Origin of the sequence: Corallococcus sp. CA053C (assembly GCF_003611675.1) — a bacterium.
In the GTDB taxonomy this organism is placed as follows: domain Bacteria; phylum Myxococcota; class Myxococcia; order Myxococcales; family Myxococcaceae; genus Corallococcus.
Map to the genome: position 1 here is coordinate 1 of NZ_RAWA01000029.1, position 47,354 is coordinate 47,354.

General features: G+C 71.8%; 25 protein-coding genes. 18 read left to right on the forward strand and 7 right to left on the reverse strand.

All coding sequences use genetic code 11. The features are described 5' to 3' along the window. The 11 genes from D7V97_RS44560 to D7V97_RS06375 form a co-directional block, all read left to right on the forward strand. The coding region (locus tag D7V97_RS44560) for a vanadium-dependent haloperoxidase (RefSeq protein WP_120609690.1) at positions 1 to 2,121 on the forward strand (2,121 nt) is incomplete at its 5' end. A gap of 45 nt (positions 2,122 to 2,166) precedes the next feature. Continuing rightward, entirely contained in the window at positions 2,167 to 2,940 is a 774-nt protein-coding gene (locus tag D7V97_RS06330; RefSeq protein ID WP_120609691.1) for a hypothetical protein, read from the forward strand. 84 nt (positions 2,941 to 3,024) lie between these two features. Continuing rightward, entirely contained in the window at positions 3,025 to 3,366 is a 342-nt protein-coding gene (locus tag D7V97_RS06335) for a hypothetical protein (protein ID WP_120609692.1), read from the forward strand. Between the two features lie 370 nt (positions 3,367 to 3,736). Continuing rightward, positions 3,737 to 4,780 (forward strand): porin, encoded by a 1,044-nt coding sequence (locus D7V97_RS06340; RefSeq protein ID WP_158623292.1) that lies wholly within the window; start codon positions 3,737 to 3,739, stop codon positions 4,778 to 4,780. A 23-nt stretch (positions 4,781 to 4,803) separates the two neighbouring features. Further along, positions 4,804 to 5,241: a hypothetical protein gene (locus D7V97_RS06345; RefSeq protein WP_120609694.1), complete on the forward strand. Its 438-nt coding sequence runs from the start codon at positions 4,804 to 4,806 to the stop codon at positions 5,239 to 5,241. An 18-nt stretch (positions 5,242 to 5,259) separates the two neighbouring features. After that, positions 5,260 to 6,849 carry a methyl-accepting chemotaxis protein gene (locus D7V97_RS06350; protein ID WP_120609695.1) on the forward strand — a complete coding sequence of 530 codons (1,590 nt, stop codon included), beginning with the start codon at positions 5,260 to 5,262 and terminating at the stop codon, positions 6,847 to 6,849. 42 nt (positions 6,850 to 6,891) lie between these two features. Further along, positions 6,892 to 8,349: an anthranilate synthase component I family protein gene (locus tag D7V97_RS06355; protein ID WP_120609696.1), complete on the forward strand. Its 1,458-nt coding sequence runs from the start codon at positions 6,892 to 6,894 to the stop codon at positions 8,347 to 8,349. Then, positions 8,346 to 8,909 (forward strand): aminodeoxychorismate/anthranilate synthase component II, encoded by a 564-nt coding sequence (locus D7V97_RS06360; protein WP_120609697.1) that lies wholly within the window; start codon positions 8,346 to 8,348, stop codon positions 8,907 to 8,909. Before D7V97_RS06355 ends, D7V97_RS06360 begins: the two co-directional genes overlap by 4 nt. 15 nt (positions 8,910 to 8,924) lie before the next feature. After that, positions 8,925 to 9,749: an aminotransferase class IV gene (locus D7V97_RS06365; protein WP_120609698.1), complete on the forward strand. Its 825-nt coding sequence runs from the start codon at positions 8,925 to 8,927 to the stop codon at positions 9,747 to 9,749. A gap of 33 nt (positions 9,750 to 9,782) precedes the next feature. Next, positions 9,783 to 10,349 carry an alpha/beta hydrolase gene (locus tag D7V97_RS06370; RefSeq protein WP_120609699.1) on the forward strand — a complete coding sequence of 189 codons (567 nt, stop codon included), beginning with the start codon at positions 9,783 to 9,785 and terminating at the stop codon, positions 10,347 to 10,349. A gap of 165 nt (positions 10,350 to 10,514) precedes the next feature. After that, the gene (locus D7V97_RS06375; protein WP_120609700.1) at positions 10,515 to 10,982 is read left to right on the forward strand and encodes a carbonic anhydrase; all 468 of its coding nucleotides are present in this window, start codon (positions 10,515 to 10,517) and stop codon (positions 10,980 to 10,982) included. On the opposite strand, the gene D7V97_RS06380 is transcribed toward D7V97_RS06375, so the two are convergent. Further along, entirely contained in the window at positions 10,979 to 11,695 is a 717-nt protein-coding gene (locus D7V97_RS06380; protein ID WP_120609701.1) for a tetratricopeptide repeat protein, read from the reverse strand. The two genes, D7V97_RS06375 and D7V97_RS06380, sit on opposite strands and share 4 nt — an antisense overlap. A 111-nt stretch (positions 11,696 to 11,806) precedes the next feature. Between D7V97_RS06380 and D7V97_RS06385 the strand changes: the two genes are divergently transcribed. The 3 genes from D7V97_RS06385 (at position 11,807) to D7V97_RS06395 (ending at position 14,149) form a co-directional block, all read left to right on the forward strand. Then, positions 11,807 to 12,475 (forward strand): hypothetical protein, encoded by a 669-nt coding sequence (locus D7V97_RS06385; RefSeq protein ID WP_120609702.1) that lies wholly within the window; start codon positions 11,807 to 11,809, stop codon positions 12,473 to 12,475. Positions 12,476 to 12,538: 63 nt separating this feature from the next. Then, complete coding sequence (locus D7V97_RS06390) at positions 12,539 to 13,399, forward strand: alpha/beta hydrolase (RefSeq protein ID WP_120609703.1); 861 nt, start codon at positions 12,539 to 12,541, stop codon at positions 13,397 to 13,399. A 48-nt stretch (positions 13,400 to 13,447) separates the two neighbouring features. Further along, positions 13,448 to 14,149, forward strand: coding sequence for a VOC family protein (locus D7V97_RS06395; protein ID WP_120609704.1), 702 nt, complete (start codon positions 13,448 to 13,450; stop codon positions 14,147 to 14,149). Between the two features lie 9 nt (positions 14,150 to 14,158). Here the strand turns inward: D7V97_RS06395 and D7V97_RS06400 are convergent, their stop codons facing one another. Further along, complete coding sequence (locus D7V97_RS06400; RefSeq protein WP_233582543.1) at positions 14,159 to 14,992, reverse strand: SDR family oxidoreductase; 834 nt, start codon at positions 14,990 to 14,992, stop codon at positions 14,159 to 14,161. Between the two features lie 128 nt (positions 14,993 to 15,120). On the opposite strand from D7V97_RS06400, the gene D7V97_RS06405 reads away from it, so the two are divergent. Beyond that, entirely contained in the window at positions 15,121 to 15,792 is a 672-nt protein-coding gene (locus tag D7V97_RS06405; RefSeq protein WP_120609706.1) for a TetR/AcrR family transcriptional regulator, read from the forward strand. A gap of 20 nt (positions 15,793 to 15,812) precedes the next feature. On the opposite strand, the gene D7V97_RS06410 is transcribed toward D7V97_RS06405, so the two are convergent. The 3 genes from D7V97_RS06410 to D7V97_RS06420 are packed head-to-tail and all read right to left on the reverse strand — an operon-like array spanning position 15,813 to position 19,367. Then, complete coding sequence (locus tag D7V97_RS06410) at positions 15,813 to 16,787, reverse strand: metallophosphoesterase (RefSeq protein ID WP_120609707.1); 975 nt, start codon at positions 16,785 to 16,787, stop codon at positions 15,813 to 15,815. An 8-nt stretch (positions 16,788 to 16,795) separates the two neighbouring features. Beyond that, on the reverse strand, positions 16,796 to 18,175 hold the full coding sequence (locus D7V97_RS06415; protein ID WP_120609708.1) for a hypothetical protein: 1,380 nt from the start codon (positions 18,173 to 18,175) through the stop codon (positions 16,796 to 16,798). Positions 18,176 to 18,233: 58 nt separating this feature from the next. Further along, complete coding sequence (locus tag D7V97_RS06420; protein WP_233582544.1) at positions 18,234 to 19,367, reverse strand: UTP--glucose-1-phosphate uridylyltransferase; 1,134 nt, start codon at positions 19,365 to 19,367, stop codon at positions 18,234 to 18,236. A gap of 163 nt (positions 19,368 to 19,530) precedes the next feature. Between D7V97_RS06420 and D7V97_RS06425 the strand changes: the two genes are divergently transcribed. Continuing rightward, positions 19,531 to 19,989 carry a YaiI/YqxD family protein gene (locus tag D7V97_RS06425; protein WP_120609714.1) on the forward strand — a complete coding sequence of 153 codons (459 nt, stop codon included), beginning with the start codon at positions 19,531 to 19,533 and terminating at the stop codon, positions 19,987 to 19,989. Positions 19,990 to 19,998: 9 nt separating this feature from the next. Here the strand turns inward: D7V97_RS06425 and D7V97_RS06430 are convergent, their stop codons facing one another. Together D7V97_RS06430 and D7V97_RS06435 are read right to left on the reverse strand one after the other, a co-directional pair. Continuing rightward, entirely contained in the window at positions 19,999 to 20,541 is a 543-nt protein-coding gene (locus tag D7V97_RS06430; protein ID WP_147444708.1) for a hypothetical protein, read from the reverse strand. 119 nt (positions 20,542 to 20,660) lie between these two features. Beyond that, positions 20,661 to 22,010 carry an amidohydrolase gene (locus tag D7V97_RS06435; RefSeq protein WP_120609711.1) on the reverse strand — a complete coding sequence of 450 codons (1,350 nt, stop codon included), beginning with the start codon at positions 22,008 to 22,010 and terminating at the stop codon, positions 20,661 to 20,663. Between the two features lie 257 nt (positions 22,011 to 22,267). Between D7V97_RS06435 and D7V97_RS06440 the strand changes: the two genes are divergently transcribed. Next, entirely contained in the window at positions 22,268 to 22,873 is a 606-nt protein-coding gene (locus tag D7V97_RS06440) for an outer membrane beta-barrel protein (RefSeq protein WP_158623293.1), read from the forward strand. Positions 22,874 to 22,974: 101 nt separating this feature from the next. Next, positions 22,975 to 47,354, forward strand: a 24,380-nt coding sequence (locus tag D7V97_RS06445; protein ID WP_120609713.1) for a non-ribosomal peptide synthase/polyketide synthase, incomplete at its 3' end; no start/stop codon positions are given.

Below are 47,354 nucleotides of genomic sequence, written 5' to 3' on the forward strand. Positions count from 1 at the left end.
GGTGAGGGCAGCGGGGAGATCCTCGAACTGGACGAGCGGGCGGGCCGCTTCGTGAGCCGCGCGCCGCAGGGCTGCCCCCTGCTGCAAGGGGTGTCCCTCTCCGCGGATGGCACCGGCTGGGCCACGGGCTTCCGGGGTGAGCTGTACCAGCGCCTGGCGGGCTCCTGGCGACGGGTGGACGCCGAGCCGCCCGCGACGGTGGAGTCGCTGCACGCGACGTGGACGGATCCGGAGGGCGGGGTGTGGGCCGTGGGCGGCAACGTGCTGTCGAGTTCGCTGGACGCCGGCGCGCTGCTGCACCGGGGCGCGGAGGTGGCCGCGGTGCCGCCAGTGCCCGACCCGGGCCCCGCGCCCGCGCCGACCTGCCCCGCCGCGGCGGTGGATCCGCGTCCGACAGGCACCATCGCCCGCCGCTGGAACGAGCAGATTCTTGGCGCCATCCGCCGCGACATCCCCCGGCCGACGGTGCACGCGCGCAACCTGTACCACCTGTCCGCGGCCATGTGGGACGCGTGGGCCGCGTATGACGCGACAGCGGACGGCGTCTTCCTGCGGGAGAAGCACACCGCTCCGGACGTGGCGGCGGCGCGCGCGGAGGCCCTGAGCTACGCCGCCTACCGCGTGCTCGCGCACCGCTACGCGAAGGCCGTCGGCGGGCCCACCTCCGCGGCGTGCTTCCGCGCGTTCATGGACAAGCTCGGCTACGCGCCGGACGACACCGTGACGACGGGCGACAGTCCGCGCGCGCTGGGCAACCGCATCGGGCAGGCCCTCATCCAGGCAGGCACGGAGGACGGGGCCAACGAGCAGAACGACTACAAGGACACCACGGGCTTCCAGTTCGTCAACACGCCGCTGGTGGTGGACAACCCCGGCGCGACGCTGGTGGATCCGTCCGTGTGGCAGCCGCTCAACCTCGCGGTGGCCGTCACGCAGAACGGCGTCATCACCACCTCCGGCGTGCAGGGCTACATCGGCGCGCACTGGGGCAAGGTGACGCCGTTCGCCGTGTCGCGTCCCCAGGGCGGCGGGCTGTACCTGGACCCGGGCGGGCCGCCGGTGTTCGGCGCGGAGGTGCGCGCGCACGTGGTGGACGTGCTGCGCAAGGAGAGCGGGCTCGGCGGCGACGAGCTGGTGGACCTGTCTCCCGGCGTGCTGGGCAACAACAGCCTGGGCACGAACGATGGCACCGGCCATCCGCTCAATCCCATCACCGGCCAGCCCTACGCGTCGCAGCTCGTGCGACGCGGTGACTTCGGGCGCGTGCTGGCGGAGTTCTGGGCGGACGGTCCGAAGTCGGAGACGCCGCCGGGGCACTGGAACGTGCTCGCCAACGGCGTGGCGGATTCTCCCGGCTTCTCGCGGCGCCTGTTCGGCGAGGGGCCGGAGGTGGAGCCGCTGGAGTGGGACGTGAAGGTGTACCTGGCGCTCAACGGGGCCGTGCACGACGCGGCCATCGTCGCGTGGGAGGTGAAGCGCGCGTTCCTCGCCGCGCGGCCCCTGTCGTTGATCCGCTACATGGGCGGGTTGGGCCAGTCCTCGGAGCCGGCGGGGCCGTCGTACCACCCGGACGGCCTGCCGCTGGTGCCGGGGCTCATCGAGGTCGTCACGGCGGAGAGCTCCGCGCCAGGACAGCGGCACGCGCACCTGGCCCACCTCCGAGGCCTGGTGGTGGTGCACGCGTGGCGGGGTGAGCCGGGAGACCGGCGCAACGAGGTGGGCGGCTCCGGCTGGATTCGCGCCACCGAGTGGATGCCCTACCAGCTGCGCACCTTCGTGACGCCCGCGTTCCCGGGCTTCATCTCCGGACACAGCACCTTCAGCCGCGCCTCCGCCGAGGTGCTCACCGCCCTCACCGGCAGCGCTTATTTCCCCGGCGGCCTGGGCGAGTTCGTCGCGCCCCGCGACAGCTACCTCACCTTCGAGCGGGGCCCGTCCACCGACGTGCACTTGCAGTGGGCCACGTACTACGACGCCGCGGATCAGGCGGGGCAGTCCCGGCTGTGGGGCGGCATCCACCTCACGCCGGATGACCTCGTGGGCCGGCGGCTCGGCAGCAAGGTGGGGCTGTCCGCCGTCGCCCGGGCGCGGCGCTTCTACGACGGCACCGAGGTCCCATGAACGTGATCGTGCTGCAAACCCTCCCATCCCACTGAAGGAACTCCGGTGAATCTCTCCCTCGCGCGTCTCACCCTCGGCGGTGTCCTGTCCTGCTCCCTGCTCGCCTGTGATTCCAGCGTCGCTGGCGATGACGGTGACGACACGGACACCGGCGGCGACAACATGGTCGTGACAGGCATCTGGAACCGCTACGGCAGCGAGTACGGCTACCAGACCGACATCGCGTATGGCGGCATCGCGGGCCAGCCGTCGGACCGGGTGTATATGTGCGAGCTGCCCGGCTCCCCCTCCGCGGGCCTCTACAAGGGCCGGCTCATCAGCCCGCGGATGATCCGCTGGGACGCGAACCACAACCTGCCCGACTACGAGGTCGTGTTCGAGGGCACCACCATGCGCTTCAAGCCCCAGAACGGCACCAACACCTTCCTGGGCCAGTACCGGCAGGGCACCTGGACATCCGGGGCCTGCGACTTCACGCTGAAGGACGGCCAGCTCATCGACAACTCGTCCACCGCCTACGTCGTCTACGACAACAGCGGCGAGATGAAGATCAACAGCGTGAAGATTGGCGGCGAGGGAATCCCGGTGAAGGCCAGCGCGGAGACCGCGTGCAGCGTCACGACGCTCATCCCCCCCGGCACCGGGAGCAACGGCGACCTCACCGTGTCCATCAGCTACAGCGGCGTGGGCGTCAATGGGCCCTACAGCCGGACCCAGACCCAGGCCATGTACCGGTCGGACTTCAAGCCGGGCTGCAACAAGCTCGCGGTCGAGTTCGGCTGCGGCGCGCTCGCCGTCTGCGTCTACCCCGTCCCATAGCCTCCAGCAGCCTTGACGGGGGCGGCTCCTCTTGGGAACAGTCTTTCCAGTATTCCATGGAATACCAAGAGAGAGCCCCCCTCCATGACAAGACGCCTGCTGCTCCCGCTGAGCCTCTCCCTCCTGGCCGCCTGCGCGCCGGAACCCGCGCCGCGGGAGGCTCCCGCCACCGGCGCAGCGTGGCAGTCCTACGCCGCGGCACTGTCGGACGGCCTGTCCGTGAACGCGCCCAACCTGACGACGACCAGCGTCATGCCCGTCCCGGCGACGGACGCGAGCATCAACGCGATGCTCAACTCCGCCATCTGGAAACAGACGACCCTCCAGGTAGGGCATCCGGTCTCCAACGGCAACTACCAAGTGTATCTCTGGGTGATGGAGAACCATCAATCCAACTCGTGCCCACCGCCGGTGACACCCACCTGATGGGTATGGCCGTGTTCCGTTGAGGCCCCTCCCGGGCGCATGAAGGGGGCCTGCCAGTCGAGCACCTGCTCCTGGCGGGCCCGTGTTTCACGGCTCAAGTTGATAACCGGAATAGACAGACATCTCCTTCAGCTCCAGGACAACGGCGGCGATTCCGGGACTGCCGTGCGCGCGCGTGGATCACACCTCCCCTCCCCTGGACATGGGGGTTCCATTTTCCTATACAGATACACTCCACTCTGACAGGCACCCCTGTTCGAGTTGGCGGCGGCGTCCCCCCCGGTCGTCGTTGAAAGGCACTTTCATGTTTCATCTGCGATGGCATTCCCTGTGTCTGGGAGTCCTCCTGCTATGCGGTACGGCGTCCGGCATGCCCCTGGCGGATGGGAAGTTCTTCATCCACGGCTATGGGCACCTGAGCACCGGCAGGACCTGGGAGAACGTGTACCTGGGCGGCAACGACGAGCTGGGCCTGCATGACGTGGGCAGCACGCTGCTGTTCCGGGCCCTCCCCACGGAGCGCCTCATCGTCAACACGCAGTTCTCCTTGGAGAAGGCGCCCGGCGAGGACCTGGAGCTGGAGGTGGACTACGCCTTCGCGGAGTACGCCTTCTCCGACAAGTTCCGCCTGCGCGCGGGCCGCAACCAGCTGCCCCTGGCGCTCTACTCGGAGATCTACGACGTGGGCACGCTGCGGCCCTTCAACGCCCTGCCGCAGGGGACGTACGGCCCCACGTCGATTGGCGTGGAGAACTACGACGGCCTGGGGCTCACCGGCCGCATCAACCTGCCGGCGGAGTGGATGGTGGAGTACGACGCCTACGGGGGCTTCCTCGACCTGAAGGAGCCCCTCTCCCAGGACTGTGACGGCGCGGAGGGCGATCTGTGCGTCATCGCATCGCAGCTGGTCGGCGGGCGGCTGGCGCTGTGGGCGCCGCTGGAAGGGCTGCGCTTCACCACGTCCGGGTTCGTGTCCCGGACCCCGGTGGAGACGGTGCCAGGCGAGCACGCCGTGCTGGGGGTGGTGGGCGCGGGCGCCGAGTACCTGGGCGAGAAGCTGTGGCTGCGGGCCGAGTTCTTCAACCTGTTCTCCGAGGCGGCCAAGGCGCGCACGGGCTACCTGGAGGCGGCGTACTTCGTCACCCCGCACTGGCAGGTGGCCGGACGCGTGGAGGGCTCTCGCACCTGGGCGCCCACCGCCGTGCCCAGCGAGCTGCGCACGTACCTGCGCCACCGCGAGGTCGCCGTGGGACTGAACTACTGGTTCGACCCCCACCTCGTCTTCAAGGTGTCGTTCCACAACGTCATCGGCAACCGCTTCGCCCAGCCCGCGGCCACCGACGACCTGGCGGCCCTCCTCCACCCGGAGCCCCACACGCGGCTTTTGTCCCTGGGCGCGCAGTACAGCTTCTAGGCCCTGGTCCCTCTGGAGACGCCATGAGAACGCTTCCCCTGTTCCTGCTGTGTGGGTTCCTCGCGCTCTTCGCCGGACCGGCGCAGGGCTCACCGTCGGTGACCTACAAGGTCGTGGTCCATCCCTCCAACCCGGTGACGGAGGTGAGCCGCTCGCGGCTCTCGCAGCTGTTCTTCAAGAAGAGCACCCAGTGGGATTCGGGCACCACGGCGATGCCGGTGGACCTGAACGACAGCTCGCCGGTGCGCGCCGCCTTCTGCGACGAGGTGCTGAAGCGCTCGCTGCCCGCCGTCCGGGCCTTCTGGCAGCAGCGCATCTTCTCCGGCCGCGACGTGCCGCCCCCCGAGCTGCCCTCGGAGACCGAGGTCCTCGCCTTCGTTCGCGCAAACCCTGGCGCCGTGGGCTATGTGGCCGTGGGTACTCCCACCCCCGGGTTGAAGGTCGTCGCAATCCTGGACTGACAGAGAGAACCCGGCGCGATGCGATTCAAGCACAAGGTCCTGCTGCTCCCCGTCCTGGCCGCCATCTTCCTGGTGGCCATCATCGGGCTCTCGGAACTGCTTGGGCGCAGCACCCAGGCCCACCTGGAGCGCATCGAGAAGGGCTATGTCCCCGCGGTGCTCCTCAGCCGGGACCTGGACGTGCTCCTGCAACAGCTGCAGCGGGGCCTCCAGGACGCGGTGGCGGCGGAGGACCTGGAGCAGCTGGCCGAAGCAGACGCCATCGCGAAGCACTTCCTCCAGCGGCTCGCCGAGGGGCGCACCAACACCGCCATCACCCCGGGGCGCCTGGACACGCTGGAGGCGCAGCTGCGCGACTACGTGGCCCTCGCCCGCGACACGAGCGAGCGGATGATCCACAAGGACGCCCAGGCCGCCGCCCGGCTCCCGGAGATGGCAGCGCGCTACAACCGGGTGCGGGACGCGCTGACGCGCGCCACTGAAGAGGATCAGCGGGAGATGGGGGCTTCCTTCGCCCTCACGTTGGAGGAGCACAACGGCTCCCAGCGGCGCCTGGTCCTGCTGGGGCTCATCCTGCTGGGCGTGCTCGCGTCGCTGTCGGTGTGGCTCGTGTCGCAGGTGGCCCAGCCGCTCCTGCGCCTCACGCAGGTCGCCTCGCGCATCGCCACCGAGGGCGACCTCACCCAGGTCATCGACATCCGGTCCGAGGATGAGATTGGCCTGCTGGCCCAGAGCATCAACCACCTGGTGCAGCGCCTGCGCACCATCCCCGTCACCCTCCAGGAGACGCTGAAGGAGCTGGCGGGCAGCGTCGAGGGGCTGACGCACATCAGCCGCGAGCAGTCCCAGCAGCTGGCGCGCCAGACCTCCAGCATCGAGGAGGCGAGCGTGGCCATGCGGGACATCCAGGAGCGGTCGCTGGAGGCCTCGCGGCAGGCCAACACGGTGCTGCAGGTCGCGAAGAGCGCGGAGCAGACCAGCCTGACGGGCCAGGCGCGCCTCAAGCAGAGCGGCGAGGCGCTGGAGCACCTGCGCACCCAGGTGGGCGAGCTGATGCCGGCCATCGGGCGGCTCACGGAGGGTTCGCGCAAGGCGTCCGCCATCCTGGAGACGGTGAAGGACCTGTCGGACCAGTCCAACGTGCTGGCCATCAACGCGGCCATCGAAGCGGCGCGCTCGGGCGAGCACGGGCGCAGCTTCGCGGTGGTGGCGCGGGAGATGCGGTCGCTGTCCCAGCAGTCCCAGCGCGGCGCGCAGAGCATCAGCGGCCTGCTGTCGGAGATGAGCACGTCGGTGAGCGCCGTCACCACGTCCGTGGAGAGCAGCCACCAGAAGATGGCGGAGGGCATCAGCGAGGCGCTCTCCTCCGGGCAGAGCCTCCAGGAGCTGACGGAGGCCGTGCGGGACAGCAGCAGCGCGGCCCAGGACATCGTGCGCTCCTTCACCCAGCAGAACGCGGGCATCGTGCAGATGACGGCGGTGGTGACGGACTTCTCGCGGATGATGAAGGACAGCGTGCAGGCGAACGAGGACGTGGAGTCCGCCATCCAGCGGCTGGAGGTCGCCTTCCAGGGCATCCAGGGCGTCGTGAGCGGCTTCCGCGTCTAGGCGCGAACCGGCCCGCGGTTCCTGCTAGGAACCGCTTCCAGCATGGCCGCCCCCGCCTCCTCCGTGCCCCCGCTGTTGGATCGCGCCCGCTTCGAAGCGCTCGTGGCCCAGGGCTTCACCCAGGTGCCCCTCGTGCGGCGCCTGGACGTGGGCGCCGCCCGGCCGGTGGACCTGCTGCGGGCCCTGCCCTCCGGGGAGCGCTTCCTGCTGGAGAGCACCCGCACGAGCAGCGAGGGCCGCTACTCCCTGCTCGGCGCCCGCCCCTTCCTTCGCTACACCGCGCGCGGTGGGCAGTGCTGGCTGGACGGGGTCCTCCAGTGCGACGCGCCGCTCGCCGTCCTGCGCGGCCTGCTGCGTCGGTGGAAGGGCCCGGACCTCCCCGGCCTGCCGCTGTTCCGCGGCGGCGCGGTGGGCTTCTTCTCCTACGAAGCGAGCCACTACTTCGAAGCCCTGCCCCGCCACCCCCACGACGACCTGGGCGTGCCCGACATCGCGTTGCACTTCGTGGACACGTTCCTCGTCGTGGACCACCTGGAGCACACCGTGTCCGCGGTGGCCACGGGTTCAGACTGGGAGGACTGTTCACGCCGGCTGGACCTCCTGGCCTCGCAGGTGCGCGCCACCGTGCCCACGCCGCGCCCTGCCCCGCCGCCTCCGGACCTGGCGCTGGCGCCCTGGCGCTCCAACTTCACCGAGGACGCCTACCTGCTCGCGGTGGAGCGCGTGCGCGAATACATCCGCGCGGGGGACACGTATCAGGTCAACCTCTCCCAGCGCCTGGAGGTGGACTTCCCCGGCGACGCGCTGGCGCTCTACGAGACGCTGTCCGCGACGAGCCCCGTCCACTTCGCCAGCTACTTCGAGGCGGACGGCTTCCAGGTCGTCAGCGCCTCGCCCGAGCGGCTGGTGCGCGTGGAGGAGGGCCGCGCCACCACGCGCCCCATCGCCGGCACGCGCCGCCGGGGCACGCCCGAGGAGGACGCGCGCTTCGTGCACGAGCTGCGCACCAGCGAGAAGGAGCAGGCCGAGCACGCCATGCTCGTGGACCTGGGGCGCAACGACCTGGGCCGCGTCTGCGCCTACGGCACCGTGGAAGTCACGCGGCTGATGGAGATCATCGAGTACGCCCACGTCCTCCACATCGAGTCGGAGGTCTCAGGCCAGCTCGCGCCCGGCGTGGAGCCGCTCGACGTCGTGGGGGCGCTGTTCCCCGGCGGCACCATCACGGGCGTGCCGAAGATCCGCACCATGGAGCTCATCACGGAGCTGGAGCCGCACCCGCGCGGCCTCTACACGGGCTCGCTCGGCTACTTCAGCTTCGCGGGCGGCATGGACCTGAACATCGTCATCCGCACCGTGGTGGTGAAGGACGGCCGGGCCTACGTGCAGGTGGGCGGCGGCATCGTCCATGATTCGGAGCCCCGGCGCGAATACAAGGAGACGCTCAACAAGGCCCGCTCCCAGCTCCTCGCGCTGGCCGCGAGCACGAGCCCCCGATGATCCTCCTCATCGACAACTTCGACTCGTTCACCTTCAACCTCGTCCAGGCCCTGGGCGCGCTGGGGGCCACGCTCAAGGTCGTGCGCAACGACGCCCTCACCGTCGCGGAGGCCCGGGCGCTCCAGCCCAGCCACGTGGTCATCTCGCCCGGACCGAAGACGCCCGACGAGGCCGGTGTGTCGCTGGACGTCATCCGCGCGTTCGCGGGCCGCGTGCCGCTGCTGGGCGTGTGCCTGGGCCACCAGGGCATCGGCCAGGTGTTCGGCGCGAAGGTGGTGCGGGCGCCCGTGCCCGTGCATGGCAAGACGGCCGAGGTCGAACACCGGGGCCAGGGGGTGTTCCGGGGCCTGTCGCAGCCGTTCGTCGCCGCGCGCTACCACTCGCTGGTGGTGGACCGCGACAGCCTGCCCGCGTGCCTGGAGGTGACGGCCTGGTCCGGAGACCTGGTGATGGGCCTGCGCCACCGGGAGCTGGCGAACCTGGAGGGCGTGCAGTTCCACCCTGAATCGTTCCTCACGCGTGAAGGCCCCCGCCTGCTCGCGAACTTCCTGGAACACTGAGCGCCTCTGGGTCCCATGTTCTCCACCGTCTGCGTCGATGGCGTCGTCCAGCGTTGGGAGGACCTGCGCCTCCAGGACTTCGCCCAGGGCTTCTTCTTCGGCGCGGGCTTCTTCACCACGTTCCGCATCGACGCCGGGCGGCCGTTGTTCCTCGCGCGGCACCTCTCACGCCTGCGCGCGAGCCTCGCGGCCTTTCCCACGGCGGTGCGCGCCCCGGAGCCCGCGCTCCTCCACGAGGACGCCGTGCGGGATTCACTGCGTCGCTGCCTGGAGGCGGATCCGCTCATGGGCCCGCGCTTCACGGGCGTGGGCAAGCTCGCGGTCAGTGATGGGCATGTGCTCTGCACGTTCCGCCCGCTCGCCGCGGACTTCGAAGCGCTGCACCGGGAGGGGCGGACGCTCGACAGCGTGGAGGCCGGGGCGTACCGGCGCGCGGAGCGCACGGTGAACCACAAGGGGCTCGCGTGGTTCCGCCAGCATGCGCTCCTGCCGCGCCTGCCCGTCATCACCAACGAAGCGGACGAGGTCTGCGAGCTGCCCACCGCGAACCTCTTCGTCCAGCTCGACGGCGCGCTCGTCACCCCGCCGCTCGCGGCGCCGTGCCTACCGGGCATCGCTCGCGGAGTGCTGTTGGACATGGGCCATCTCGAAGGGCTCCCGGTGGTGGAACGCGCACTGCCGCTCGCGGACCTCTCGCGGGTGCAAGCGTGCTTCTTCAGCAACGCGGTGGCACTGGCCGTGGGCGTGCCCCACCTGCTGGGCCGGGCGCTTCCCGACAGCCTGCGGCTCGCGGAGCGGGCCCGTGCGCTGCTCGAAGCCCAGGCCCTTCGCGAGGGCTGAGCGCTCCTGACGGGAGTGCGGCACACTGCGCCCATGACCCGTTCCCTCGCCATGGCGCCCCGCTGGGCGGGAAGCCCCGACACCGACTTCTACCCGTGGCTCACCGCGAAGCTGCGCACGCCGCCCGTCCTCTTTGACGACGTGCGCACGCTGGACATGCCCACGCCGGGCGCGCCCACCATCGACGGCTGGGTGTCCACCCTCGCCTCCGCCGTGGGGCCCGCGCCCGCGCCCTCCACCGTGTTCCTGGGCCACAGCGTCGGCTGTCAGGCCATCATGCGTTACCTGTCCGCGCTGCCCCCGGGGCACACCGTGGAAGGGGCCCTGTTCGTCGCGGGCTGGTTCGAGGTCGACACGCCCTGGGACACCCTGCGGCCGTGGCTCGACACGCCCATGGACTTCGAGCGGATCCGCGCCGCGCTCCGCCGCTGCGTGGTGGTGCTGTCGGACTCGGATCCGTTCACCTCGGACTGGCGCCGCAACACCCGCCTCTTCGAGGAGCGCCTGGGCGCCGAGGTGCGCCTCGTCCCCGGCGGGCGCCACTTCAACAACCCCCAGGAGCCCGCCGTGCTCGAAGCGCTCCGCGAGCGGTTCTCCTGACGCACGTACCAAGGTCAGCCGGACCGAAGCCCGAGGGCAACGGCGGCACGGGCCAGCCCGCGGCGTTCCCGGAACACAACTGACGCAGGGCGCCTGCCGGAAGGAAAGAGGCCAGACGGCGCGAAGCTGCTTTCGCGGAGGCGGGGAGCCATTAACCTGGGGGGCATGTCCGCCCCCGCTCCCTTCGTCTCCCGCGTCCCCTTCGAATCCGTCCACCCGAAGGCCCTCGCCGTGTACTGCTCGGACGGGCGCTTCACCGAAGCCGTGGAGGACCTGGCCCACCACCTGGGCCATTCGCGCATCGACACCCTCACCCTCCCAGGCGGACCCGCGCTCCTCAACCGCTGGGCGTCCGACTACCTGGAGAGCGAGGGCATCACCCGCGCCGCGCGCTTCCTCATCGAAGGCCACCACATCGAGGACGTGCTGCTGCTGGCCCACGCGGGCTGTGGCTACTACCAGGCCCGCCACGGGGCGCTGGGGCCGGAGATCTCCGCCGAGCAGCAGTTGAAGGACCTGCACTTCGGCGCGAAGGAGCTCCAGGTCGCGTACCCCCACCTGCGCATCCACCTCTACTTCGCGCACCCCAAGGGCAAGACCGTCGAGTTCCAGCCCATCCCCCGCGAAGCCTAGCGCGCGTCCCGGAGCCCCTGGCGGAGCGCGTCCAGCAGCGAGGGCGGATCCCCCACGCGGAAGGCCGCGAGCCCCGCCTCGAAGTCCTCGCGCGCTCCCGCGACCTCGCCGCGCGACAGTCGCAGCGCGCCGCGCTCGTACAGCAGCTCCGGGTCCACCGCTTCGCCCACCTGGGCCGCGAGCGCCGTGGAGAGGTCCTGCTCCGCCGCCTCCGTCCGTCCCGCGCGCGTGCGCGTCCGGGCGCGCTGCTGGAGGAGCCACGGGTTGCCGGGGTCTTCCGCCAGCGCGGCCGTCCAGTCGGCCTCGGCCTCCGTCAGCCGGCCCAGCGCGACGAGCGACTCCGCGCGCTTCATGTGCACCACGAGCGCCTTGCGAAACCCCGCGGCCTCCACCTGCGTGAAGCCCACCACCGCGTCCGCGTGCCGCCCCATTCGCGCCAGCGCGAGCGAGCGGTAGTAGCGCGTGGCGACGTGCCCGGGCGCCAGCTCCAGCACGCGGTCGAACCAGGGCAGCGCCTCCTCCGGCTGGCCGCCCCACACGCCCAGCGTCAGGCCCACCTCCACGAGCACGCGCACCTGCTCCGGGTGCTCTTCCGCCAGCTTCCTCGCCAGCGCGAGCGCCGACGTGTAGCGGCCCCCGCGTCGCAGGCGGTCCACCTCGCGGAGCGGCTCCGACAGCTCCGGGGGCCACGCCTGACGTCCATTGCGTTCCATGCGCCTGCGGGTCCCTTCGCCCCTCGGGATTTCGCAGGCACGTCCCGGGGTGTCAAGACGCGGGGGCGGAGCGCTTGACCTGGGGCCCCTGTCCGCGCGAAGAGCGCCGACATGAAGCCCTGGGAAACCGTCGAGCGAGAGCAGGTGCCGGAGGTGGGAGAGGTAACCCTCGCCCGGCGCGATGGCGAATACGTGCTGCGCGTGCGCGGCCAGACACTGATGTCCAGCCGTCAGCACGGCTCCGAGGTGGCCATGGCCGACGCCGGCTGCGCGCACCTGGCGGGCATGCCGAAGGCCCGCGTGCTGGTGGGCGGCCTGGGCTTCGGCTTCACGGTGCGCGCGGTGCTCGACCGCACGCCCACGGCCCGCATCGTCGTGGCGGAGCTCCTGCCCGTGGTGGTGGCCTGGAACCGGGGGGTGCTGGCGCCCCTGGCGAAGTCACCGCTGGAGGACCCGCGCGTCACCGTGGTGGAGGGCGACGTGGGACGGCTGATGCGCAAGCAGAGCGGCGCGTTCGACGCCATCCTGCTCGACGTGGACAACGGCCCCTCCGCCCTGACCCATCCGGACAACGAGAGCCTCTACGACTTCACCGGCGCCTCCGTCGCCTACGGCGCCCTGCGCCCCAAGGGCACGCTGGTGGTGTGGAGCGCAGGCCCCGCGCCCGCGTTCGTGAAGCGCCTGGAGGAGGTGGGCTTCGATGTGCAGATCCTCCACCCCGCCGCGCACGGCACCAAGGGCCCCCGTCACACGCTCTTCGTCGCGAAGCGCCCGCGCTGAGGGCTCCGAGCTCCGAGCCTGGGGCGCTCGCGCTGCTTCCCCGGTGGCGCTATGAGCAGGGCCATGCGACCGACGACGAAGTGGCTCCCCCTGTTCCTGTTCACCGCGTCCCTGGGCCTGGGCTGCCGCGCCACGACCGCCCCGGCTGCAACGACCGCCCCGGCCGCCGCGACGGCGGAAGCGCAGCCAGCGCACCCGTCATTCACGCTGGAGTCCCCGGCGCTGAAGGAGACGCGGCGGATCAACGTCTACACGCCACCGGGTTATGAGACGGCGCAGGACGCCCGCTACCCCGTGCTCTACATGCCCGACGGTGGCGAGCAGGAGGACTTCCCGCACGTCGCCGCCACGCTCGACGCCGCGATCCGCGCCGGGGAGATGCGGCCGTTCATCCTCGTCGGCATCGAGAACACCGAGCGGCGGCGCGACATGACCGGGCCCACCGAGGTCGACGAGGACCGGAAGATCGCTCCGCGCGTCGGTGGCTCGGCCGCGTTCCGCGCCTTCCTTCGCGACGAGCTCATGCCCGAGGTGCGGCGCCGCTACCGCGTGACGGAGGAGACGGCCATCATCGGCGAATCGCTCGCGGGCCTGTTCATCATGGAGACCTTCTTCCTCCAGCCGGAGCTGTTCAACACGTTCATCGCGCTGAGCCCCAGCCTCTGGTGGAACAACGACGAGTTGGTGCGCAAGGCGGATGAGCGCCTCAAGGCACGGCCGGACCTGCGCGCCACGCTGTATGTGGCGTCCGCGAACGAGGAGGGCATCGCGCCCCAGAGCGCGCGCCTCGCGGAGGTGCTCCGTGCGAAAGCCCCCGCCGGACTGACGTGGCGGTACGAGCCCCGGCCGGACCTGCGCCACGACAACATCTACCGCTCCCTGTCGCCCCAGGTGCTGCGCCAGACCTTCGCGCCCGGACGCTGACCGGTTAGAAAGACGGCCCCCCCCCCTTTCCCACCGTGGAGGTGTTCGATGGGTCTTCCCACTGGCGTGCATCATCTGGCGCTCGCGACCCGGGACTTGAAGGCGCAGCTCGCGTTCTTCACCCAGGTCGTCGGCATGGAGCTGGAAGCGCTGTACTGGATGCACGGCGTGGAGAACACCGTGCACGCGTTCTTGCGGCTGGGGGACACCTGCTCGCTGAGCTTCGTGCAGGCGCCGGACATGGCGAACATCGAGCCGGTGATTGGCGTCTCGCACCCGGGCTTCAGCGCGGGTTCGGTGGCCCCGGGCGCGATGCAGCACCTGGCGCTGAGCGTCCCCACGGAGGCGGACCTGCTGACGATGCGCGACCGGCTGCGCTCGCACGGCTACTGGGTCGCGGGCCCCGTCGACCACAACATGTGCAAGTCGATGTACGTCCAGGCCCCCGAAGGCCTCATCCTGGAGTTCGCGACGGCCGAGGGCGCCATCGACGTCGAGCAGTGGATCGACCCGGCCGTGGTCGCCCACTGCGGCATCAGCGCCTCCGAACTGGAGGGCTTCCTCCGCCCGCCGCCCTTCACCTCGCAAGGGGGCAAGGTGCCGCAGCCGGCGCCCACGACGCGGCCCAACTTCGTCTTCACCGGCGAGTGGGCCCCGCGCGGCGCGGTCTTCCTCCAGCTCACCGACGAGCAGATCGCCGCCGCGCTGGACTCGCCCACGCCGCCGGTGCCCCGGCACACGGCGCCCTGAGAAGGCCCGCTACGGCGTGACGCGCGCGGAGACCACTCCCGCGCCTTGCGCCGCGGGCGGCTTCATCATCCCTCCCGCGATGCGCAGGCCCAGCGAGCGCGGCGTGAAGCGCGTCAGGTTGGCCTGCAGCCAGTTGCGCACCCCCGGCACCACCGAGGCCCTGCCCTGGTCCAGGGCCTTGAGGCCGACGAGCACGACCTCCTCCGCCGTCGCCATGGGGCCCACGGCGGCCTGCTTCGTGCCCACCACGTCGAAGAAGGCCGTCTTCACCGGCCCCGGGCACAGCGCCAGCACGCGCACGCCCTTGCCGCGGTTCTCCTCCGACAGCGCCTCCGAGAAGGACAGCACGAACGCCTTGCTGGCCGCGTAGATGGCCATGTACGGCACCGGCTGGAAGCCCGCGATGGAGGCCACGTTGAGAATGCCGCCCACGCCCCGCGCGAGCATGTCCGGCAGGAACAGGTGGCTGGCGTCCACCAGCGCCGTGACGTTGAGCATCACCTGCTCGTGCTGCCGCGCGAACGGCGCCGAGTCGAAGGCCCCGTGCGTGCCGAAGCCCGCGTTGTTGACGAGCAGGTCCACGCGCAGCCCCTTCTCCTGGCAGCGCGCGTGCAACTCCCGCGCGGCGCCCTCGCGCCCCAGGTCCAGCGCGATGACCTCCGCCTGGATGCCATGCGCTGACGCCAGCTCCGTCGCCAGCGCGCGCAGCCGGTCCTCCGAGCGCGCCACGAGGATGAGGTCCATGCCGCGCGCCGCCAGCTCGCGGGCGAACACCTCGCCCAGCCCGGACGACGCGCCCGTCACGAGCGCGCGGTGCCCGGCGTAGGGGAAGGCTCCGCGCACGGACGGGAGGGGGGTGTTGGGAATGTGGACAGGGGAGGATGAAGAAGTCGTTTGCATGGGGTTAGAATGTGAGTGAGCGCTCACGTTCTCAACTCGCGTTGGCGCTCACATTCCGTTGAGGAGGCTCCATGCCCCGCCGTCCGCCGCCGTCCCGTCGAAGGGCCCCCCGCCAGGAGCGGGCGCAGGCCACGTGCGACGCCATCCTCACCGCGACTGCTCGCATTCTGCTCAAGGATGGCTACGAGGCCGCGAGCACCAACCGCATCGCGCAGGAGGCGGGCGTGAGCGTCGGGTCGCTCTACCAGTACTTCCCCAGCAAGGAGGGGCTGGTGACGGCGCTGATGGAGCGGCACCGCGCGCAAGGGCTGGCGGACTTCGAGGCCGGGCTGGTGCCGCTCGCCAGCCAGCCGCTTCCGGTGGCCATGCGCGCCCTCATCCAGCAGGTCATCTCGGTGAAGCGGGAGAACCCCAAGCTGAACCAGGTGCTGCATGAGCTGAAGCCACGCATGCGGCAGTGGGGACTGTCGGACGCCTATTCACAGCGGCTGTTCCGGCTGGTGCGCGCCTTCCTCGCACCGCGCTTCGAGGAGCTGCGGCCCCAGAACCTGGACATGGCGGTCTTCATCCTCGTGAACACCGTGGAGGCGCTCAGCCACTCGGCGGTGACGGAGCGGCCGGACTACCTGGAGGACCCGCTGTTCGTGGAGGAGCTCACCGCGCTCGTGCTGGGCTACCTGCGCCCGGAGCCCGCGACGTCCGCGCCCCGCCGCACGGCCCGTGAGCGGGTGGCCCGGATGTGAAGCGGGCGGGGGCCTGCCGTCTACTGCGTGCCCGTCTTCGCCGCGGGCGCCTGGGCGGGAGCGGCCTTCACACCGGTGAGCAGCGGCACGCGGCCCTCCGGGTAGAGCGCGGTGAGGCGGTCGCCGCGAATCTCCAGCGCGGCCAGGTGGCGGCCGTAGTGGGTGCTGAGGCCGGTGTCGATGACGATGGCGCGGCCCCCGAAGCGGACGGAGAGGCGGCCATCCTGGGACGGGGTGTGGCCCATCACCATGCGACGGGCGCCGAAGCGCTCCAGCACCTGGGTGAGGCCCGCGTCCCACTTCGCCTCGTCTTCGAGGGCGTAGCCGCGGAACCACACCGGGCCGTTGGGATCCACGGCGCCGCCCGGCGGCTGGCCCGGCGTCACGTCCTGCCACACCCAGCGGTTCACGGCCTCCAGCGTCGTGCCCGGGACGGTGGGGGCGAGGCCGCCGTGCAGGAAGAGGGTGTCGTTGACGCGGATGACGGCGGGGTGCGTGCGCAGCCACCGGCCGTAGCGGCCGTCCGCGGCATAGGCGGCGGTGTGTCCGTGGAGGCCCCGGGACTCGGCCGGAGCGTCGGCGGTGGGAGCTTGGTCGGCGAAGGAGGCGAGCTCTCCGGGCGTGACGTAGCGCAGGTCACCGCGCATGTTCATCAGCTCGTGGTTGCCCAGGAGCGCGTGCACGCGGCCGCCGGCCTTGCGGGCCTCGGTCTCCAGGCGCATGAGCAACTCGAAGGCGTCGCGGGTGTGGTCGCCCCGGTCGGGCACGTCGCCGGTCTGCACGAGGTGCGCCTTGCCGCCAATCCAGTGGTCCTTCGCGTCGATGAGGCCCGCGAGCCGGAGCACCTCCTTGAAGGCGTCCACGTCGCCGTGGACGTCCGCGACGGCGACGATGCGCTCCACGCCCTGGAAGACGAAGGGGTCCTCCTTCGCCTTCGGCGCGGCGGCGGTGGAGAGCGCGGGCAACAGCAGCAGGCAGAGCAGGACGGGACGCATGGGCTTCCTTACGAGGGAGGCGACAGGAACCGGGAGGGGAGCGCGCGCAGGAACTGCGCATCCTTCCAATCCCAGACGCGCTCGGGCGCGCTGTCCACGTTCACCGGAACGGAGTTCCAGGCATGGACGGCGAAGGTCGAGGAAGCGCGCCAGTGGAGCAACACGCTGCACACCGCGGTCACGGTGAGCACGCCCGCGAGGAGGCGGTGCTGCCGGGGGGCCTCCACCGCGGTCTGCACGGGGAACGCGAGGAAGTAGACGAGGTAGGGCAGCACGTCGGTGAAGAAGCGCGGGCCCACGGAGTGTCCCGCCCACCACATGGGGAAGGCGGAGATGGCCACCCAGTGCAGGAGCGGGATGACGGCGAACGCGACCTCGTAGGGCTCCAGGCCGCGGCGGCGCCACTGCTGGACGAAGCCCACGGCGCTGAGCACGAGGAACGGCGAGAAGACGAAGAGGCCTCGCGAGGGGCTGACGAGGTGGGCGGCCAGCGCCATGAAGAACCGGCCGGGGACCAGGTGCAATGAGGTCTGGTAGTAGGGCGACAGCAGGGCGCCGTAGATGGCCAGGTTGTACGCGCAGAAGGGAATGGCCACGAGCGTCGCGCCCGCGAAGTAGACCGGGAGCTGGCGCCAGAAGCGCAGCGCGAGGTACGCGGTGACGACGATGACGCTGAGGGAGTTGGTGGGGCGGCAGACGTAGCCGAGCGCGACCGTGAGGCCCAGGAGGAACGCGGTTCGCGCGGTCTGGACGGGCCGGGCCAGCAGCAGGACGATGCAGCAGACGGCGAGGAGGCTGGGTGCGTGCTGCCAGAGCACCCGACTCGCGGTGGAGTACACCGTGGTGCCCAGCCCGAAGAGCAGGACGGTGGCGAGCGCCGCGCGAGGGGACACCCGCCTGCGCAACGCGACGAGGAGCACGCCCGCGGCGGCGCAGACGTAGAACGACGCGATGAGCTGTTCGGTGCGGTGGTAGGAGCCCAGGTCGATGAGCCCGGTGCGCTGGAACATCTCCAGCCAGGACAACGCGCGCCCCCCGAGCGGCCCCAGGTGGGGCAGCAGCGGCCTCACGAGCGAGAAGAACCCCTCGGCGGCGGCCACGAACGGGAGCGCCGAGACCATCACCCCGGGCGGGTAGACGTAGTAGACCCGGCCACCGAACTCACTGTGCGCGTAGTCCGTCCCTGGCGTGAACGTGGGCCTGAACTCGTCCAGGTCGGTGTTGCCTTCATGAAGGATGCTGGCCGCGGACGGGATGGACCACAGCGAGTCCATCTGCATCTGCACCTTGCTCGCGGTGTAGACGCCAAAGAGGCCCAGGCACAGCAACCAGAGCGCTCGCGGGGAGGCCGCGAAGTCGCGGCGGGGCGGAAGGGGCGGGGTCTGCACGGAGCCCCTTCTAGCGAATCCGTCCCGGGACCGTGAGCGGTGTTGTCCCGCGGGCTTCCTAGCGCAGGGCGTCCAGACGCGGACGGAGTCGCTGCGCCACCCGGGGCAGGTCGTCAGGCCCCTTCACCGGCTCGAAGCGGCTCGTCGCCGGAGCCGTGCGGTCCACCTCGATGAAGGCCACCGGCAGCAGCGGCTTTCCATCCGGGCGGGTGAGGCTGCTGGCCTCCGCCGTCACCTGCTCGAACTGGAGCACCGGCGCGCCGTCCACCTTCTTGGAGACCACCCGGTAGGGAATCGGAACCTCCGCGCCAATCATCGCCTCCAATTCGAAGGTGATGTTGTTGGTGGAGATGAAGGCGTGCTGCGTGGGGTCCACCTTCTCCACGAGCTGGAGCTGGCCGGCCAGGCGCACCGGCGCGGCGCCCGCGTCCAGCGCTCCGCTGGGATTGACCCTGGGCGTCACCTCCACCGTCATGGCGCAGCCGCGTTGCAGGTGCATCCCGATGACGACCGGGTCGAGCGTCGCCGCGAGGTTGTCCACGTTGGAGAAGTACACGCAGCGCACGCCGCGCTGGCGCAGCGTGTCCCCCACCCCGCTCTCGCGCAGCGCGCGGAAGACGTCCCCGTGGCCGGAGGGCGCGAAGGACAGCTGGCCGTCCGCCTCGTGGAACAGGCCACCGTCCGGCGTGAGCCGGGGCAGCATCCGCTGGCGGAAGAGGAACACGTCCTTGCCCGTCCCCCGTGCCTCCAGGTGCGCGGCGATGGCCTCGTGCGTGAGGTAGGACGTCATCACCGCCACGGGCACCGGGCGCCCCAGGCGCGTCCCCAGCCGGCGCGCCTCCGCGAGCTTGAGGTCCAGGAAGGTGTTCTGCCCCACCACGGGCACGAGCCCCTTCACCACGCCTCCGAAGCGCGTCCCGGCGCCACCGGCCACCACCAGGGCGGCCACCTGCCCCAGGCGGAGCGCCTGCTCGCCCCGGGCCCGGCAGACCTCGTAGTCGGGCGTGCCCTCGCGCGGGAGGGACTGCACGTCCCCCTGCCGCAGCGGCTCCAGGGCTCCCGCGAGGGGCCGCGACTCCACCAACTCACCGCGCTGATAACGGGCGAGCAGCGCACGGAAGCTGGCCGCGTCGAAGCCATCGCGCGCGAGCCGGGGATCATCGAGCGCTGCGTCCAGGGTCTGGGTATTCACGCGGGTCAACATAGAGCCGCGCTCCGCCGCGTGCATCGTTCCCGGGGACAGGGTGTGCGTCCAGACTTCCGCCCTGCCCTGCCGGGCCGCTTCGCGAGCGGGACTGGCGCGCCCGGCTGCGGCAGCAGGGCAGGGCCCGGGGAAATCAGCGAGGATGCGCGCCATGCAAATCTGGGTCGACGCCGATGCCTGTCCCGGGCCCGTGCGGGACATCCTCCTGCGCGCCGTCCAGCGCCTGAAGGTCCCCATCGTCTTCGTGGCGAACAAAGCCCTGTCGCTGCCGCGCCTGGCGTGGGTCTCCACGGTGCAGGTGGGCGCGGGGCTGGACGTGGCGGACCGGCACATCGCCACCTCCGCGAAGGCCGGGGACCTGGCCGTCACGCAGGACATCCCGCTGGCCGCGCTGCTCGTACCCAAGGGCGTCGTGGTGATGGATCCGCGCGGGGAGCTGTTCACGCCGGAGAACATCGACGAGCGGCTGTCGGTGCGGAACTTCATGCAGGACCTGCGCGACAGCGGCGTCACCACCGGCGGTCCCAGCAGCTTCTCGCCGCAGGACCGTCAGCAGTTCGCCGCCACGCTGGACCGCGAGCTCACCCGGCTGGTGAAGCAGCAGGGCTGAGCGCTTTGGCTACCGGCCGCTCGCGCCGCCACTGCCCTCCACCGGGGGCGTGCCCGTGGTGGGCGCCATCGGGCTCACCCCGATGCCCTTGTTGCGATTCCACGCGGGCGGGGTGATGTCCAACCGCGCGCCCGGGTTCTGCGACGGGCCGGGCTCCGGCGCCAGGTCGTCCACCGCGCGCAGGTCGATGCTGCCGGAGCCGCCGGTCCCCAGCGTGTTGATGTCCACGCACTGGTAGTCGTCCGGGTTCGCGGAGCCGGAGCCGCCGGTGCCGGTGTCCTCGGCCTCGGCGGCGGCCTTGGCGCCCGCGTCACCGTAGGGGTTCATGCCGTGGGCGCGCAGCATCGCCTGCGTGCGGGGGGACTCCTCCACGTCCCAGGAGAACTCATCGCTGGAGAACGGATCGCGGGTCCCCGCCCCCGATTCCGGATCCTGCGAGGTGGAGCCCGAACCGCCCGTGCCCTTCGGGTTGTCCGCCGTGCCTGAGGCGCCCTGGTGGGCACAGCCTCCGAGCAGGAGTGCGGTCAGCGTGGCCATGAGCGGAAGTTTCATCGGGGGTTCCTCCACAAGTGTCATCCGCTTCTCAAGGTGGACGCACTCGCGGCGGGAGCAAGCGACAGGGGCCGGCCGGGCCAGCGGCCCCGCTCCAGGTCGGAGCCCGCGCCGGGGCCTCACGAGTCCCGGGAGGCCGTGCCCGCGTGCAGGCAGGCCAGCGCCGCCACGGTGAGCGACTCACAGCCCTTGCGCAGCGAGCCCTCGCGGTCCGGCGCATACAGGGAGGTATGCGGCCCCGGCAGGTGCGAGACCTTCTCCAGCGGGGTGGTGCCTGGAGCCTCGTTCCAGGCCTTCAGCGGCGTGACGCCCATGAACCAGAACGCCGTGGGCACGGCCTGCCGTGGCCCCTGGGCAAAGCGCGGGAAGTCCTCGCTCTGGGGGACGAGCATGCCCGGCACCAGCGCGCCGCTCCCGAACCAGCCCGCGTGCGCGTCGCGGATCCGCCGCAGCAGGGCCGGGTCGTTGTAGTTCACCGGCGAGCTCGACAGCACCTCCACCTGGGGAGGCCGGGGCGCGGCTGAGGCCTCGGCATCAGCCTTCGCGATGCGCTCGATGGCGGCGAGCACGCGGGCCTGCACCGCGTCGTCTTCGGTGCGCACCGTCAACTCCAGCAGCGCCTCGTAGGGAATCACGTTGGCGCGCGTGCCCGCCTGGAAGTGGCCCACCGTCACCACCGCCGCCTCCTGCGGCGACAGCTCGCGCGACACGATGGTCTGCAGGCGCATCACCAGGCTTGCCCCCATCACCACCGGGTCCACCGCCAGGTGGGGCGTCGCCCCATGCGCGCCCCTCCCGAAGAGGCGGATGCGCACGTTCGCCGAGCCCATCATCGTCGCGCCCTCGCGGTGCATGAACGCGCCCACCGGCAGCGGCGCGGTGTGCTGGCCCAGCACGACGTCCGGCGTGCCGAAGCGCGCATAGAGTCCGTCCTCCAGCATCGCTCGCGCGCCCTGGAGCGTCTCCTCCGCCGGCTGGGCCACCACCATCACGGTGCCGCGCCACGCATCGCGCGAGCGCGCCAGCAGCGCCGCCGTGCCCGTCAGGCACACGGTGTGGACGTCGTGGCCGCACGCGTGCATCACCGGCTCGCCGTCTGGCGTCGTCACGTGGCTTGCGTACGACAGTCCCGTCTTCTCCTCGATGGGCAGCGCGTCCATGTCCCCGCGCAGCATCACGGTGGGCCCGTCCCCGTTGCACAGCAGGCCCACCACGCCGTGGCCTCCAATGCCCCGGGTCACCTCGTAGCCCTCGGCCTCCAGCCTCCGCGCCACCTCGGCGGCGGTGTGCGCTTCCTGCGCGGACAGCTCCGGATGTTGATGCAGGTCGCGGTAGAGCGCGTCCACGTCCGGCAGCACCGCGTCCAGGTGCTTGAGGACGCGGCGGGCGCGTGCGTTCAGTTCGGGCTGCGGCGGCTCGTGCGGGCCTTCCCGTTCCAAGGCGACCTGCGATTCAACGTCGTTGTTCATGGCGTGCGTCTCCTGGCCGGAACGCGCGGGTGGAGGGGGGCGTCGGGCCAACGCTCAAGGTGGAAGTCCCGGGGTGCACTTCCCAGCGCGGGAGCAGGGAGGCGGCCGGGAGCCCGCGTCGGGGCCGCACGCCCTTCCCTCCGGGGTGACGTGGGCCTTCAGGGCACCGCCTGTCCGTTCGTTGTCCGTCCCTTCCCGGGAGGGCACCTTGAAGGACGCGCATGGAACAGCAGAAGGGGGCGGTAATGAGGCGAGGGATGGGATTGGGGCTCTGTCTGTTGGGGCTGATGGGCGGGACCGCGGGGGCGCAGGCGCCTCCGGACGACGCGCCCACGCGGGCGCGGCACGTGGAGTGGAAGGGGCCTTACTTCCTGCTGGGCCTGGGCGTGGAGGGCTACACGGGCAAGCTCGCCCCCAATCTGGATCCGGGGCTGTCGTACGGCGTCGTCCTGGGGTACCGGACCAACGACTACCTGGGCGTGGAGGTGGGCTACAGCGGCGGCGCCAGCAACATCACCATCTCCGAGAGCGGGACGCCCGGCAACCCGGACATCGTGCGCAACGGCGCGCAGGCGGCGGTCACGCTGGGCCTCTCCTCGCTGCGGCTCCAGCCCTACGTGCTGGCGGGCATCGGCGTCGAGCGCTACTCGGTGCGCTCGGGGAACTTCTTCCGGTTCCTCGACGATACGGGAGGCTACGCGCCTGTAGGGGCGGGGCTGCGGTACCAGCTCAACCCCCACCTCACGGCGGAGGTGCGCGGCAGCTACAGCTTCCTCTTCAGTCAGGACTTCGCGCGCGCGCAGGACCTGGGTGCCGGGGACGGTCGCTACCTGGGCGTGCTCCAGATTGGGGGTAGCTACTGAGCGGCGCATGGACGGAGGGCGGGCTCGCGGGGGCGGTGAGGTCTTGAGGTATCGTTCGGGCAGGTGCGGGCTCCCCCGATGCGCCCGCATCTCCGCTCCCCATGCCCGTCACCCTGATCGATCTCCTCGAAGAGCGAAGCACGCGCCGTCCGGACCCGAGGCTCTACACATTCCTGGAGGACGACGCGGAGGTGACGCTCACCCGCGGTGAGCTCGCCGTGCAGGCGCACCGCATCGCCGCCGCGCTCCAGGCGCTCGCGTCCCAGGGGGAGCGGGCGGTCCTGCTCTACCCGCCGGGCGCGGACTACCTCGCGGGCTTCTTCGGGTGCGTGTGCTCGGGGCTGGTGGCGGTGCCGGCGTATCCGCCGGATCCGTCGCGGCTGGAGCGCACCCTGCCCCGGCTGCGAGCGCTCATCGCGGACTCGGGGGCCACGGTGGTGCTCACCACGTCCGTCATCCTGTCGATGGCGGAGTTCCTCTTCACGGATGCGCCGGAGCTGCGCGCGCTGAAGTGGGTGGCGACGGATGCGCTGGCGCCGGGCGGCGAGGCGGCGTGGAAGCGGCCGGACGTGAAGGCCGACACGCTGGCATTCCTCCAGTACACATCGGGCAGCACGGGCACGCCTCGGGGCGTGATGCTGAGCCACGGCAACCTGCTGCACAACCTGGACGCCATCCGCCGGGCGTTCCAGACGCGCGACGACAGCGTGGGTGTCATCTGGCTGCCGCCGTACCACGACATGGGGCTCATCGGCGGGGTGCTGGTGCCGCTGGCGCAGGGCTTCCACACCGCGCTGATGTCGCCGCTGTCGTTCCTCAAGAGGCCGCGAGCGTGGCTGGAGGCGTTGACCCGGTTTGGCGGCACCATCAGCGGCGGGCCGAACTTCGCGTTCGAGTTGTGCGTGCGGCGCATCCCGCCGGCGGAACGGCAGGGCCTGGACCTGAGCCGCTGGGAGGTGGCGTTCTGCGGCGCGGAGCCCATCCGTCCGGAGACGCTGGCGCGCTTCACGGAGGCGTTCGCGCCGCAGGGGTTCCGGCGCGAGGCGTTCTACCCGTGCTACGGGCTGGCGGAGGCGACGCTCATCGTCTCTGGAGGCGCGAAGGAGGCCGCGCCCGTGCTGCGCGACGTGGACGCGGCGGCGCTGGAGGCGGGACAGGTCCGAGCGCCCGAGCGGCAGTCCCGGACGCTGGTGGGCTGCGGCGCGACGCTGCCGGATCAGCACCTGCTCGTCGTGGACGCGGAGTCCGGGCGGGTGCTGGCGCCGGGCGAGGTGGGAGAGGTCTGGGTGAAGGGGCCCAGCGTGGCGCAGGGTTACTGGCGGCAGCAGGAGGAGTCCGCGCGGGTCTTCGGCGCGCGCACCGCCGCGGGGGAAGGACCGTTCCTGCGCACCGGGGACCTGGGGTTCCTGGACGCGGGGGAGCTGTACGTCACGGGGCGCGCCAAGGACCTGATCATCCTGCGCGGCCGGAACCTGTATCCGCAGGACCTGGAGAGCGTGGTGGAGGAGAGCCACCCCGCGCTGCGGCCCGGGTGCGGCGTGGCGTTTGGAGTCGAGGTGGACGGCGAGGAGCGCCTCGTCGTGGTGCAGGAGGTGGATCCGCGCAAGTGGGACGGAGACGCCGCGCCGTTGCTGGGTGCGCTCCGGCGACGGCTGGCGGAGACGTATGAGGTGATGCCGCACGCGGTGGTGCTCATCGAGCCCGGGAGCCTGCCGAAGACGTCCAGTGGCAAGGTGCAGCGCAGGGCCACGCGCGCGGCGTTCCTCGCGGGTGGGCTGCGTGAGTTGCATGCGTGGCGCGCGCCTGAGCTGGAGGCACGCGGCGTTGATTCAGGCCCCCGTGAGCGCGCGCGAGTTCAGGTGGAGGCGTTCGACACACGCGCTCCGGCTTCGGAGCTGGAATCGCAGGTGCTCGCGTTGGTGGAGCAACCTGGCACGCGTGCGCAGGCTGCGGCAGCAGCGGCGCAGGTGGGTGCCCAGGCGGGAATCATTGGCACGCGTGCGCCGGCTTCGGAGCTGCAGTCCCTCGTGCTCGCGCGGGTGGCCGCGCGCGTGGGAACCCGCGTGGAGGACCTGGATGTCCATGCGCCGCTGACGCACTACGGGTTGGATTCGCTGGCGGCGGTGGAGCTGGCGCATTCGCTGGAACAGGCCCTGGGCATGCCCGTGCCCATGGAGGCGCTGCTGCGGGGCGCGAGCGTGGCGGAGCTGGTGCGCGAGGCGACGGCCGGAGTGGCTTCGCGTTCGGAGCTGATCCGCGTGCCGCGCACGGAGTCGATGCCGCTGTCCTTCGCACAGGAGCGCCTGTGGTTCCTGGACCGCCTGGAGCCGGGCAGCGCTTTCTACAACGTCCCCGTCGTGTCGCGGCTGGACGGCGCGCTCGACGTGTCCGCGCTGGAGCGGAGCCTCCAGTTCCTCGTGCGGCGCCATGAGTCCCTGCGCACCGTGTTCGTGGAGACGCGCGGTGAACCCGGCCAGCGCATCCTCCCGGACCTGGCGCTGTCGCTTCCCGTCGTGGACCTTTCATCGCTTCCTGCCGAAGCGCGCGAGGCCGAGGCGCTGAGACTCTCGCGCGAAGAGGCCCGCCGTCCCTTCGACCTGGCCCGGGGCCCGCTGCTCCGGGTGACCCTGCTGCGCCTGGAGCCATCGCGCCACTGGCTGCTGCTCACGGTGCATCACCTGGTCGCGGATGGCTGGTCCATGCGCGTGCTGGTGCGGGAGCTGTCGGAAGCCTACGGCGCGCTGTCCACCGGACACGCCCCTGCCCTGCCCGAGCTGCCCCTCCAGTACGCCGACCACGCGTCGTGGCAGCGCTCGTGGCTTCGCGGTGAGCGCCAGGAGGACCTGCTCGGCTGGTGGCGTGGGCACCTGGCCGGCGCGCCTCCCGTGCTCGAACTCCCTGGCGATCGCCGTCGGCCCCGGGTGCAGTCCTATCGGGGCGCCCAGCAGACCCATCGGTTGGAGAAGGCCGCGTGGGAGCGGGTGAAGGCCCTGGCCCTGCGCGAAGGCACGACGCCGTTCGTCGCGCTGCTCGCGGGCTTCCAGGTGCTGCTGCACCGCTACACCGGCCAGGAGGACCTGGTCGTGGGCGTGGACACCGCGCACCGCTCCCGGCCGGAGACCGCGGGGATCGTCGGCCTGTTCGTCAACCAGCTCCCGTTGCGCGGGGATCTCTCCGGCGCACCGTCCTTCCGTGAGCTGCTGCACCGGAGTCACCGCGCGGCGCTCGATGCGTGGGCGCACCAGGACCTGCCCTTCGACGCGATGGTGCGCGGTCTCAACCCGGAGCGCAGCCTCGCGCACGCGCCCCTCTTCCAGGTGAAGCTGGTCCTCCAGGACGCCGCGTCCGGACCGGTGCACCTGCCCGGCCTCACCCTGAGCAGCTCGCTCGGAGACACGGGCGCCACCAAGCTCGACCTCACGCTCTCCGTCACCGACTCCGGCGACGGGCTGGAGCTGCTGTGCGAGTACGCCACCGACCTCTTCGACGCGGACACCCTCGCGCGGATGCTCGGGCACCTGGACTCGCTGCTCGCTGGCGCGACGGCACACCCCGAACACGCCATCAGCGCCCTGCCCCTGCTGACGCCGGAGGCCCGTCGACAGGTGTTGGAGTCGTGGCGCCCCACCGCGCCCGCCGTGACGCCCGACCTCGCGCACCGCCTCTTCGAGGCGCAGGCCCGGGCCACGCCGGAGGCCATCGCCGTCTCGCTGGGCGGAACGACGCTGACGTACGCGCGCCTCGACGCCCGCGCCAACCAGCTCGCGCGACACCTCGTCGGAGCAGGCGTACGTCCCGAGCAGGTGGTGGGCGTATACCTGGAGCGCACCCCGGACCTCGTGGTGGCGTTGCTCGGCGTGCTCAAGGCAGGCGGCGCGTTCCTTCCGTTGGATCCGGGTCAGCCGCCGGCACGCCTGGAGGCGATGCTGCGCGAGGCGCGCGTCTCCGTGCTCCTGAGCGACGAGGCCCTCGCGGACCGACTCGCACCGCAAGGGGAGTTGCTCGTGCTCCTGGACGCGGAGCGCGCCGCGCTGGAGGCACGATCCGCCCTACCGCTGGAGCCCGCGCCAGCCGTCACGCCCGCGCACCTCGCCTACGTCATCTTCACCTCCGGCTCCACCGGCACGCCCAAGGGCACGCTGCTGGCGCATCACGGCCTGTGCAACACGGCCCTCGCCACACGCGACGCATTGGGGCTGCGCCCGGGAAGCCGGCTGCTGCAACTGGCGTCCATCGGCTTCGATGCGTCCGTGAGCGAGGTCTTCTCCACGCTCCTGTCCGGCGCGACGCTGGTGCTCGCGCCCCCGGAGTCGCTGCTGCCGGGGCCGCCGTTGCAGCAGGTGCTCGCCTCCGAGCGCATCACGGCCCTCACCGCCACGCCCACGTCGCTGGCGCCCATGGATCCGTCCGCGTTGCCCCTGCTGGAAGTGGTGGCCTCCGTCGGCGAGGCGTGCACGCCGGAGCTGGCGGCGCGCTGGAAGCCGGGCCGTCGCTTCCTCAATGCCTACGGCCCCACCGAGACCACCGTCTGCGCGACGATGGACCTGGACGTGGACCCCGCGCGTCCGTCCATCGGCCGCGCCATTCCGGGCGCTCGCGTGGCGGTGCTCGATGAGCGCGGTGAGCCCGTGCCCGTGGGCGTGCCCGGTGAGCTGTACGTGGGGGGCGTCGGCGTCGCGCGCGGCTACCTGGAGCGACCCGCGCTCACCGCCGAGCGCTTCGTCCCCGACCCGTTCTCCTCCGAACCTGGAGCGCGCCTGTACCGCACGGGCGACCGCGTGCGCACGCTGCCCGACGGACGGCTGGAGTTCCTGGGCCGCCGCGATGCCCAGGTGAAGGTGCACGGCATCCGCGTCGAGCCAGGCGAAGTCGAAGCCGCGCTGGCTCGGATCCCCGGCGTACGTCAAGCAGTGGTGCTCCCGCGTGAGGTCGCGGGAGAGACGCGGCTCGCGGCCTGGCTCGTGGCGGACGAATCCCTGGAGGTACCCGCCGTGCGGCGCTTCCTCAAGGAGCACCTGCCCGACGCCTTCATCCCGTCCACCTTCGTGCGACTGGACGCGCTGCCCCTCACCCCGGGCGGGAAGCTGGATCGCGCCGCCCTGCCCGCGCCCGAGTCCCAGCGGCCCTCGTCGGACGCGCCATTCGCCGCGCCCATCACCGCGCTGGAGCAGCGCATCGCCGAGGTCTGGGCGCGCGTGCTCGACGTGCCGCGCGTGGGCCTGCACGCGCACTTCTTCGAGGACCTGGGCGGAGGCTCGCTCCTGGTGGTGAAGGCCAGCACGCAGCTGCGCGAGGCCCTGGGCCAGGACGTCCCCGTCACCCACCTCTTCGAACACCCGACGGTCGCGAAGCTCGCCGCGAGGCTGGAGCGCGAAGTCCCCGCTCCCCGTCCCGCGCCCCGCGCCGAAACGCCGCGTGAAACCGCCGGGAAGGCCTCCGGCGACATCGCCATCATCGGCATGGCCGGCCGCTTCCCTGGCGCTCCGGACGTGCCCACCTTCTGGCGGAACCTGCGCGAAGGCGTGGAGTCCATCACCCGGTTCTCGAAGGACGAGCTGGAGCCGTCGCCGCTGTTCCCGGACGCGCTGCGCGACCACCCCGACTTCGTGCCGGCCGGCGGCGTGCTGGAGGAGGCGGACGGCTTCGATGCGGCCTTCTTCGGCCTGTCCCCGCGCGAAGCGCAGTGGATGGATCCGCAACAGCGACTGTTCCTCCAGTGCGCGTGGAACGCCCTGGAAGACGCGGGCTACGACGCGGAGCGCATCGCGGCGCCTGTCTCGCTGTACGCGGGCGCGGGCAGCTCCGGCGTGCACCTGCTGTCGCTGCTGGGACAGACGCGCAAGGACCCGGCCTCGCTGTTCGAGGCGCTGGGGACGACCACCGGCGAGAACGTGGCCACCAAGACGGCCTACAAGCTGAAGCTCGGCGGCGAGAGCCTCAACGTCTACACCGCGTGCTCCACCGGCCTCGTCACCGTGCACCTGGCCTGTCAGAGCCTGCGCACCGGGCAGTCCGACCTGGCGCTGGCGGGCGCGGTGAAGGTGTCCCTGCCGCAGCGCACGGGCTACCTCTTCCAGGAGGGGATGATCCTCTCACCGGACGGCCACTGCCGCGCGTTCGACGCGAAGGCCCGGGGCACCGTGCTGGGCAGCGGCCTGGGCGTGGTGGTGCTCAAGCGGCTTGAGGACGCCGTGCGGGACGGGGACCGCGTGTACGCGGTCATCAAGGGCTCCGCGCTCAACAACGACGCGGCGGCGAAGGTCAGCTACACCGCGCCCAGCATCCACGGGCAGAGCGAAGTGATTGCCCGTGCGCTCGCGGCGGCGGGCGTGGACGCGGACAGCGTGGAGTACGTGGAGGCGCACGGCACCGGCACCTCGCTGGGCGACCCCATCGAAGTCGCGGCCCTCACGCGGGCGTACCGCGCGCAGACGCAGCGCACGGGCTTCTGCGCGTTGGGTTCGGTGAAGACGAACATCGGGCACCTGGACACCGCGGCGGGCATCGCGGGCCTCATCAAGGCCGCGCTCGCGCTGCACCACGGCGAGGTGCCGCCCAGCCTCCACTTCGAGCAGCCCAACCCGGAGATCGACTTCGCGCGCAGCCCCTTCTTCGTGAACACCACCCTGCGCCCGTGGGAGCGCACCGGAGGACCGCGCCGCGCCGCCGTCAGCTCGTTCGGCATCGGCGGCACCAACGCGCACGTCGTGCTGGAGGAGGCCCCGCCGCGCGAGCCTGTTCCCGGAGCCCGCCGCTCGCGGCAGCTCGTCACGCTGTCCGCCCGCACGCCTGCCGCGCTGGAGACGGTGGCGCGCGAGCTGGCCGACGCGGTGGAAGCCCGCGCGGACGTGGACCTCGCGGACGTGGCCTTCACGCGCAACGCGGGCCGCAAGGCCTTCGAGGTGCGCCGCGCCGTGGTGGCGGAGGACATCACCGGACTCGTGGAGGCGCTGCGCAAGCCGGGCCCGACGTCCACCGTGCGCGACCTGGACGCCCCGCCCGCGCACCGGGTGGCCTTCCTCTTCCCCGGACAGGGAGCCCAGGCCGTGGGCATGGCCCGCGAGCTGTTCGACACCGAACCCCGCTTCCAGCAGGAGCTGGAGGCGTGCCTCGCGCTGCTGCCCTCCGTGGGGATGACGCAGGACCTGCGCCCCGTGCTGTTCCCCGCGTCCGGAGCCGAGGCCTCCGCGGAGGCGGCCCTCGCCGAGCCCCGCTTCGCGCTGCCCGCGCTGCTGTCCGTGGAGCTGGCACTCGCGCGGTGGTGGATGGGGCTGGGCTTCAAGCCCACCGCATTGCTGGGTCACAGCTTCGGCGAGTACGCGGCGGCGTGCATCGCCGGAGTGCTGTCATTGGAGGACGCGCTGCGGCTGGCCGTGGTGCGCGGCGAGCTGATGTCGCGGCTGCCACCGGGCGGAATGCTCGCGGTGGGGCTCTCCGCGGACGACGTGGGCCCGCTGCTGCCCGACACGCTGGAGGTGGCCGCCCTCAACGGCGCGGACCGCTGCACGGTGTCCGGGCCGCTGGAGCCGCTGGCCGCGTTGGAGCGCACGCTCGTGGGGCGGCGCGTGGGCGTGGTGCGCCTCACCGCTTCGCATGCGTTCCATTCGCGCGCCGTGGAGCCGCTGGTGCCCGAGCTGGAGCGGGCCGTCGAGGGCATCGCGCTGAAGGCCCCTGCCCTGCCCTACGTGTCCAGCCTCACCGGAACGTGGATCCGTCCGGAGGAGGCCACCTCGCCGCGCTACTGGGCGCGGCAGATGCGCGAGCCGGTGCGCTTCGCCGCCGGCCTGGACACGCTGCTGCACTCGGGCCACGGGCTGCTCATCGAAGCCGGTCCGGATCAGGGCCTCACCGCGCTGGCCCGGCTGCGGCTGCGCACGACGCCGGACACCGTGGCCGTGGCCTCGCTGCGCCGAGCGGGCACGTCCACCTCCGACCTCCAGACGCTGCTGGAGTCCGTGGGCACGCTGTGGCGCCTGGGCGCGAGCGTGGACTGGGACGCCCTTCATGCGCACGGTCCCCGCCGTCGCATCTCGCTGCCCGGCTACCCGTTCGAGACCACGCGCATCACGTTGGACGTCCAGCCCGCGCTGCCGCTGCCGGAGCTCACGTCCGTGGCCGCGCCGTCGAAACCCGTGGAGTCCGTGGCACCGGTGGTCGTGCCCGCTGGCCTGAGCGACATCGAGCAACGACTCACGGAGCTGTGGCGCGAGCGGCTGGGCATCGCGGACATCGGGCCGGATGACAACTTCCTCGACCTGGGCGGCAACTCGCTCATGGCGGCACAGCTCCTCACGCGGCTGCGCGAGACGTTCCGCACCCAGGTGCCCCTGAGCGACCTGTTCGAGGCCCCCACCATCGCGGGCCTCGCCGAGCGCATCGAGGCCCGGCTCCAGGAGGAGGGCCTCTTCGGTGGAGTCGAGGCCTCGGAGGCGGCGATCCAGCCGTGGCCCCGCACCGGTGTGCTGCCGCTGTCGTACGTGCAGGAGCGCGTCTGGGAGATGGAGGCGCGGGAGCCGGGCAGCTCGCTGTTCAACGAGCCGCTCGCGGTCCGCATCTCCGGCGCGCTGCGCCCGGACCTGCTGGAGCGCGGCGTCAACGAGGTCATCCGCCGCCACGAATCCCTGCGCACCGTCTTCGTCCAGGGCGCGCCGCGCCTCCTGTCCGAGGTGCGCGTGTCGCTGCCCGTGGTGGACCTGCGCGCCTTCGCCGGGGACCGTGACGCGGAGGCGCTCAGGCTCGCGCGCCTGGAGCCCGCGGAGCCGTTCGCGCTCGACCGGGGCCCGCTCGTGCGCGTGCGCCTGCTGCGGCTCACGGACACCGAGCACGTGCTGCTCGTGACCATCCACCACATCGTCGCGGACACGCTCTCCCTGGTGAACCTCATCCGCGAGGCGATGGCCCTCTACACCGGCTTCGTGCACGGCGTGCCCGTGCCCCTGCCGGAGCTGTCCATCCAGTACCTCGACTTCGCGCTCTGGCAGCGGCAGGCGCTCGCTGACGGCACGCTCGCGGCCCAGCAGACGTACTGGCGGCAGCAGCTGGCCGCGCGTCCGGGGGCGCTGCCGCTTCCGCTGGACAGGCCTCGCGTCCCCGGTGCCCGTCGGCGCGGGGCGCGGCACTCGTTCGCCTTCTCTTCGGAGCTGGGCGTCGCGCTGAACGCGTTCAGTCAGCGCGAAGGGCTCACCGCGTACATGACGCTGCTCGCCGGCTTCACGGCGCTCCTGACCCGGTGCTCGGGACAGGAGGACATCGTCGTGGGCACGTCCATCGGCAACCGGACGCGGCCGGAGCTGGAGGCGCAGATCGGCTACGTGGCGCACGCGCTGGCCCTGCGCACGAACGTGGAGGGGGATCCAGACTTCCGCACGCTCGCGATGCGCGTGCGTGACACGACGATCTCCGCGTTCGCGAATCCAGATGTGCCCTACGAACAGCTCCTGGGAGAGCTGGAGCCCGGGGAGGAGGCCCGACTGGGCCGCCTGTTCGATGCCATCTTCCTCCTGCACGCGCAGGGGGTGTCGGCGCCCATCGTGGAGTTCCCCGGCCTGCGGCTGGGCTACTACGACGTCACCGACCTGCCCGCGCAGTACGGCACGTCGCTCGCGGACCTCACGCTGTTGATGCGGGAGGATGACCGGGGCTTCTCCGGGACGCTGGAGTACGCGGTCGACCTGTTCGACGCGGCCACCATCGCGCGGCTGCTGTCGCAGTTGGAGGCGCTGCTCTCCGACGCCGTGGCTTCGCCCCAGAAGCCGCTGTCGCGGCTGTCGTTGGACGTGGCGCCCGTGCGTGCACGGAGCCCCGAGCCCCGCATCGCCGAAGCCGCGTCACTGCCCGCCCTGCTGACGGCTCGCGCGGAACAGACGCCGGACGCGGTGGCCCTGCGCCAGGACGATGAGGCCCTGACGTGGCGGACGCTGCGGGAGAAGGCGCAAGCGCTCGCGGCGCACCTGCGTGCGCGAGGCGTGGGGACCGGCATTCCTGTCGCCGTGTGCCTGGAGCCTTCCGCCGAGCGCGCCATCGCGCTCTGGGGCGTGCTCGCGGCCGGCGGCGCGTATGCGTTGGTGTCGCGTGACGGGCTGGGTGAGCTGTCCTTGCTCGGACGCGATGGCACGCCGCCGTTGCTCATCACCACCGAAGCGCTTTCCCTTTTGTCCGATGTGTCGTCGCCCGTGCTCCGGCTTGATGGCACGGGTTCCCTCACGGAAGGGGGCGCAGCCTCCGGCTCGACCCCGGTTCCCCCGGTGGACGTGGACGGCCTCGCGTGCCTTGCACGGGAAGGCACCGACGCTTCGCGTCCCCGCGTGATGTTGAGCCATCGCAACCTCGTGCACAGACTCTCCGCGCTGGATGCTCGCGTGGAGGCTCGGGCTGGGGAGCTGTGGCTGAGCACGTCGGACGCGGGTTCGGATCCGGCGGACCTGGAGACGCTCTGGGCCCTGGCCCGGGGGCTCCCGGTGGTACTGCCGACGCGCGCCGCGCTCAGGGAGGTCTCCACCTCCACCGCGAAGCGGCCCCTGGACTTCAGCCTCTTCTACTTCGCCACGGACGCGGAGGGCTCGGGACGGAAGAAGTACCAGCTGCTCATCGACGGCGCGAAGTTCGCGGACGCCCACGGCTTCAGCGCCATCTGGACGCCCGAGCGCCACTTCCACGACTTCGGCGGGCCCTACCCCAGCCCCACCGCCACCAGCGCCGCGCTGGCCATGGTCACCGAGCGGGTGTCCATCCGCGCGGGCAGCGTCGTGCTTCCGCTGCATGATCCGCTGCGCGTCGCGGAGGAGTGGTCCGTCATCGACAACCTCTCCAACGGTCGTGCGGGCGTGTCGTTCGCCACGGGCTGGAACGCGAATGATTTCGTCTTCGCTCCGGGGAACTTCCACCAGCGTCCGGAAGCCGTGCGGCGCGGTGTGGAGGAGGTGCGCACGCTGTGGAGGGGTGGCACCGTGCGCCGCACCAACGGCGCGGGCGTGGAGGTGGACGTCGCCATCCGCCCCAGGCCCGTGCAGGCGGAGCTGCCCCTGTGGATCACCGCCGCGTTCAACCCGGAGACCTTCCGGCTCGCGGGCGAGCTGGGCGCGGGCCTGCTCACCAACGTGCTGGGGCTGGGCCAGGACTTCGTGGAGCTGGAGCGCAAGGTCGCGCTCTACCGTGAAGCGCGGCGCAAGGCGGGCCACCCCGGACGTGGCCATGTCGTGCTCATGCTCCACACCTTCGTGTCCTCCAGCCGCGAGGACGTGAAGCGACAGGCGCGCGAGCCGCTGCTGCGCTACTTCCGCAGCTCCGTGGAGCTGGTGAACGGGCTCGTCGCCAGTCAGGGCCCGGGCTTCGATGTGCGCTCTCTCACGCCCCAGGACCTGGACGTCCTCCTGGAGCAGGGTGTGTCGCGCTACCTGGAGGCGGGTGGCCTGTTCGGCACGCCGGAGTCGCTCGCGGCCCGCGTGGAGCAACTGCGTCAGGCCGATGTGGACGAGGTGGCGTGCCTCATCGACTTCGGCATCGCTCCCGACATCACGTTGGAAGGCCTGCGGCACCTGGATGTGCTGCGCCGCCAGAGCCAGGAGCACACCGCGCCTCGCACGGACTCCGTGCCCGTCGAGGTCGACAGCGCCGGGATGCTCGCGCGGCTGCTGCGCACGAGCCCGCCGGTCCACCTGCGCGGCTCCTTCGCGCTCGCGCGGACGCTCGCGGAGCTTCCGGATGCGGTGAGTGTGCTGGGCCCGGTGCGCACGCTGGTGCTGGATGATGCGGAGGGCCTGTCGTCAGACCTGGCCCGTGCGCTCCAGCGCGCCACCTCCGCGCGGATCGTGTCACCCGTGTCGCTGCTGCCCGGCGCAGGCGAAGCCACGACACAGGGGGCGCGCTTCGTGCTGGATGCCGCCGGCCGCCGCGCGCCGGTGGGCGTGGTGGGTGAGCTGTTCCTGGGTGGGGATGCCGTGCCGCTCGGCTTCTGGAAGGCGCCGGAGCTGACCCACGCGCGTCTGCCGGCTTCGCCGGAAGGCACGGGTGCAAGGCTGTACGGCACCGGCACGCAGGCCCGCTATCGCGCGGATGGCGAAGTGGAGCTGATCACGCCTGCCCGGCGTGCACCGCATCGGCCCTCGACAACGCTGCCGGGCGCGACGGCCCGACCGGGAACGGCACCGAAGGCCGACGCAACGACTTCCGCGAGCCTGCCCGGTGCGATTGCACGCACGTCGACGTTGCCGGGTGCCGCCACGCGCGCTGCAACATCGCCGGGTGCCTCTGCCTCGACCTCGACGCTGCCGAGTGCCACGACACGCGCTGCAACACTGCCGGGCGCCTCCGCCCCTGCCTCAACGCTCCCGGGAGCCTCCACGCCGCCGCCGGGCGCCACTGCCCGACCCGCGAAAGCCTCCTCCGGCACCCAGGCCATCCAGCGGGTGCCACGCACGGGGCTCCTGCCGTTGTCCTTCGCGCAGCAGCGACTGTGGTTCCTGGATCAGTACGAACCCGGCAGTGCGCTCTACAACATCCCGTCCGCGATGCGCCTGGAGGGCACGCTGGACGTGGCCGCGCTGGGCCGCGCCTTCGCGGAGGTGATGCACCGCCACGAAGCCCTGCACACCGCCTTCGAGGTCCGCGACGGCGAACCCATCCAGGTCATCGCCCCCACCGCGGCCTCCACCCTCGAAGTCGAGGACCTGCGTGACTGGCCCAATGGGGAGAGCGAAGCCGAAGCCCTCCTCCGCGCCCGCGAGGAAGCCCGCGCCCCGTTCGACCTGTCGCGCGGACCGCTCCTGCGCACGCGCCTCCTGCGCCTCGCTGAGCGTGAGCACCTGCTGCTCGTCACGATGCACCACATCGTCTCCGACGGCTGGTCCATCGGCGTGCTCATCCGCGAAGCCGTCACCCTCTATGAAGCCTTCACCTCCGGCCGGCCCTCGCCGCTGCCGGAGCTGCCCATCCAGTACGCCGACTACGCCGTGTGGCAGCGCGACTGGCTCCAGGGCGCACTGCTGGACAAGCAGCTCGCGTACTGGCGCAAGCAACTGGACGGCGCGCCGCCCGCGCTGGAGCTGCTCACCGACCATCCGCGCACCGCGGACACCAGCAACCCCGGCGCCACGCACCGGGTGGTGTTCCCGCACGCGCTGATGCAGGGCCTGCGCGCGCTGTGCCGCCGTGAGAAGGGCACCCTCTTCATGGGCCTGCTCGCGGGCCTCCAGGCGCTGCTGTCCCGCTACACGGGCCAGGACGACATCTGCGTCGGCGCCCCCATCGCCGGCCGCAACCAGCCGCAGACCGAAGGCCTCATCGGCTTCTTCGTCAACACGATGGTGCTGCGCACGCAGCTCGATGGCGACCCCACCTTCCTGGAGCTGCTGCGCCGCGTGAAGGACGTCACACTGGGCGCCTACGCGCACCAGGACGTGCCGTTCGAGAAGCTGGTGGAAGCGCTCCAGCCGCCCCGGCAGGCGGGCCACACGCCCTTCTTCCAGGTGACGCTGGTGCTGCTCAACACGCCGTCGGCCGAACTCACGGGCCCGGGCCTCACCTTCCGCCCGGTGGACGTGGACAGCGGCACGTCCAAGTTCGACTTCACCCTCGTCTTCACCGAGACGCCGCGCGGGCTCCACGCCGCCTTCGAGTACCGCAGCGACCTCTTCGAGGCCTCCACCGCCACGCGGATGATGGAGCACCTGCGCGTGCTGCTGGAGGACGCGGTCGCGCACCCCGACCGCCGCCTGTCCGAGCTCACCCTCCTCTCCGACACCGAACGCCAGCGCGTCCTCGTGGACTGGAGCACCACCCCGTTCGAAGGTCCCACCGAACCGCTGGTGCACGAGTCCTTCGAGGCCCAGGCCCGTCGCACGCCCGAAGCGGTCGCTGCTCTCTTCGAAGGCCAGGCCCTCACGTACGCGGAGCTGGAGCGCCGCTCGAACCAGCTCGCATGGCACCTGCTGAACAGCGGCGTGCGCCCCGGAGACCGGCTCGCGCTGTGCCTGGAGCGCTCGCTGGAGATGGTGGTGAGCGTACTGGGCGTCCTCAAGTCCGGCGCGGCCTTCGTCCCCATGGATCCGGCCTATCCCGCCGAACGACTGGCCTTCATGTTGGAGGACGCGGGCGCGAACGTCGTGCTCACGCAGGCCCGGCTCGTCCCGCTGCTGCCGCCGACAGACGCGCGCGTGGTGTGCGTGGACACGGAAGAGGCGACCTTCGCGGCCCTGCCGTCCCACGCACCGCCGCGCGCGGTGTGGCCGGATTCACTCTGCTACATCATCTACACGTCCGGCAGCACGGGCCGTCCCAAGGGCATCGCGGTGGCGCACCGCACGCTGTCCTGGGTGGTGGCGTGGACGCGTCAGCGCTCGCCCAAGGCAGACGCCATCACGTTGCAGTTCGCGTCGCTGAACTTCGACATCTCGTACCAGGAGATGTTCACGTCCTGGTCCGTGGGCTCCTCCGTCGTGGTGCCCACGTCCGAGGTGCGCCAGGACATGCCCGCGCTCCTCCACTTCATGGCCCGCCACGGCGTGGAGCGGCTGTTCCTCCCGTTCATCGCGCTCCAGACGATGGCGGACGCGGTGGCCCACGGCTCGCCGGTGCCGGAGCGGCTGGTGGAGGTGGTGACAGCCGGTGAGCAACTCCAGGTGACGCCCGCGCTCGTGGCCCTCTTCGAGCGGCTGCCCGCGAGCGTCCTGGAGAACCAGTACGGCCCGTCCGAAGCGCACGTCGTCAGCGCCTACCGGCTGCGCGGCCTCCCGCACACCTGGGAGCGCCTGCCCCCGGTGGGGATGCCCGTACCCGGCACGCGGCTGTTCATCGTGGATCCGCAGGGCCGTCCCTGCCCCGTCGGGGTGCCCGGCGAGGTGCTCGTCGGCGGCGGCCAGGTGGCGCTCGGCTACCACGCGCGTCCGGAGCTCACGGCGGAGAAGTTCATCCCCGACGCGCTGTCCGGCGAACCCGGGGCCCGCGTGTACCGCACCGGAGACCGTGCCCGCTGGCGCGCGGACGGCGCCATCGAGTTCTTCGGACGGCTCGACGGCCAGGTGAAGGTGCGCGGCTTCCGCATCGAGCTGGGAGAGGTGGAAGCGGCCCTGCGCGACATCCCGGGCGTGCGCGCCGCGGCGGCGCTCGTGCGCGAGGACATTCCGGGCGACAAGCGGCTTATCGGCTACGTGGTGCTCCAGCCGGACACCGCGTGGGAGCCGGAGGCCCTGCGTCAGGCCCTGGGCCGGCGCCTGCCGGAGTACATGCTGCCCACCGCGCTCATGCGGCTGGACGCGCTGCCGGTGATGCCCACGGGCAAGCTGGTACGGCGCCTGCTGCCCGCGCCGGACGTGGACAGCCTGCGAGGCGCCGCGCCCCTCATCACCCCGCGAACGAAGCTGGAGGAGACGCTGGCGGAGGTGTTCGCACAGGTGTTGGGGCTGCCACACGTCGGCGTCACCGACAGCTTCTTCGACCTGGGCGGCCACTCGCTGCTGGCCACGCAGGTGACGTCGCGCCTGCGCACCGGCCTGGGCGTGGAGGTGCGGCTGCGCGAGGTGTTCGACGCCCCCACGGTGGAGGCGCTCGCCCGCCGCATCGAGGGCCGCGTGCCTGAAGCGGACCGCGCGCCACGGCCTCCCGCCATCACCGCGCGGCCCGGCGTCACGTCCGCGGAGCTGTCCTTCGCGCAGCAGCGCCTGTGGTTCCTGGATCAGTACCAACCCGGCAGCGCGCTCTACAACATGCCCGCCGCGCTGAGCCTCGAAGGCGAATTGAACGTCGCCGCGCTCACCGACGCCTTCACGGAGCTGGTGCGCCGGCACCAGGTGTTGCGCACCACGTTCCAGGTGCTCGACGGCACCGCCGTGCAGGTGTTCGCGCCGTCCGCGCCCTGGCCCCTGCCGGTGGACTCGCTGGAGCACCTGCCGCTCGCCGAACGCGAGGACGAGGCGGGGCAACGGGCGCGCGAGGAAGCGCGTCAGCCCTTCGACCTGTCCCGGGGGCCGCTGCTGCGCACGCGCCTGTTGCGGCTGTCGGAGCGCGAGCACCTGCTGCTCGTGACGATGCACCACATCATCTCCGACGGCTGGTCCATCGCCGTGCTGATCCACGAGATGGTCGCGCTGTACGAGGCGCGCCTCACCGGCAAGCCCTCGCCGCTGCCGGAGCTGCCCATCCAGTACGCGGACTACTCGGCGTGGCAGCGCGAGTGGCTGCGCGGCGACGTGCTGGACGCGCAGGTCGACTACTGGCGCAAGCAACTGGAGGACGCGCCGCCCGCGCTGGAGTTCCCCACGGACCACCCACGCACGGCGGACACCCAGAGCCCTGGCACGTGGCTGGAGATGGAGCTGCCGCGTGAGCTGGTGCAGTCGCTGCGCACGCTCTGCCAGCGTGAAGGCGCCACGTTGTTCATGGGCCTGCTCGCGGGATTGCAGGCGTTGCTCGCGCGCTACTCGGGCCAGGATGACATCTGCGTGGGAGCGCCCGTCGCGGGCCGCACCCAGGCGGAGATGGAGGGACTGGTCGGCTTCTTCGTCAACACGCTGGTGATGCGCACGCGGCTGGAGGGCGACCCCACCTTCCGTGAGCTGCTGGGCCGGGTGAAGGACGTCACCCTGGGCGCGTTCGCGCATCAGGAAGTGCCCTTCGAGAAGCTGGTGGAAGCGCTCCAGCCTCCGCGCATGCCGGAGCGCACGCCGTTCTTCCAGGTGGCGCTGGTGATGCTCAACACGCCCTCGGCGGAGCTCACCGTGCCGGGGCTCCAGCTGAAGCTCCTGGAGCTGGACAGCGGCACCGCGAAGTTCGACTTCACCTTCACGCTGAGCGAGACGCCCCAGGGCATCCGAGGCGCGCTGGAGTACCGCACCGACCTGTACGAAGCGGCCACCGCGGAACGGCTCGTCGCCCACCTGCACGCGCTCTTGAAGGACGCGGTCGCGCACCCCGAGCAGCGCCTGTCCACGCTGTCGCTCCTGTCGCGGGCGGAGCGGCACCAGGTCTTGGTGGACTGGAACACCCGCCCTGGCCTCCCCGTGTCCACGACGGTCCACGGTCGCGTCGAGGCCCAGGCCGCACGCACGCCGGACGCCGTGGCGGTGACGTTCGAAGGCCAGCGCCTCACGTATGCGCAGCTGGAGCAGCAGGCCAATCAGCTTGCCCACCGGCTGCGCGAACTGGGCGTGCGCACCGGGGACCGCGTGGGGCTGTGCGTGGAGCGCTCGCTGGAGATGACGGTGGGCGTGCTCGGCATCCTCAAGGCGGGCGCGGCCTACGTGCCGCTCGACCCCACCTACCCCGCCGAACGGCTGGCCCTGATGCGCGAGGACGCCGGCATCCGCGCGGTGCTGACGCAGGCGCACCTGGACGCCACGCTGCCGAAGGATCCGGGCGTCGCCGTGGTGCTGCTGGACGCGGAGGCCCGCGCGCTGTCGCTCCTGCCGACGCACGCCCCCGCGGTGGACGTGCAGGAGGAGTCGCCCTGCTACCTCATCTACACGTCGGGCAGCACCGGGCGGCCCAAGGGCGTGGCGATGTCGCACCACGCGCTGTCGCACCTGCTGGCGTGGCAGTGCCAGCGCTCGGTGAAGGCCGACGCCACCACGTTGCAGTTCGCGTCGCTGAGCTTCGATGTGTCCTTCCAGGAGATGCTGTCCACCTGGAGCGCGGGCGGCACGCTGGTGGTGCCCACGGCCGCGGTGCGCCGGGACATGCCCGCGCTCCTGCGCCTCATGGCGACCGAGGGCGTGGAGCGGCTGTTCCTCCCCTTCGTCGCGCTACAGTCCCTCGCGGATGCCGTGGAGCACGGCGCCCCGCTGCCGGAGCGTTTGCGCGAAGTCGTGACGGCCGGTGAGCAGTTGCAGGTGACACCCGCGCTGGTGTCCTTCTTCGAGCGCCTGCCGGGCTGCGTGTTGGAGAACCAGTACGGCCCCACGGAGACGCACGCCGTCAGCGCGCACCGCCTGCCCGGGGCGCCGTCCTCGTGGGAGCGGCTGCCGTCCATCGGAGCCCCGCTGCCGGACATGCAGCTGTACGTCTTGGACGCGAGCGGCCAGCCCTGCCCGGTGGGCGTGCAGGGAGAGCTGCTCATCGGCGGTGTCCAGGTGACGCCCGGCTACCACGGACGTCCGGAGCTGACGGCCGAGAAGCTGATGCCGGATCCGTTCTCCTCCGTCCCGGGCGCGAGGCTGTACCGCACGGGCGACCGCGCGCGTTGGCGCGTGGACGGCACGCTCGACTTCCTGGGCCGCGTCGACCATCAAGCCAAGGTGCGCGGCTTCCGCGTGGAGCCTGGAGAGGTGGAGGCAGTCCTGCGCGGCCTGCCCGGCGTGCGCGACGCGGCCGCCGTGGTGCGCGAGGACGTGGCGGGCGACAAGCGCCTCGTGGGCTACGTGGTCCTCCCCGCCGACGCGGCGTGGGATCCGCAGGCCCTGCGACAGGTGCTCGCGAGCCGCCTGCCGGAGTACCTGGTACCCTCCGCGCTGCTGCGCCTGGAGGCCCTGCCCCTCACGCCCAGCGGCAAGCTTGCCCGCCGCATGTTGCCCGCGCCGGACGCGGACAGCCTGCGGGGTGACGCGCCCTTCATCGCGCCGCGCACGCCGCTGGAGCAGACGCTGGCGGACGTGTTCGCGCAGGTGCTCGGAGTGCCGCGCCTGGGCGTGACGGACAACTTCTTCGCCCTGGGCGGCCACTCGCTGCTGGCCACGCAGGTGACGTCGCGCCTGCGCACGGCCCTGCGGCTGGAGGTGCCGCTGCGCGAGCTGTTCGAATCGCCCACCGTGGAGGGGCTGGCCCTGCGACTCCAGGGGCGCCTGACCACGACGACGCGCCGGGGCCCGTCCTCGACCATCGCGCCGCGCGCCATCGAGGCGCCGGTGTCCTTCGCGCAGCAGCGGCTGTGGTTCCTGGATCAGCTCCAGCCGAACCTCCCGCTCTACAACATGCCCGCCGCGCTGCGCGTGGAAGGCCTGTTGAACGCGTCCGCGCTCCAGCAGGCCTTCACGGAGCTCGTGCGCCGGCACCAGTCGCTGCGCACCACGTTCCGCGCTCGCGACGGTCGGCCCGTGCAGATCATCGGTCCCGCCACGGCGTTCCCGTTGGCGGTGGAGGACCTGCGCTCGCTGGACGCGAACCGCCGCGAGGAGGAGACGCGAAAGCGGATCCACGAGGAGGCCCGCGCCCCGTTCAACCTGGCCCAGGGGCCACTGCTGCGCGCCGGCATCCTGCGCCTCGGTGAGCGCGAGCACCTGCTGCTCGTGACGATGCACCACATCGTCTCCGACGGCTGGTCCATGGCCGTGCTCATCCGGGAGATGGGGGCGCTCTACGAGGCCCTCGTCGCCGGGCGCCCGTCGCCCCTGCCGGAGCTGCCCCTTCAATACGCGGACTACGCGACGTGGCAGCGCGACGGACTCCAGGGCGAGGTCCTGGAGGAACAGCTCGCGTACTGGCGCGGCCAGCTGGAAGACGCACCGCCGATCTCCGAGCTGCCCACGGACCGGCCGAGGACCGCGGACACGAACCAGCCCGGTGCGTCGCTGCCGGTGGTGCTGTCCCCGAAGCTGACGAGGGACCTGCTGGCCCTGTGTCAGCGCGAAGGGGCCACGCTGTTCATGGGCCTGCTCGCGGCCCTCCAGGCCGTGCTCGCGCGTCACGCCGGGCAGGATGACGTCTGCATGGGAGCGCCCATCGCGGGCCGCACGCAGGCGGAGACCGAAGGCATCATCGGCTTCTTCATCAACACGCTGGTGATGCGCACGCGGCTGGAGGGCGACCCCACCTTCCGCGAGCTGCTGGGCCGGGTGAAGGACGTCACGCTGGGCGCCTACGCGCACCAGGACGTGCCCTTCGAGAAGCTGGTGGAGGTCCTCCAGCCGCCCCGGCTGCGCGGCGTACCGCCGTTCTTCCAGGTGGCCCTCACGCTCCAGAACGCGCCCACCGCCGCGCTGGCGCTGCCCGGCGTCACCTTCCAACCGATGGAGACGGGAACCGGCACGTCCCGCTTCGACCTGTCGCTCACCTTGTCCGAAGCGCCCACGGGTCTGCACGGCGCGCTGGAATACCGGACGGACCTCTACGACGCGGAGACCGTCACCCGGCTGATGGAGCACCTGCGCCTGCTGCTGGAGGCGGCGGTGGCGCAGCCCGCGCGGCGCCTGTCCACGCTGTCGCTGCTCTCCGACGCCGAACGGCACCGCGTGCTGGTGGAGTGGAACGCGACCACCGTGCCGTACCCGCGTGACACGGCCGTGCAGGCGTTGTTCGAAGCCCAGGCCGCGCGCACGCCAGACGCGGTGGCGGTGGAGTTCCAGGGACGCACGCTCACCTACGCGGCGCTGGACCGCCGGGCGAACCAGCTCGCGTGGCACCTGCGCAAGAGCGGCGTGAAGCCGGGCGCGCGGGTGGCCGTGTGCCTGGAGCGCTCGCTGGAGCTGATGGTGGCCGTGCTCGGCATCCTCAAGGCAGGAGCGGCCTACGTCCCGCTCGACCCCGAGGCGCCCCTGGAGCGGCAGTCCTTCTTCCTGGAGGACACCGGCGCGGTGCGGGTCATCACCTCCACGGCGATGCAGCAGCACCTGCCCAGCACCGCGCCCTGGCCGCTGGTACTCGACACGGAGGCGACACGCCTCGACGCGGAGCCGGACACGGCGCCGGAGCCCGCGCCGGGCGGCGATGCGCTGGCCTACGTCCTCTACACCTCCGGCACCACGGGCCGGCCCAAGGGCGTCTGCGTCCCGCACCGGGCCATCGTCCGGCTGGTGATGGGGACGGACTTCGCGCGGCTCGGCCCCGACGAGGTCTTCCTGCAACTGGCCCCGCTCGCCTTCGACGCTTCGACGTTCGAGCTGTGGGGCTGCCTGCTGCACGGCGGCAGGTTGGTGCTCGCGGATCCGGGGGCGATGTCGCTGGAGGCGCTGGGCCGCGCGTTGGACGCGCACCACGTCACCACGCTGTGGCTGACGTCCGCGCTGTTCGAGCAGATGGTGGCCACGCAGCCGGAAGCCCTGGCCCGTGTGCGGCAGGTGCTCGCCGGGGGCGACGTGCTGTCACCCACGCGGGTGCGTGAGCACGTGGCCCGTGCGGGCCGGCTGGTGAACGGGTACGGCCCCACCGAGGGCACCACCTTCACCACCTGCCACGTCATGACCGACGCGAGCGCGGTGGAGACTCCGGTGTCCATCGGCCGGCCGCTCGCCAACACGCGCGTGTACGTGCTCGATGCGTCCCTGCGGCCCGTGCCGACAGGCGTACCCGGAGAGCTGTACGTGTCCGGAGACGGGCTCGCCTGGGGCTACCTCCAGCAGCCCGCGCTCACCGCGGAGCGGTTCCTGGCGGATCCGTTCAGCACCGTGCCGGGAGCTCGGATGTACCGCTCCGGAGATCAGGTCCGCTGGAAGGCGGACGGGACGCTCCAGTTCCTCGGCCGCCGCGACACCCAGGTGAAGCTGCGCGGCTTCCGCGTGGAGCCAGGCGAAATCGAGAACGTGCTCCTCGCGCACTCCTCGGTGCGCGAGGCGGTGGTGCTGGCGCGCGACGACATGCCGGGAGGACGCGCCCTGGTGGCCTACGTCGTGCCCCGCGCCGGAGCCGCTTCGACAGCGCCGCTGCTGGACGCCCAGGCCCTGAAGACCTGGCTGCGCGAACGGCTGCCCGAATACCTGGTGCCCTCCGCCATCGTCATGCGGGCCTCGCTGCCCGTCACGCGCAACGGCAAGGTGGACCGCCGCGCGCTGCCCGCACCGGAGACCGTCGGTGCGAACGACGCGAGCCTCCAGTCGCGCACGGACACGGAAGCCCGGCTCGCCACGCTGTGGAACGAGCTGCTGGGAACGAAGGGCACGGGCGCGCACGACGACTTCTTCGACCGTGGCGGACACTCGCTGCTCGCGACGCAGTTGTTGTCGCGGATCCGCGCCACGTTCGCGGTGGAGCCCCGGCTGCAGGACCTCTTCGAAGCGCGCACGCTGGAGGCCCAGGCGGCGCTGCTGGATGCCGCCCTCGCTCGCGCGGTCCGGCTCCAGGCTCCTCCGCTGCGTCCCGTACCGCGACAGGGAGACCTGCCGCTGTCGTTCGCGCAGCAGCGGCTGTGGTTCCTGGACCAGTACCAACCGGGCCTGCCCATCTACAACATGCCGGTCGCGCTGCGGCTGCACGGCGCGCTGGACGTGGCGGCCCTGGAGCGGGCCTTCACGGAGCTGGTGCGTCGCCACGAATCCCTGCGCACCACGTTCGCCACCCACGCGGGCACGCCCGTCCAGGTCATCGCGCCCAAGGCGCCCTTCCCCCTGACCGTGCAGGACCTGAGAGCGCTGGCCGTGGAGACGCGCGAACAAACCGCCGAGCGCCTCGCCCAGGAAGAGGCCCGTCAGCCCTTCGACCTCGCCCGGGGTCCGCTGCTGCGGGCACGCCTGCTCTGGTTGTCGGAGCGCGAGCACCTGCTGCTCGTGACGATGCACCACATCGTCTCCGACGGCTGGTCCATCGCCGTGCTCATCCGGGAGATGGTCGCGCGTTACGCCGCCTCCATCACCGGCCAGCCCCTGACGCTGCCACCGCTGCCCGTCCAGTACGCGGACTACGCCGTCTGGCAGCGCGAATGGCTCCAGGGGGACGTGCTGAAGGCGCAGCTGGATTACTGGCGTCACCAGCTTGCCGGAGCCCCCTCCGCGCTGGAGCTGCCCACGGACCGGCCGCGCACCGCGGACTCACGCCAGCCGGGCGCGAGCTTCCACCTGATGCTGCCCCGGAAGCTGGCGCAGGACCTGACGGCGCTGTGCCAGCGCGAAGGGGCCACGCTGTTCATGGGCCTGCTCGCGGGCTTCCAGGCCGTGCTCTCCCGCTGGGCGGATCAAGACGACGTCAGCGTGGGCACCCCCATCGCAGGCCGCACACGCGAGGAGACCGAAGGCCTCATCGGGTTCTTCGTCAACACGCTGGTGATGCGCACGCGGCTGGACGGCAACCCCACCTTCCGCGAGCTGCTGGGCCGGGTGAAGCGCGTCACGCTGGATGCCTACGACCACCAGGAGGTGCCGTTCGAGAAGTTGGTGGAGGTCCTCCAGCCGAAGCGTCAGGCCGAACGCACGCCGTTCTTCCAGGTGTCGCTGGTGATGCTCAACACACCGACCGCGGAGCTGTCGCTGCCCGGCATGCGCATCGAGCCGCAGCCGGTGGACGCGGGCACCGCCATGTTCGACCTCTCCCTCACGCTCAACGAGAAGCCTGAAGGGCTTGAGGGCGGCGTGGAGTACCGCACCGACCTCTACGACCGGGCCACGGTCGAACGCCTCATCGAACACCTGCGCGTGCTCCTGGAGGACGCCGCCGCGCACCCGGAGCGTCGCCTGTCCGACCTGGCGCTCCTCACGGAAGCGGAGCGGCAGCAGGTGATCGGAGAGTGGACCCGTTCGCGCGCCGACTTCCCGAGCGACACACCGGTGCACGCGCTGTTCGAGGCCCAGGCCCGGGCGACCCCCGGCGCCGTGGCCGTGGAGCACGACGGACAGACGGTCACCTACCAGGAGCTGGACGCCCGCGCCGATGCGCTCGCCCATCACCTGCGTGCACGGGGTGTCTCCACCGGAGCACGGGTGGCGCTGTGCCTGGAACGCTCGCACGCCCTGCCCGTGGCGCTGCTGGGCACGCTCAAGGCAGGCGCGACGTACGTGCCGCTCGATGTCACCGCGCCAGCGGAGCGGATCGCGTTCCAACTGGAGGACGCCGCCGTCACGGTGCTCCTCACCGAGCAGCGGCTGCGCCACACGCTGCCCGCCTTCCAGGGCCGCATCGTCGAAGTGGATGCCGCCTTCGAGCCCACGACCACCGGAGCCCTGCTCCCGAACGTGCCCGTGGAGCTGCCCGCCTACGTCCTCTACACGTCTGGCAGCACCGGGCAGCCCAAGGGAGCGCTCATCTCCCACCGCTCGCTGGCGAACCACGCGACGTGGATGGGCACCACCTTCGGCTTGGGCGCAGGCGACCGTCAGCTCCAGCTCGCGGCGCTCGGGTTCGACGCCTCCGCCGCGGAGATCTTCTCCACGCTGCTGTCCGGCGCCACGCTGGTGCTCGCGCCTCCCGAAGCCCAACGTGACGCCTCGCTGCTGGCGGACACGCTGTCGAAGCAGCGCATCACCGTCCTCCAGGCCGTGCCCACCGTGCTGCGCTTCCTGGTGACGGAGCCCGCCTTCGCGAAGGCCACGCACCTGCGCTGGCTCTTCTGCGGCGGCGAGGCCCTGACGCCGGACCTGGCCACTCGACTGCGCGCGGTGCTGCCGGCGGTGCGACTCGTCAACGCCTACGGCCCCACGGAGACGACCATCGACGCCACCTGGGCGCCCATCACGGACGACGAGGCCAGCACCCCGCTGTCCATCGGCCGGCCGGTCGCCAACGCCCAGGCCTACGTGCTGGACGCCGCGCTGCGCCCGGTCCCCATCGGCGTCCCGGGCGAGCTGCACCTGGGTGGCGTGCCCCTGTCGCACGGCTACCTGGGCCGCCCCGCCCTCACCGCCGAGCGCTTCGTCCC

Coding starts and splice junctions, on each gene's coding strand:
- D7V97_RS06335 (WP_120609692.1), top strand. CDS start 3,025: ATGACAAGACGCCTGCTGCTCCCGCTGAGCCTCTCCCTCCTGGCCGCC.
- D7V97_RS06340 (WP_158623292.1), top strand. CDS start 3,737: ATGCCCCTGGCGGATGGGAAGTTCTTCATCCACGGCTATGGGCACCTG.
- D7V97_RS06345 (WP_120609694.1), top strand. CDS start 4,804: ATGAGAACGCTTCCCCTGTTCCTGCTGTGTGGGTTCCTCGCGCTCTTC.
- D7V97_RS06350 (WP_120609695.1), top strand. CDS start 5,260: ATGCGATTCAAGCACAAGGTCCTGCTGCTCCCCGTCCTGGCCGCCATC.
- D7V97_RS06355 (WP_120609696.1), top strand. CDS start 6,892: ATGGCCGCCCCCGCCTCCTCCGTGCCCCCGCTGTTGGATCGCGCCCGC.
- D7V97_RS06360 (WP_120609697.1), top strand. CDS start 8,346: ATGATCCTCCTCATCGACAACTTCGACTCGTTCACCTTCAACCTCGTC.
- D7V97_RS06365 (WP_120609698.1), top strand. CDS start 8,925: ATGTTCTCCACCGTCTGCGTCGATGGCGTCGTCCAGCGTTGGGAGGAC.
- D7V97_RS06370 (WP_120609699.1), top strand. CDS start 9,783: ATGACCCGTTCCCTCGCCATGGCGCCCCGCTGGGCGGGAAGCCCCGAC.
- D7V97_RS06375 (WP_120609700.1), top strand. CDS start 10,515: ATGTCCGCCCCCGCTCCCTTCGTCTCCCGCGTCCCCTTCGAATCCGTC.
- D7V97_RS06380 (WP_120609701.1), bottom strand. CDS start 11,695: ATGGAACGCAATGGACGTCAGGCGTGGCCCCCGGAGCTGTCGGAGCCG.
- D7V97_RS06385 (WP_120609702.1), top strand. CDS start 11,807: ATGAAGCCCTGGGAAACCGTCGAGCGAGAGCAGGTGCCGGAGGTGGGA.
- D7V97_RS06390 (WP_120609703.1), top strand. CDS start 12,539: ATGCGACCGACGACGAAGTGGCTCCCCCTGTTCCTGTTCACCGCGTCC.
- D7V97_RS06395 (WP_120609704.1), top strand. CDS start 13,448: ATGGGTCTTCCCACTGGCGTGCATCATCTGGCGCTCGCGACCCGGGAC.
- D7V97_RS06405 (WP_120609706.1), top strand. CDS start 15,121: ATGCCCCGCCGTCCGCCGCCGTCCCGTCGAAGGGCCCCCCGCCAGGAG.
- D7V97_RS06410 (WP_120609707.1), bottom strand. CDS start 16,787: ATGCGTCCCGTCCTGCTCTGCCTGCTGCTGTTGCCCGCGCTCTCCACC.
- D7V97_RS06425 (WP_120609714.1), top strand. CDS start 19,531: ATGCAAATCTGGGTCGACGCCGATGCCTGTCCCGGGCCCGTGCGGGAC.
- D7V97_RS06430 (WP_147444708.1), bottom strand. CDS start 20,541: ATGAAACTTCCGCTCATGGCCACGCTGACCGCACTCCTGCTCGGAGGC.
- D7V97_RS06435 (WP_120609711.1), bottom strand. CDS start 22,010: ATGAACAACGACGTTGAATCGCAGGTCGCCTTGGAACGGGAAGGCCCG.
- D7V97_RS06440 (WP_158623293.1), top strand. CDS start 22,268: ATGGGATTGGGGCTCTGTCTGTTGGGGCTGATGGGCGGGACCGCGGGG.